The organism is Clostridium hominis (assembly GCF_014287825.1).
Classification (GTDB): domain Bacteria; phylum Bacillota; class Clostridia; order Clostridiales; family Clostridiaceae; genus Clostridium; species Clostridium hominis.
Genome location: NZ_JACOOO010000047.1, coordinates 113,933 through 171,603, shown reverse-complemented (window position 1 = coordinate 171,603; position 57,671 = coordinate 113,933). Strand labels below are relative to the sequence as shown.

General features: G+C 28.7%; 55 protein-coding genes, 3 tRNA genes and 2 other annotated features (2 of these 60 running past the window's edge). Of the genes, 14 read left to right on the top strand and 44 right to left on the bottom strand.

Annotated elements, in window-relative coordinates; all coding sequences use genetic code 11:
• The 10 genes from H8S20_RS19525 to H8S20_RS19480 form a co-directional block, all read right to left on the bottom strand.
• Positions 1–352: the 5' portion of a C-GCAxxG-C-C family (seleno)protein gene (locus tag H8S20_RS19525; protein ID WP_186861128.1), read on the bottom strand. 74 nt of this gene lie to the left of the window's left edge; 352 of the gene's 426 nt are visible here — the first part of the coding sequence; its start codon is at positions 350–352; its stop codon lies off the left edge, out of view.
• A 168-nt stretch (positions 353–520) separates the two neighbouring features.
• Positions 521–1,369 carry a 3-hydroxybutyryl-CoA dehydrogenase gene (locus H8S20_RS19520; protein WP_032117147.1) on the bottom strand — a complete coding sequence of 283 codons (849 nt, stop codon included), beginning with the start codon at positions 1,367–1,369 and terminating at the stop codon, positions 521–523.
• 30 nt (positions 1,370–1,399) lie between these two features.
• Entirely contained in the window at positions 1,400–2,431 is a 1,032-nt protein-coding gene (locus H8S20_RS19515; RefSeq protein WP_186861147.1) for an electron transfer flavoprotein subunit alpha/FixB family protein, read from the bottom strand.
• Positions 2,432–2,450: 19 nt separating this feature from the next.
• A complete protein-coding gene (locus H8S20_RS19510; protein WP_186861127.1) occupies positions 2,451–3,230 on the bottom strand; it encodes an electron transfer flavoprotein subunit beta/FixA family protein in 780 nt (259 codons plus the stop codon).
• Between the two features lie 13 nt (positions 3,231–3,243).
• Positions 3,244–4,383 (bottom strand): acyl-CoA dehydrogenase, encoded by a 1,140-nt coding sequence (locus H8S20_RS19505; protein WP_186861126.1) that lies wholly within the window; start codon positions 4,381–4,383, stop codon positions 3,244–3,246.
• A gap of 35 nt (positions 4,384–4,418) precedes the next feature.
• A complete protein-coding gene (locus tag H8S20_RS19500) occupies positions 4,419–5,213 on the bottom strand; it encodes a short-chain-enoyl-CoA hydratase (protein WP_186861146.1) in 795 nt (264 codons plus the stop codon).
• Positions 5,214–5,566: 353 nt separating this feature from the next.
• On the bottom strand, positions 5,567–6,226 hold the full coding sequence (locus tag H8S20_RS19495; RefSeq protein WP_186861125.1) for a redox-sensing transcriptional repressor Rex: 660 nt from the start codon (positions 6,224–6,226) through the stop codon (positions 5,567–5,569).
• A 184-nt stretch (positions 6,227–6,410) separates the two neighbouring features.
• On the bottom strand, positions 6,411–6,977 hold the full coding sequence (locus tag H8S20_RS19490; protein WP_186861124.1) for a manganese efflux pump MntP: 567 nt from the start codon (positions 6,975–6,977) through the stop codon (positions 6,411–6,413).
• Positions 6,978–7,285: 308 nt separating this feature from the next.
• A complete protein-coding gene (locus tag H8S20_RS19485; RefSeq protein WP_186861123.1) occupies positions 7,286–9,772 on the bottom strand; it encodes a heavy metal translocating P-type ATPase in 2,487 nt (828 codons plus the stop codon).
• A 15-nt stretch (positions 9,773–9,787) separates the two neighbouring features.
• Positions 9,788–10,144, bottom strand: a complete 357-nt coding sequence (locus H8S20_RS19480) for an ArsR/SmtB family transcription factor (protein ID WP_032117137.1) — start codon at positions 10,142–10,144, stop codon at positions 9,788–9,790.
• 241 nt (positions 10,145–10,385) lie between these two features.
• On the opposite strand from H8S20_RS19480, the gene H8S20_RS19475 reads away from it, so the two are divergent.
• Genes H8S20_RS19475 through manZ form a run of 4 tightly spaced genes read left to right on the top strand, consistent with a single transcriptional unit; the run spans position 10,386 to position 12,961 of the window.
• Positions 10,386–10,811 (top strand): PTS sugar transporter subunit IIA, encoded by a 426-nt coding sequence (locus tag H8S20_RS19475; protein WP_186861122.1) that lies wholly within the window; start codon positions 10,386–10,388, stop codon positions 10,809–10,811.
• The gene (locus tag H8S20_RS19470) at positions 10,808–11,293 is read left to right on the top strand and encodes a mannose/fructose/sorbose PTS transporter subunit IIB (RefSeq protein ID WP_186861121.1); all 486 of its coding nucleotides are present in this window, start codon (positions 10,808–10,810) and stop codon (positions 11,291–11,293) included. The genes H8S20_RS19475 and H8S20_RS19470 overlap by 4 nt, the downstream gene beginning before the upstream one ends.
• 41 nt (positions 11,294–11,334) lie before the next feature.
• Positions 11,335–12,123 (top strand): PTS mannose/fructose/sorbose transporter subunit IIC, encoded by a 789-nt coding sequence (locus H8S20_RS19465; protein WP_032117134.1) that lies wholly within the window; start codon positions 11,335–11,337, stop codon positions 12,121–12,123.
• Positions 12,124–12,139: 16 nt separating this feature from the next.
• Positions 12,140–12,961, top strand: coding sequence for a PTS mannose transporter subunit IID (gene manZ, locus H8S20_RS19460; protein WP_032117133.1), 822 nt, complete (start codon positions 12,140–12,142; stop codon positions 12,959–12,961).
• Positions 12,962–13,107: 146 nt separating this feature from the next.
• Here the strand turns inward: manZ and lnt are convergent, their stop codons facing one another.
• Positions 13,108–14,670, bottom strand: a complete 1,563-nt coding sequence (gene lnt, locus H8S20_RS19455; protein ID WP_186861120.1) for an apolipoprotein N-acyltransferase — start codon at positions 14,668–14,670, stop codon at positions 13,108–13,110.
• A gap of 275 nt (positions 14,671–14,945) precedes the next feature.
• The gene (locus H8S20_RS19450) at positions 14,946–17,612 is read right to left on the bottom strand and encodes a cation-translocating P-type ATPase (RefSeq protein ID WP_186861119.1); all 2,667 of its coding nucleotides are present in this window, start codon (positions 17,610–17,612) and stop codon (positions 14,946–14,948) included.
• A 497-nt stretch (positions 17,613–18,109) separates the two neighbouring features.
• On the opposite strand from H8S20_RS19450, the gene H8S20_RS19445 reads away from it, so the two are divergent.
• A complete protein-coding gene (locus tag H8S20_RS19445; protein ID WP_032117130.1) occupies positions 18,110–18,412 on the top strand; it encodes a hypothetical protein in 303 nt (100 codons plus the stop codon).
• A gap of 79 nt (positions 18,413–18,491) precedes the next feature.
• Here the strand turns inward: H8S20_RS19445 and H8S20_RS19440 are convergent, their stop codons facing one another.
• Positions 18,492–19,673, bottom strand: coding sequence for a chloride channel protein (locus H8S20_RS19440; RefSeq protein WP_243177782.1), 1,182 nt, complete (start codon positions 19,671–19,673; stop codon positions 18,492–18,494).
• Positions 19,674–19,838: 165 nt separating this feature from the next.
• On the opposite strand from H8S20_RS19440, the gene H8S20_RS19435 reads away from it, so the two are divergent.
• Both H8S20_RS19435 and H8S20_RS19430 read left to right on the top strand, forming a co-directional pair.
• The gene (locus H8S20_RS19435) at positions 19,839–20,276 is read left to right on the top strand and encodes a globin domain-containing protein (protein ID WP_186861118.1); all 438 of its coding nucleotides are present in this window, start codon (positions 19,839–19,841) and stop codon (positions 20,274–20,276) included.
• 260 nt (positions 20,277–20,536) lie between these two features.
• The gene (locus H8S20_RS19430; protein WP_032117128.1) at positions 20,537–21,604 is read left to right on the top strand and encodes a mannose-1-phosphate guanylyltransferase; all 1,068 of its coding nucleotides are present in this window, start codon (positions 20,537–20,539) and stop codon (positions 21,602–21,604) included.
• Between the two features lie 58 nt (positions 21,605–21,662).
• Here H8S20_RS19430 and H8S20_RS19425 read toward each other — a convergent pair whose 3' ends face one another.
• From H8S20_RS19425 to H8S20_RS19405, 5 genes are all read right to left on the bottom strand, one after another.
• Entirely contained in the window at positions 21,663–23,039 is a 1,377-nt protein-coding gene (locus H8S20_RS19425) for an aldehyde dehydrogenase (protein ID WP_032117127.1), read from the bottom strand.
• Positions 23,040–23,065: 26 nt separating this feature from the next.
• Positions 23,066–23,794 carry a DUF3298 and DUF4163 domain-containing protein gene (locus tag H8S20_RS19420; RefSeq protein WP_032117126.1) on the bottom strand — a complete coding sequence of 243 codons (729 nt, stop codon included), beginning with the start codon at positions 23,792–23,794 and terminating at the stop codon, positions 23,066–23,068.
• Positions 23,795–24,136: 342 nt separating this feature from the next.
• Positions 24,137–24,916 carry a 23S rRNA pseudouridine(2604) synthase RluF gene (gene rluF / locus H8S20_RS19415; protein ID WP_032117125.1) on the bottom strand — a complete coding sequence of 260 codons (780 nt, stop codon included), beginning with the start codon at positions 24,914–24,916 and terminating at the stop codon, positions 24,137–24,139.
• Between the two features lie 14 nt (positions 24,917–24,930).
• Positions 24,931–25,926, bottom strand: a complete 996-nt coding sequence (locus H8S20_RS19410; protein ID WP_032117124.1) for an anti-sigma factor domain-containing protein — start codon at positions 25,924–25,926, stop codon at positions 24,931–24,933.
• Positions 25,927–25,935: 9 nt separating this feature from the next.
• Positions 25,936–26,589 carry a class D sortase gene (locus H8S20_RS19405; RefSeq protein WP_243177780.1) on the bottom strand — a complete coding sequence of 218 codons (654 nt, stop codon included), beginning with the start codon at positions 26,587–26,589 and terminating at the stop codon, positions 25,936–25,938.
• 339 nt (positions 26,590–26,928) lie between these two features.
• Here H8S20_RS19405 and ispF point away from each other — a divergent pair, with 339 nt between their 5' ends.
• Complete coding sequence (gene ispF, locus H8S20_RS19400) at positions 26,929–27,426, top strand: 2-C-methyl-D-erythritol 2,4-cyclodiphosphate synthase (protein WP_186861117.1); 498 nt, start codon at positions 26,929–26,931, stop codon at positions 27,424–27,426.
• A gap of 91 nt (positions 27,427–27,517) precedes the next feature.
• Complete coding sequence (locus H8S20_RS19395; protein WP_186861116.1) at positions 27,518–27,874, top strand: four helix bundle protein; 357 nt, start codon at positions 27,518–27,520, stop codon at positions 27,872–27,874.
• Positions 27,875–27,958: 84 nt separating this feature from the next.
• On the opposite strand, the gene H8S20_RS19390 is transcribed toward H8S20_RS19395, so the two are convergent.
• The 3 genes from H8S20_RS19390 to H8S20_RS19380 form a co-directional block, all read right to left on the bottom strand.
• Entirely contained in the window at positions 27,959–29,242 is a 1,284-nt protein-coding gene (locus H8S20_RS19390) for a Na+/H+ antiporter NhaC family protein (RefSeq protein WP_186861115.1), read from the bottom strand.
• Between the two features lie 422 nt (positions 29,243–29,664).
• A tRNA-Lys gene (locus H8S20_RS19385) sits at positions 29,665–29,740 on the bottom strand.
• A gap of 41 nt (positions 29,741–29,781) precedes the next feature.
• Positions 29,782–29,855, bottom strand: a tRNA-Gly gene (locus H8S20_RS19380).
• Positions 29,856–30,151: 296 nt separating this feature from the next.
• Between H8S20_RS19380 and H8S20_RS19375 the strand changes: the two genes are divergently transcribed.
• The 3 genes from H8S20_RS19375 to H8S20_RS19365 all read left to right on the top strand — a co-directional run bounded on the left by H8S20_RS19375 (position 30,152) and on the right by H8S20_RS19365 (position 31,870).
• Positions 30,152–30,553 carry an HNH endonuclease gene (locus H8S20_RS19375; protein ID WP_032117119.1) on the top strand — a complete coding sequence of 134 codons (402 nt, stop codon included), beginning with the start codon at positions 30,152–30,154 and terminating at the stop codon, positions 30,551–30,553.
• A gap of 155 nt (positions 30,554–30,708) precedes the next feature.
• Positions 30,709–31,308 carry a chromate transporter gene (locus H8S20_RS19370; RefSeq protein ID WP_032117118.1) on the top strand — a complete coding sequence of 200 codons (600 nt, stop codon included), beginning with the start codon at positions 30,709–30,711 and terminating at the stop codon, positions 31,306–31,308.
• A gap of 1 nt (position 31,309) precedes the next feature.
• Complete coding sequence (locus tag H8S20_RS19365; RefSeq protein WP_186861114.1) at positions 31,310–31,870, top strand: chromate transporter; 561 nt, start codon at positions 31,310–31,312, stop codon at positions 31,868–31,870.
• Here H8S20_RS19365 and H8S20_RS19360 read toward each other — a convergent pair.
• The 3 genes from H8S20_RS19360 to H8S20_RS19350 form a co-directional block, all read right to left on the bottom strand.
• Positions 31,867–32,751, bottom strand: a complete 885-nt coding sequence (locus tag H8S20_RS19360; protein ID WP_186861113.1) for a LysR family transcriptional regulator — start codon at positions 32,749–32,751, stop codon at positions 31,867–31,869. The two genes, H8S20_RS19365 and H8S20_RS19360, sit on opposite strands and share 4 nt — an antisense overlap.
• A 111-nt stretch (positions 32,752–32,862) precedes the next feature.
• Positions 32,863–33,345, bottom strand: a complete 483-nt coding sequence (locus tag H8S20_RS19355; protein ID WP_186861112.1) for a hypothetical protein — start codon at positions 33,343–33,345, stop codon at positions 32,863–32,865.
• A gap of 200 nt (positions 33,346–33,545) precedes the next feature.
• Positions 33,546–33,629 (bottom strand) — tRNA-Leu (locus H8S20_RS19350).
• 220 nt (positions 33,630–33,849) lie between these two features.
• Positions 33,850–34,061 (top strand) — a binding site (T-box leader).
• Between the two features lie 142 nt (positions 34,062–34,203).
• On the opposite strand from H8S20_RS19350, the gene thrS reads away from it, so the two are divergent.
• A complete protein-coding gene (gene thrS / locus H8S20_RS19345) occupies positions 34,204–36,135 on the top strand; it encodes a threonine--tRNA ligase (RefSeq protein ID WP_186861111.1) in 1,932 nt (643 codons plus the stop codon).
• Between the two features lie 72 nt (positions 36,136–36,207).
• Here thrS and H8S20_RS19340 read toward each other — a convergent pair whose 3' ends face one another.
• The 6 genes from H8S20_RS19340 to H8S20_RS19315 all read right to left on the bottom strand — a co-directional run bounded on the left by H8S20_RS19340 (position 36,208) and on the right by H8S20_RS19315 (position 41,528).
• The gene (locus tag H8S20_RS19340) at positions 36,208–37,242 is read right to left on the bottom strand and encodes a tetratricopeptide repeat protein (RefSeq protein ID WP_186861110.1); all 1,035 of its coding nucleotides are present in this window, start codon (positions 37,240–37,242) and stop codon (positions 36,208–36,210) included.
• Positions 37,243–37,304: 62 nt separating this feature from the next.
• Positions 37,305–38,753 (bottom strand): sensor histidine kinase, encoded by a 1,449-nt coding sequence (locus H8S20_RS19335; protein WP_186861109.1) that lies wholly within the window; start codon positions 38,751–38,753, stop codon positions 37,305–37,307.
• Entirely contained in the window at positions 38,737–39,441 is a 705-nt protein-coding gene (locus H8S20_RS19330) for a response regulator transcription factor (RefSeq protein ID WP_186861108.1), read from the bottom strand. The genes H8S20_RS19335 and H8S20_RS19330 overlap by 17 nt, the downstream gene beginning before the upstream one ends.
• Positions 39,442–39,566: 125 nt before the next feature.
• A complete protein-coding gene (locus H8S20_RS19325) occupies positions 39,567–40,130 on the bottom strand; it encodes a 5-formyltetrahydrofolate cyclo-ligase (RefSeq protein WP_186861107.1) in 564 nt (187 codons plus the stop codon).
• Positions 40,111–40,965 (bottom strand): CPBP family intramembrane glutamic endopeptidase, encoded by an 855-nt coding sequence (locus H8S20_RS19320; RefSeq protein ID WP_186861106.1) that lies wholly within the window; start codon positions 40,963–40,965, stop codon positions 40,111–40,113. The genes H8S20_RS19325 and H8S20_RS19320 overlap by 20 nt, the downstream gene beginning before the upstream one ends.
• A gap of 248 nt (positions 40,966–41,213) precedes the next feature.
• Entirely contained in the window at positions 41,214–41,528 is a 315-nt protein-coding gene (locus H8S20_RS19315; protein WP_186861105.1) for a DUF1540 domain-containing protein, read from the bottom strand.
• Positions 41,529–41,806: 278 nt separating this feature from the next.
• Here H8S20_RS19315 and H8S20_RS19310 point away from each other — a divergent pair, with 278 nt between their 5' ends.
• A complete protein-coding gene (locus H8S20_RS19310) occupies positions 41,807–43,465 on the top strand; it encodes a glutamine--tRNA ligase/YqeY domain fusion protein (RefSeq protein ID WP_186861104.1) in 1,659 nt (552 codons plus the stop codon).
• Positions 43,466–43,655: 190 nt separating this feature from the next.
• On the opposite strand, the gene H8S20_RS19305 is transcribed toward H8S20_RS19310, so the two are convergent.
• The 14 genes from H8S20_RS19305 to H8S20_RS19240 form a co-directional block, all read right to left on the bottom strand.
• Entirely contained in the window at positions 43,656–43,793 is a 138-nt protein-coding gene (locus tag H8S20_RS19305; protein WP_096902870.1) for a hypothetical protein, read from the bottom strand.
• Positions 43,794–43,914: 121 nt separating this feature from the next.
• Positions 43,915–44,118, bottom strand: coding sequence for a hypothetical protein (locus H8S20_RS19300; protein WP_032117109.1), 204 nt, complete (start codon positions 44,116–44,118; stop codon positions 43,915–43,917).
• 250 nt (positions 44,119–44,368) lie between these two features.
• Entirely contained in the window at positions 44,369–46,030 is a 1,662-nt protein-coding gene (gltX, locus tag H8S20_RS19295; RefSeq protein WP_186861103.1) for a glutamate--tRNA ligase, read from the bottom strand.
• A gap of 70 nt (positions 46,031–46,100) precedes the next feature.
• Positions 46,101–46,274 (bottom strand) — a binding site (T-box leader).
• 166 nt (positions 46,275–46,440) lie between these two features.
• Positions 46,441–46,860, bottom strand: coding sequence for an FMN-binding protein (locus H8S20_RS19290; RefSeq protein WP_186861102.1), 420 nt, complete (start codon positions 46,858–46,860; stop codon positions 46,441–46,443).
• 152 nt (positions 46,861–47,012) lie between these two features.
• Positions 47,013–47,429, bottom strand: coding sequence for an FMN-binding protein (locus tag H8S20_RS19285; protein ID WP_032117107.1), 417 nt, complete (start codon positions 47,427–47,429; stop codon positions 47,013–47,015).
• Between the two features lie 156 nt (positions 47,430–47,585).
• The gene (locus H8S20_RS19280; protein ID WP_032117106.1) at positions 47,586–48,008 is read right to left on the bottom strand and encodes an FMN-binding protein; all 423 of its coding nucleotides are present in this window, start codon (positions 48,006–48,008) and stop codon (positions 47,586–47,588) included.
• Positions 48,009–48,339: 331 nt separating this feature from the next.
• A complete protein-coding gene (gene glmM, locus H8S20_RS19275) occupies positions 48,340–49,683 on the bottom strand; it encodes a phosphoglucosamine mutase (protein WP_186861101.1) in 1,344 nt (447 codons plus the stop codon).
• A 196-nt stretch (positions 49,684–49,879) separates the two neighbouring features.
• Positions 49,880–50,707 (bottom strand): AIM24 family protein, encoded by an 828-nt coding sequence (locus H8S20_RS19270; RefSeq protein ID WP_042281122.1) that lies wholly within the window; start codon positions 50,705–50,707, stop codon positions 49,880–49,882.
• A 75-nt stretch (positions 50,708–50,782) separates the two neighbouring features.
• The gene (locus H8S20_RS19265; RefSeq protein ID WP_186861100.1) at positions 50,783–52,321 is read right to left on the bottom strand and encodes a lipopolysaccharide biosynthesis protein; all 1,539 of its coding nucleotides are present in this window, start codon (positions 52,319–52,321) and stop codon (positions 50,783–50,785) included.
• A gap of 15 nt (positions 52,322–52,336) precedes the next feature.
• Positions 52,337–54,412: an ATP-grasp fold amidoligase family protein gene (locus tag H8S20_RS19260; protein ID WP_186861099.1), complete on the bottom strand. Its 2,076-nt coding sequence runs from the start codon at positions 54,410–54,412 to the stop codon at positions 52,337–52,339.
• Between the two features lie 12 nt (positions 54,413–54,424).
• Entirely contained in the window at positions 54,425–55,477 is a 1,053-nt protein-coding gene (locus tag H8S20_RS19255) for a glycosyltransferase family 4 protein (protein ID WP_186861098.1), read from the bottom strand.
• A 13-nt stretch (positions 55,478–55,490) separates the two neighbouring features.
• Positions 55,491–56,546 (bottom strand): glycosyltransferase, encoded by a 1,056-nt coding sequence (locus H8S20_RS19250; protein ID WP_186861097.1) that lies wholly within the window; start codon positions 56,544–56,546, stop codon positions 55,491–55,493.
• Positions 56,547–56,557: 11 nt separating this feature from the next.
• Positions 56,558–57,535: an SDR family oxidoreductase gene (locus H8S20_RS19245; RefSeq protein WP_186861096.1), complete on the bottom strand. Its 978-nt coding sequence runs from the start codon at positions 57,533–57,535 to the stop codon at positions 56,558–56,560.
• A 29-nt stretch (positions 57,536–57,564) separates the two neighbouring features.
• On the bottom strand, positions 57,565–57,671 hold the end of the coding sequence (locus tag H8S20_RS19240) for a glycosyltransferase family 4 protein (RefSeq protein WP_186861095.1). The gene runs 1,033 nt beyond the window's last position; 107 of the gene's 1,140 nt are visible here — the last part of the coding sequence; the start codon falls outside the window, past its right edge — the gene reads right to left on this strand; it ends in the stop codon at positions 57,565–57,567.

The following is a 57,671-nucleotide window of genomic DNA, read 5'->3' as shown; positions in this document are numbered from 1 at the left end:
TAATTGTACATCTTGGAGCTTCCTGCTCATAATATTTCTCTTTTAAAGGAATACACTCCAAAGTTCCCATTCTCCTATTGTATTCATTTATAAATCTTGATGTCATCTCTTTAACTTGTGGGCTTTTATGTCCTCTTTCCGTAGTGAACATTAATCCGATTACTGCCGCACCACCTGTTATAGCTCCACAAACACTTCCTACGGCCATTCCTCCACCAAAAGAAGCCATTGTCATTAAAGTTTGTTTAGAAATATTTAAATCATACTCATCATTTGCTGCTACAAGCATGCATTCTGCACAGTTTAAATCATATTCTTTATCATAATATTTCATAACTAAATCTACTAACATTTTTCATCCTCCATTACTAATAATCCATTTTTATATTAGCATTCTCACTTAAAATACTAAACACGCTTCCTTTATTATTCCGAAACTATTTTACCACTAAAAAAGGATATAGAAGTACTTTTATTTAAAAAATACTCCTATATCCTAATTGTAATTTAACGCTAGGTATTACTTACTATAATCGTAGAATCCTTTTCCTGTCTTTCTTCCTAACCATCCAGCTCTAACATATTTTCTTAATACGCTACTAGCTCTATATTTAGTATCTCCTGTCTCATTATATAAAACATCCATAATAGCTAAACAAACATCCAACCCTACTAAATCACCTAAAGCTAAAGGTCCCATAGGATGATTTGCACCATATTTCATAGCTGTATCTATGTCTTCTACAGATGCAATTCCTTCTTGAAGTATAAATGAAGCTTCATTTATCATAGGAATAAGTATTCTGTTAACTACAAATCCTGGAGCTTCCTTTACTTCTACTGGCTCTTTTCCTATTGCTAAAGATGCTTCTTTTACTGCATCAAATGTTTCTTGAGATGTAGCCATTCCTCTTATAATTTCAACTAACTTCATTACTGGAGCTGGGTTAAAGAAATGCATACCTATAACTTTATCTGGTCTTGATGTAGCTGAAGCTACTTCTGTTATAGATAAGGAAGAAGTATTTGAAGCTAGTATAGCTTCTGGTTTACATATCTTATCTAATTCTGCGAATATTTCTTTTTTAATTTTCATATTTTCAATAGCTGCTTCCACAACTAAATCACAATCAGCAGCTAAATTCATATCAGTAGTTCCAGAAATTCTTAAAAGTATTTCTTCCTTAACTTCTTCAGTCATTTTGCCTTTAGCTACTTGCTTAGATAACCCCTTATTAATTCCAGCAATTCCTCTTTCAACAAATTCATCTTTTATATCTCTAACTATAACTTCATATCCCTTTTGAGCAAAAGCCTGAACTATTCCAGCACCCATAGTTCCTGCACCTAAAACAAAAATCTTTTTCATAACCAATACCCCTCTCATTCTTCAAATTAACTATACTAACTCTACTGCTATTTCTGAGTCTTTAGATTCCATTGATTTTAATTCGCTTATCATTTCTGGTATTACTTTATTTAAGTCTCCGACTATTGCATAGTCTGCAACCTTCATTATTGGAGCTGCTTCATCTTTATTTATAGCAATAATCATATCTGATTCTTGCATACCAGCAACGTGTTGAATAGCCCCTGAAATACCGCAAGCTATATATATGCTTGGTCTTACAGTTTTACCAGTTTGACCAACTTGATAATCTCTTTCTATCCATCCCTTATCTACAGCTCCTCTTGATCCTCCTACTACTCCACCAAAAGCATGTGCTAATTCTTGAAGCAATGAGAAGTTTTCTTTTGAGCCTACTCCTCTACCACCTGATACTATTACTTTAGCTTCACTTATATCTACAACTTCTTTATTAGCTTTTACTATTTCTAAAATTGTAGTTCTTATATCTGAAGTTTCTAGTTTAACTTCTACATTTTCCACTGTAAAATCATAGTTCTTTTCAGTTAATCTAGAAAATACTCCTGGTCTTACTGTAGCCATTTGCGGTCTGTGGTCAGGACAAGCTATTGTAGCCATTATATTTCCACCAAAAGCAGGTCTTGTTGCTAATAATGCTCCATTTTCAACTTCAACAGCTAAAGATGTACAATCTGCAGTTAACCCAGTTCTTAATCTTGCAGCAACTCTTGGCCCTAAATCTCTTCCTATAAATGTTGCTCCTATAAAGAATATTCCTGGTTTTTTATCATTAACTAAGTCACAAAGAACCTTTGTATATCCATCAGTAGTATAATTTTCTAACTCAGTATGATCAGCTACCAATACTTCATCAGCACCATACTCTCCTAATCTATTAGCCAAATGTCCAATATTATTTCCTAATAATACAGCTGTTAACTTAACTCCCAATTCGTTAGCTAATCTCCTACTTTCACCTAATATCTCTAAAGATACTTTTTGTAATTCACCATGTCTTTGCTCAGCGAATACCCAAACTCCTTGATAATCTGCTATATTCATCATAAATCCCTCCATTCTCTTAGATGTAATGTTTCTCTTTTAATTTACTTAAAACATATGATACTGCTTCTGGTACTGAATCTTTAACTATTTCTCCTTCACCCTTTGCTTCCTTAGTCATTGACTTCTTAACCTTTGTAGGTGATCCATTCAATCCTATTTCATTAGCTTCTACATCTAAGTCATCTGATGTCATTACCCTTACTTCTTTATTTGCTGTATCAAATATCAATCTAGCATTCATGTATCTTGGATGATTTAACTCTTCAATAGCTGTTAGAAGACATGGTGTTTGAACTTTTATTAATTCATATCCATCTTCTAAAGCTCTATTTACTATTAAGTCATTTCCATCAAACTCAACGTCTTGTACATAAGTTACTTGAGGAATTTCTAAATGCTCTGCTATTTCTGGACCAACTTGAGCTGTATCTCCATCGATAGCTTGTCTTCCCCCAAATATTATGTCATAGTCTAAAGTTTTAATAGCTGCTGCCAAAGTCTTAGATGTTGCAAGTGTATCTGCTCCACCAAAAGCTCTATCTGTTAAAAGTATTGCTTCATCAGCACCCATGCATAATGCTTCTCTTAAAGCTTCCTTAGCTTGTGGAGGTCCCATACTTATTACTGTAATATGAGCGCCATTTTTTTCTTTTATTTGTAATGCAGCTTCTAAAGCATGCTTATCCTCTGGATTTATTATTGAAGGTACACCTTCTCTTATTAAAGTTCCCTTAACTGGATCTATTTTTACTACTGTTGTATCTGGTACTTGTTTTAAACAAACTACTATATTCATATAAAATACCTCCCTATCTTAATGCTGCGCCTGAAATAACCATCTTTTGAACTTCTGAAGTTCCTTCATAAATCTCAGTTATTTTAGCATCTCTCATCATTCTTTCTACTGGATAATCCTTAGTGTATCCATATCCACCGTGGATTTGTATAGCCTTAGTTGTTACTTCCATAGCAACTTCAGCAGCAAACAACTTAGCTCTTGCAGCTTCTACTGAGTAAGGTAATTTATTTTGTTTAAGCCATGCAGCTTTATATACAAGATGTCTTGCAGCTTCAATCTTAGTGTCCATTTCTGCAATCATCCATTGTAATCCTTGGAATGCTCCTAAATTTCTACCAAATTGTTTTCTTTCTTTCATGTATTTAATAGCTTCTTCATAAGCTCCTTCAGCTATTCCTAAAGCTTGTGCTGCTATACCTATTCTTCCTCCGTCAAGAGTTTTCATAGCCATACCGAAGCCTTTTCCTTCTTTACCAATTAAATTTTCTTTTGGAACTATACAGTTTTCAAATATAAGCTCAGTAGTTGAAGAGCCTCTTATTCCTAGCTTGTCTTCTACTTTTCCAATAGAGAATCCTGGGAAGTCTTTTTCAACTATAAATGCTGATATTCCTCTAGTTCCTTGTTTTTTATCTGTCATTGCAAAAATCACGAATGTATCTGCAACTCCACCATTAGTTATAAATATCTTTGAACCATTTAAAACATAATGATCTCCATCTAATACTGCCACTGTTTGTTGTCCCGCAGCATCTGTTCCAGCACCTGGTTCAGTTAAACCAAAAGCTCCTATTTTTTCACCTTTAGCAAGTGGAGCTAAGTATTTTTGTTTTTGTTCCTCTGTCCCAAAATCATTTATAGCTCCAGCACCTAATGAAGTATGTGCAGAAACAATAACTCCAGTCGTAGCACAAACCTTAGATAATTCTTCTACTGTTAAGATGTAAGATAATACATCTCCACCAGCTCCACCATATTTCTTATCAAATGGAATCCCCATCATTCCAAGCTCTCCCATTTTCTTAACATTTTCCATTGGGAACCTTTCAGTTTCATCAACTTCAGCTGCTATAGGCTTTACTTCATTTAAAGCAAAACTTTTAACCATTTGCTTTATTAATCGTTGTTCCGTAGTTAATCCAAATTCCATATTTGTTACCTCCTGATTCTTATACCTATTTTTAATTATCTATTTTGGAAGTTCTTAGATCTTTTTTCTAAAAACGCTGTCATACCTTCTAATTGATCTTCTGAATCAAAACATTTACCAAAATCTTCAGCTTCAACCTTAATAGCTAAATCCATATCTACTTGGGTTCCTCTGTTTATTGCATCCTTACATAACTTAACTGCTATTGGTGCGTTTGCAATTATTGAACTTGCCATTTTCTTAGCTTCATCCATTAAACTTTCTACAGGTACCACTTTATTAACTAATCCAATTCTTAAAGCTTCTTCAGCATTTACCATTGCGCAAGTATATATAAGCTCCTTAGCTTTTCCTGCTCCTACTAATCTCGGAAGTCTTTGAGTTCCTCCAAATCCTGGTGTTATCCCAAGGCCAGCTTCTGGTTGTGCAAATCTAGCTTTTTCTGATGCTATTCTTATATCGCAAGCCATAGCAAGTTCACAACCTCCCCCTAGGGCAAATCCAGGTATAGCTGCAATTACAGGCTTCTCTAAGGTCTCTAATCTTCTAAATACTTTATTACCAAGTAATCCAAACTCTTCAGCTTCTGTTGAATTTAAATCTTTCATTTCTGCAATATCAGCTCCAGCCACAAAAGCCTTTTGCCCAGCTCCTGTTACTATTACGCAATAGATCTCACTATTATTTTCAATACTATCTATTACTATGTCTAACTCTCTCAAAGTGTCTGAATTTAGGGCATTTAAAGCTTTAGGTCTATTAATAATAATAGTTGCTAAATTACCTTCAGTTTCTAAAATGACATTTTTTAATTCTACATCAACTTGCATTCTCAACATTCCTCTCTTTTATACAAAATTCATCATCAAAAAAAGCATAAGACAATTTTATTGTTAATTTTCTAACAATAATGATTAAAAAAATATACTTTTTTGTCGTCTTTAGTATAGTAGTTGGAATAATTTAACTTCTGTGATTATTATATTACTTTAAAAAGAGTTTTTCAATAACTTTTTACTTTTTTGTTAAAATTTAACATAACTTTTGGATATAATATTTTTTATATAATAAATTAATGTTATAAACAAAAAAATATACTTTCAATGTGGCATTAATTTATTACCATATTGAAAGTATATATGTATATCTAGTAGTTACATCCAAGATAGACTTTTCCTAAAGACTATTCACCTTGCTCTTCTTCTAGATGTGATTCTGCTTCACTATGCATTAAATATATTAAAGTTAATAAACTTTCAGATAGATGTACATTTTCTACTATTACATCACTTGGCACTTTTAAGTCTACAGGAGCAAAGTTCCATATTCCCTTTATTCCACATTTAACTAAAATATCACATACCTTTTGAGCATTTATTCTTGGTACACAGATAATTCCTACATCTGTTGGATTTTCTTCTGCATATCTTTCTAATTCATCAATATCTTTTATTTCGATATCTCTAATTTTCATCCCTAGTAATTTTGGATTAGCATCAAAAATTGCATTAATATTTAATCCAGCTTTAGAGAATCTATAGTTGGCAATTGCCTGACCTATATTACCAGCCCCAACTATCAAGGCTTTGTACTCTGTATCTAGTCCCAATATTAATCCTATTTGGTTATAAAGATCTTTTACATTGTACCCATAACCTTGTTGCCCGAAATCTCCAAAGTTATTTAAATCTTGTCTTATTTGTGAAGCTGTAAAACCTATTTTTTCTCCAAGTTCTTTTGAAGAAATTCTATCTACATCATTTGCCATTAACTCTTGTAGATATCTATGGTATTTAGGCAATCTTTTAATTACAGCCATAGAAACATGTTTTTTTCTTTCCATAATCTAAATTCTCCTTAAAGTATCTTATATTTAATTAAGTCCACTTTCTCTACTTTTATACATTGATAATATAATAACATACTTTTTATATGTATTCTATATCTCTCAATAAATATAGATGACTTATTTTTGTAAATATTTTTTCTAAATTGTATATCAAACAAGTAATAGTGTATATTATTTTTTAAAATATTCCAAGGTGTTCTAGCAAAATTTTTAATCCTATTAAGATTAATATAACTCCACCTATTATTTCAGCCTTCCCAGAGAATAAGTCTCCAAATATCTTTCCTATTATAACACCTATAGCAGAAGTTACAAGTGTTATTATCCCTATAATCAATACAGCACTTATGATATTTACATTTAAGAATGCAAAACTAACTCCAACAGCTAAAGCATCTATACTTGTAGCAATCGCTAATATAAACATTCTTTTCATTCCTGTATCTACTTCATCATCGCTATCTTCATCAGGGTGAATAGCTTCATGAATCATTTTTCCACCAATTATAGCTAACAGTATGAATGCTATCCAGTGATCAAACTTTTCAATATAACTACTAAATCCATTTCCTAATATCCATCCAATTAGAGGCATAACTCCTTGTGCTATCCCAAAGAACAATCCAGCTTTTAATGCTATTTTCCACTTATCTCTTACTGGAATCTTTAACCCTAGTGCTACAGAAACTGCAAAAGCGTCCATAGCTAATCCTACTGCTAAAAAAATTAAACTTAATAAATCCATAATCTCCTCCACACTTTAAATTTATATATAAAATATTTAATTACTTTATTACCTCTATAGCATTTTTCATTCAAATTTTTATTTATTTTAGTAAATAATATCATTTTATTTTTCCTAAAAAAATAGAGACTTATGTATAACGTAGCAGATCCGTTATACATAAGTCTCACAATTTAAAGCAAAGCCAGATGTGTTAACATCAATATGTTGACTTTGCTACAAGATGCGGTGATCTTGCATGCTACTCCCTTATGCCTAAATATTCTCGACTTTTAAATTATAATTAAAGTAAAATTCTTTGTCAACTTTTATCTAAGACATCTAATAGAGTTAATTACTGCTAATATTGTAACTCCTACATCAGCAAATACTGCTTCCCACATAGTTCCTAAACCAAAAGCTACTAAAATCATAACTAGAGTTTTTATTGCTAGTGCAAAAATTATATTTTGCAAAAGAATTTTATTTGTTTTTCTTGCTGTTTTTATTGCATCAACTATAGACTTAGGATCATCCTTCATTAATACAACATCTGCAGCTTCTATAGCCGCATCAGATCCAATTCCACCCATTGCTATTCCTATATCAGCTCTAGCAAGCACTGGAGCATCATTTATTCCATCACCAACGAAAACAAGCTTACCTTTTGAAGATTTACTATTCATTAGCTTTTCAACCTTCTCTACTTTATCAGCTGGTAATAATTCAGAATAAACTTGATCTAATCCTATTATCTTTCCAACCTTATCAGCTACAACTCTGTTATCACCTGTAAGCATTACAGTATTTTTTATACCAATATTCTTTAAAGTTTCTATTGCTTCCTTAGATGTTTCTTTTATTTCATCTGATATAACTATATTTCCTTTATATTGTCCATCAATAGCAATATGAACTATTGTACCTATAGTATCTACATCATTAAACTTTATATTAAATTTATTCATTAATTTATAGTTGCCTAAAAGAACTTCTTTTCCTTCAATATTAACTCTTATTCCATGACCTGAAACTTCTTCATAATTGCTTAGTATTTCTTTATTTATTTCTTTTCCGTATGCATTTACTATTGATAATGCTATAGGGTGATTAGAATTACTCTCACCGTATGCAGCTAATTTTAGTAATTCATCCTTATCAATATTATTAGTATTTATTTCTGTTACCTTAAATACACCTTTAGTTAAAGTACCAGTTTTATCAAAAACTACTGTTTCAACATCTTTTAATGCTTCAAGATAATTTCCACCTTTAACTAGTACACCTTTTTTAGATGCACCACCTATTCCTGCAAATATGCCAAGTGGAACTGATACTACTAATGCACATGGACATGATACTACTAATAAAGATAATGCTCTATATATCCATATAGAAAATGTTTGATCCTTCATAACTAATGGTGGAACTATTGCAACCAATAAAGCTATTAAACAAACTACAGGTGTATAAATCTTAGAAAACTTTGTTATAAATTTTTCTGCTGAAGCTTTTTTATTTGAAGCATTTTCAACAAGTTCTAAAATTCTTGCAACAGTTGACTCTCCATACTCTCTTGTAACCCTTACTTTTAACACTCCAGTATTATTTATAGCACCAGCCAATATTTCTGTATCAACAGTTATTTCTCTAGGTACTGATTCTCCTGTTAATGCAGATGTATCTATAAAACTTGTTCCATCAATAACTATTCCATCTAAAGGAACTCTTTCACCTGGTTTTATTATTATTATCTCATCAATTTCTACATCTTCTGGCGCTATTCTTAACTCATTTCCATTTTCAAATATAGTTGCATAATCAGCTCTTATATTCATTAAAGAAGATATAGATTTTCTTGATCTTTCAACTGCATACTTTTGGAATGCTTCTCCTATTTCAAAGAATAGCATAACTGCCACAGCTTCTGGATATTCACCTATAGCAAAAGCTCCTAAAGTAGCTATAGCCATTAAGAAGTTTTCATCAAAAACTTCACCTCTTAATATATTCTTTGCTGCTGTTATAAGCACATTCTTACCTATAAGTAAATAGGTAGCTACAAAAATTATAAATGCTACTAATGGATAACCTTCTAACATAACAGCTATAATAAAACCTATCATTCCTATAAATAGAGCTATATTTTCTTTTATATATGAAACAATAGTTTTCTTTTCATCCTCAACTATTAATTCATCTGTACTATTTTTATCATTTAAAATAGTTCTATTTTTCTTACTTCTTTTAACTTCCTTTTTCAATTCAACTTCAACGTCTGGTTCTAAGGACTTTACTATTTTACTAATCTCTTTAAACACTTCATCTATTTCATTACCTTGATTTAGCTCTACTATTAAAGTCGTAGTTGCAAAATTTATAGTAGCATTTTTTATACTATCAAGTTTTCTAATCTTATTCTCAATTTTATTTGCACAATTAGCACAAGTTAATCCTTTTAATAGTATCTTGCTACTATTATTTATTATTTCAGTATTTACATAATTATTATCATTTATAATACAAGCACCATCTTCACATTTACTTATTGTTTTAGTTGGACGCTTTAAACTACCTTTTATTTCTTCAACACTTACACCTTTTTCAATGGATTTTACTATATCTTTTATTTCCTCTATTAAATCTTCTTTTTTATATCCTTCTAAAACTTCAATTGTTAAAGTACTAGTAGCAAAGTTCACAAAGGCTTCTTTTACACCTTTTATATTGTTAACTTTGCCTTCTATCTTGTTAGCACAATTTGCACAACTTAACCCTTTTAATAACAGCTTAATTTTTTTAATCCCTTCATCCATTTAAATTCCCCTCCTTTATTCTGATATATGTCTAAATCCTTCATCAAAAATATGCTTAATATGCTCATCATCAAGTGAGTAATAAACAACTTTACCTTCTCTTCTGAATTTAACTATTCTTGCAGATTTTAACCCTCTTAATTGATGTGAAATAGCTGACTGACTTATATTTAAAAGTGCTGATAAATCACATACACACATTTCAGCTTCAAATAGTGCACAAAGTATTCTTATTCTCGTTGTATCTCCAAATACCTTAAAAAACTCCGCTAGCTCATAAAGCATCTCTTCTTGTGGTAATTTCTCTCTTACTTCTTCTACTACATTCTTGTGTATTACATTACATAAACAGCTTTCATTTTTTTCTTCCATCTTAACCCCCCATTCATATGAATGATTGTTCATATGTTCATATTTATATATTATGCTTATCCTAGCATTTTTGTCAACATTATTTCTATGTTAAAATTTCAAAATATGAAAATATTTATTCTATTCACAATTTATTAACATATAGATATAAAGTAAATATTTTAGTGAATATAAGCTGAACCCTTTGATCCTTATTATTATTCTTTACTATTTTTAATTTAAAAATTAAGGAGATGATTTGATGATATCACTTATAATTGGAACACATGGTAGCTTTTCTAAAGAACTTATCAATTCAGCTGAACTTATTTATGGCAAGTTAGAAAATGTTAACTACATAACCTTTCTTCCTGGAGAAGGACAAAATGATTTGATTAATAAATATAAGGATATAGTAAATAAACTTGATCAAGATCCTAAAATTCTTTTCTTAGTTGACTTGTTTGGTGGAAGTCCATTCAATGCCGCTAGTATATTAGTCTTTGATAACGTTAACATGGATGTGGTTACAGGTGTTAATCTTCCTATGTTGTTAGAGGTCTACTCTAATTTAGAAAATTCTACATTAAATGAATTAGTGGAAATAGCTATAAATTCAGCTCAAAAAAGTGTTTGCTCATTAAAAAAATCTATAGAACTAAATAAAGGAGATGACGATTTGTTATGAAAATTGGATTAGCTAGAATTGATGACAGATTAATTCATGGTCAAGTTGTAACAGTATGGACAAAAGAATGTAAATGCCAAAGGATTATTGTTTGTAACGATGAGGTTGCTAACGATAATCTTAGAAAAACTTTATTAACTCAAGTTGCTCCCCCTGGAGTAAAATCTCACGTTGTAAGTATAGATAAGGCTGTAAGAGTTTATAACAATCCTACTTATGCAAATGATACGGTTTTATTCTTATTTACTAATCCTACTGATGTAGTAAGACTTGTAGATGCTGGAGTAACTATTAAGTCTGTTAACATTGGTGGTATGTGCTTTAAAGAAGGCAAAAAGCAATTAACTACCGCTGTATCTGTAAACGAAGAAGATGTTAAAGCTTTCAGATATCTTGATAGTAAAGGTATAGAGTTAGAAATAAGAAAGGTTGCATCTGATTCTAAAACTAACATTATACCTCTGATAAATAAAATTTTTTAATTAGTCTATAAATTTTTTTATATAAAAGGGAGGTCTACTCTATGTCAACTATTCAAATTATTCTTATCTTTTTAGTTGCATGTATATCTGGTATGGGTAGTGTTCTTGATGAATTTCAAACTCATAGACCACTTATAGCATGTACGCTTATCGGACTTATATTAGGTGATCTTACAACAGGTATCATAATTGGTGGTACTCTAGAAATGATGGCACTTGGATGGATGAATATCGGTGCTGCAATGGCTCCTGATGCTGCTTTAGCATCAATCATATCTACTATTATAGTTATAGCTGGAAAACAAGAAATGGGAGCTGGTATTGCTTTAGCAGTTCCGCTAGCTGCTGCCGGTCAAGTTTTAACTATATTCGCTAGAACTATAACTGTTTTCTTCCAACATCAAGCTGATAAATATGCTGAAAAAGGTGATTTAAATGGAATTGACATGTGTCATCTATTAGCATTAGTTATCCAAGCTCTACGTGTATCTATTCCTTCATTAATAGTTGCTATATTCATAGGAACTGAAGCTGTTCAAAACATGCTTAATGCTATCCCTCAATGGTTAAGTGGCGGCCTTGGAGTTGCTGGTGGATTTATAGTTGTTGTCGGATATGCAATGGTTATAAATATGATGGAGGCAAAATACTTAATGCCTTTCCTATTCTTAGGATTCGTAGTTGCTGCATTTACTGACTTTAATCTTATAGCTCTTGGTGTTTTAGGAACAGTAGCTGCAATAGTTTATATTCAATTAAATCCTAAATATAACGAATCTAAAACTGTTACAATAGTAGCAAATAACGATAATGATGATTTATTAGACTAAGAAAGGAGTGTAAGTAATGAGTGAAATAAAATTAACAAAACAAGATCGTATTCATGTATTTCTTCGTTCCAATCTTCATCAAGGTTCTTGGAACTTTGAAAGAATGCAAGCTTTAGGATATTGCTATGCTATGATACCTGCAATAAAAAGATTATATCAAGGCGAAGATAGAAAGAAGGCCTTAAAAAGACATCTAGAGTTCTTTAATACTCAGCCATTTGTAACTGCTCCTATACTAGGCGTTAATCTTGCTATGGAAGAACAAAAAGCAAATGGTGCTGATATAGATGATGGTTCAATTAATGGTTTAAAGGTTGGTTTAATGGGACCTTTAGCAGGTGTTGGTGATCCAATATTCTGGGGTACTTTAAGACCAGTAACTGCTGCATTAGGAGCTTCTTTAGCACTTACCGGTAGCTTACTTGGACCTCTTCTTTTCTTCCTTCTATTCAATGTAGTTCGCCTTGGATTTAGATGGATAGGTATCGAATATGGTTATACTAAAGGTACTGATATAATCAAAGACATGGGTGGAAATAAGCTTCAAAAATTAACAGAAGGAGCTTCAATTCTTGGTTTATTCGTAATCGGAGCTTTAATTTGTAAGTGGACAACTGTTAATATTCCATTTGTATTAGCAGAATATACTGCTCAAGATGGTACAAACGTAGTTACTACAATTCAAAGTGTACTTGATAGCTTACTTCCAGGTTTAATTCCTTTATTGATGACTTTTGGTTGTATGAAACTTCTTAAGAAAAAAGTTAATCCTTTATGGATAATCTTCGGATTATTTGGAATTGGAATTATAGGATATGTATTAGGTATATTAGCTTAATAAAAAAGTACAAAGCACTTTTAATGAAAAATTATAAGTTTATAATTCTAAATTAATGTGGAAACTGCTAAGGCAGTTTCTTTTTTTAACATTACTATAAATGAATTTCTCTCTTTAATTTATAATTTATACTTTATAATTTTCCATTATATAAATTTTTTTATTAAGAATACACATACTATAAATAAAATAATTATGTAAATTATATATTCACCTATCATTGTATATAATGTGTTATGATTTATAATATCTACAGATGAATTTATATATCCTTGCTTTAAAGTACTTAACCTTTCTACTACTCTTCCCTTATTATCTATAAAACAAGAAATTCCCGTATTAGCGGCTCTTACAACATATCTATTATTTTCAATAGCCCTTAGAACCGCATTATTATTATGTTCATAAACCGCTTTAGAATCTTTAAACCAAGAGTCATTACTTGCTATAAATATTACTTCAGCCCCATCTTTTACACTTTCTATTACTAATTGAGGAAATACCGATTCATAGCATACTAAGCACCCTATTTTAGAGTTGTTGTCATCAATAATTACTGATTTCTCTCCTGCTTTAAGATCTCCATCTACTAGGTTTAATTCTTTAATTATGGGAATCTTTTCTAATAGGAATTCTTCAAAAGGTAATGCTTCACCAAATGGTACTAGATGCCTCTTAAAATAAATATCTTCAATCTTCCCAGAACTATCTATAGCCACTATAGAATTATACTTATAACAATCATTTTTATAGTCAGTATAAAAGGTACCAGTCATAAATGTAATATTCAGACTTTTAGCTAATTCCTTATATTCTTCTAATATCCAGCTATCATTTGAAATATCTACAGGTATAGCAGTCTCTGGCCATAATACTACTTCAGTTTTCTTGCCATATTTATTGCTATTTTCAACTGCCTCTATAGTTAATTTTTTATAAATATTAAAATTTTTTAATGTGTCTCCATTTTGCCATTTCTCGGTGGTATTAATATTTCCTTGTACTACAGTTACATTTACCTTTTCCCCATAGTTCTCTTCATTTAAGCTGAAGTATCCATAAGATATATTAATAACAAAAATTAGTATAGCTATAAAAATTGACTTCATAGCTATAACTTTACTTTTCTTATAATTAATAATTCCTTCTAAAATCATCCCATTAAAAACTATTATTATAATGCTAATAAAGCTACTTCCAAATAAAGATACACTTTGAATTACAGGTAAGTAATCTACCTGAGATATAGCAAGCTTCCCCCATGGAAATCCTAACAACCCTTGTTCTTGTATATATTCAATTACAAACCACAAACTTGCTATAGTAAAAATATTTAATAAATTACTTTTTACTTTTAGATATTTAAAAATTCCAAGCACAATACCTATTACTAAACCTTCTAATAAACTAATTAATATCCACCCACAAAAAAGTATTAACATGCTTTTCGCTTTTCCCAAATCAAGCCACTCAAAAGGATATAAATTGAATATCCAATGTAATATTACTAAATAGTAAGTAGTTCCAAAAATAGTTCCTATCTTAAATATTTTTATAAAAGTATTTTCTTGTCTAATTAATATATAAAGCAAAGGAATAAAACTTATCCACATAAGTACTCCTAAGTTATCAACAGTAAATGCTATTCCACTTACAATAGCTGATAAAACTATTAATAATATTTCACTTTTATATAAATATGTTTTCATTCTAATATCCCCTAATAGATTTAATATTTTTAAGTATTAACATAAAACTTTTTATTAAACCATCAGTATCAGTTAATATTTAATAATAAAAAAGGCTGTGCCTAAGCACTAGCCTCCTTATAAAAATATCTGATAACAGGTTAAATATTTGTTGCATAGCCCAAATCTTTGGCTCTCTTTCGTGCTGTTATCTGACTTATATTTGAGAATTCTCTATACTATAGTTTATTACCATATATCAAAAAAGTTTACAATTTATTTTGATATATTTATAATTATGCTATATTTTCTAGTTTTTCTTCTTTTTCTATTATAGTAACATTTTCTTTTCTATCAGCAATGTTTTCCTTAACAACCTTAACTGTTTGTATTATTATAGTTGGTATTACTGCTAGTAAATATATTAATCCATATTGATTTAAGCTTAAACTTTCAACTTGGAATAAGTTTTGTAAAAATGGTACAAATAAAACTGAATTTAATAATATTAATCCAATTCCAAAAGCTCCCCAAGCATATCTATTACCAAATACTCCTAATCTAAATATTGAATTTTTACCTCTACAGTTAAATCCATGGAATAATCTAGCTAAACAAAGTGTTGCAAATGCCATAGTTGAAGCTGTTAATGGAGTTGTCCCTTTAGCTCCTCCCATATAAAATGCTACTAAAGTAACTACTCCTATTAGTAATCCTTCCAGTCCAACACCTAATAAGAAGTCTTTAGTTAATATTGATTCACTTCTTCCTCTTGGTTTTTCATTTAATAATCCCTTATTAGCCTTTTCCATACCTATAGCTATAGCTGGAAGACTATCAGTTAAAAGATTCATAAATAGTAAGTGTACTGGTGCAAATATCATTGGTAAAGCCATTATTGAAGAATATAAAACAGCAATTATACCTGCAGTGTTACCTGATAATAAGAACTTAATTGAGTTCTTGATATTATTATATACATTTCTACCATTAGCAACAGACTTAACTATTGTTGCAAAGTTATCATCTGTTAATATCATAGATGCTGCGTCCTTTGAAACTTCTGTTCCTGTAATACCCATTGCTATACCAATATCAGCTTGCTTTAATGCTGGAGCATCATTAACACCATCACCAGTCATAGCAACTATTTCACCTTTTTCTTGCCATGCTTTTACTATTCTAATCTTATGCTCTGGTGAAACTCTAGCATAAACTGAGATATGCTCAATATTATTTTTCAATTCTTCATCATTCATTTTATCTATTTCTAGACCTTCTATAGCCCTATCGCCATCTCTTAAAATACCAATTTCCTTTGCAATAGCTGATGCTGTAATTTTATGGTCTCCAGTAATCATTATAGGTTTAATACCTGCTCTTATACAATCAGCAACAGCTTGTTTACTTTCTTCTCTTGGAGGATCTATCATTGAAATTAATCCTATGAAAGTAAAGTTATTTTCATCATTTAAAGTTAAATCTCTAACTTCTGATAACTCTTTATATCCAAAAGCTAAAACTCTTAATCCATTTTCAGATAGTTCTTTATTAGTTATTATTATATTTTGCTTATCTTCATAACTAATTTCCTTAATACCTTCAGAAGTCATAATATACTTAACTCTATCAAGCATTACATCTAATGCACCTTTGGTGAACATTATATTCTTGTTATCTATATTATGAAGAGTACTCATAAGTTTTCTATCTGAATCAAATGGAATTTCTGCTAATCTAGAAATATCTCCACGTAATCTTAACTCATCAATTGAAAGCTTATGCCCTAAGTTAACTAAAGCAACTTCTGTAGGATCTCCAATTTCTTTTCCATCTTGTGATGTAGAATCATTACAAAGTATAGAATTCTTTAATAAGTACGCTTGTACATTATCATCTAAACTTAAACTTTCACCATCTATAAGTTTTCCGTCAACATATACTTTTTTAACAGTCATTTTATTTTGAGTTAATGTACCAGTCTTATCAGAACAAATTATAGACACTGATCCTAACCCTTCTACAGCTTTTAACTTCTTAATAATAGCATTTTCCTTAGCCATCTTTTGAGTGCCTAAAGCAAGAACTATAGTTACTATTGAGCTTAAAGCTTCTGGGATAGCTGCAACTGCAAGGGCAACTGCAAACATTAACGAATCAAGTACATCCATTTTTCTATATAATGATAATCCAAATACAACAACACAAATAGCCAATATTATAAACGCTAATTTTTTACTAAAATCATCTAAACTAACTTGTAGTGGAGTCTTCTTTTCTTGAGTTTCTTCCATAAGAGTAGCTATCTTACCAATCTCAGTTTTCATACCTGTTGAAGTAACTAATACTAATGCTCTACCGTATGTAACTAGAGATCCTGAGAATACCATATTTTTTTGATCACCTAAGGCAACTTCTTCTTTATCTATCATTTCGGTTGTCTTATCCACACTTAAAGATTCTCCAGTTAATGAGCTTTCATTTACCTGAAGTGAATAATTCTCAATAATTCTTCCATCTGCAGCTACTAAGTCTCCAGCTTCTAATATTAAAATATCTCCAGGTACTACATTTTTAGAATCTATCTCTATTTTTGCTCCATCTCTTATAACCTTAGCTGAAGGAGATGATAAAGCTTTAAGAGAATCTAAAGATTGCTCTGCCTTAAAATGTTGCACAGTTCCAAGTATTGCATTTAGAATAATAACTGCAAATATTACTAATGTACTTTCTACATTATGACTCATCATTGATATTATTCCTGCAATGATTAATATAAATACTAATAAATCCTTAAACTGACTTAAAAACACTTGGATAACTGTTTGTTTCTTCTTTTCATTAAGTGCATTCAATCCATGTTTAGTTAAGCTTTCCGTCACTTGCTGTGATGTTAAACCATCTTTTGTAACATTAAAATCTTTTAATGAATCTTCTACGTTAGTATTAAAATAACTTTTCATAATTTTTCCCCCTTATCAAATTTACAATAATATGAGTCAATATAAAAAGAGACTCTTAATATAGTTCTCATTAAAATAACTTAAATGTTATCTTTATAAGAATTATATTAAAAGTCTCGTAACCCGGTAGGCACATAACACCAGACTTAAAAGTCGCGATTGTTGATGTTATATTTTAAACTACTCCCCTTTAATCAATATTAACTTTATATAGTATTATATACCACTTATTTTAAAATGTCAATTATTTATAATTCATTTTACAATTATTTAACAAATTAAAAAAAATAACTGATTTATTAAAATATATACCCTTAACTGTATTTTTATGGTATAATAATGGTATAAACCTACCAGGCAAAAATAGGTTTGAAAACGAAGGTAATCTGCTAATACCTTCGTTTTTACTTTAATTTTTTATTATTGTAAACGTTTTAAAGGAATTTTTTTATTCTTGCCGAATATTTATATTATAAAAGTATTTAGCGAGGTGACTTATGAACCATATATTTTATATTAGTAATGATTGTATAGAAGTATTCCTGTCTGATACTTCTTCTACTGAAGATGATGAATTATTAGCTAAAGCATTAAATTTTATGAGAAACTCTGGTTTAACAGTTACTTTAAAAGGATTCGATAAATATAATCGAGCTATAGTAGATATTGATGGCGTAATACATACTGTAGCTAAAAATGGGACCTTAGGTCTAAGCCAAAGATTTATTACAGCAAAACATCAAGTATCAATCGTAGAAAACTCTAAAAGATATAATAATATAGCTAAATTATTAGCATAGTGTATTTAATTTAAACAACCTCTAAAAATATAAATTTCATAGTTTATATTTTTAGAGGTTGTTAATTTTTTTATATTTTTTACTCTACCCAAAGTTGTGATGAATATATCCCCCCCTTTCCAGAAATAATCACACTTATTATACAAACACTCATAGCAAATACTATATTTACAGATCCAAACAATTCAAGATACATAATAAAACATGCTATTGGAGCATTGGTTGCTCCAGCGAATACCCCAACTAACCCTAATGCTGCCGCTACCGATCTTGGAACTCCAAATATATTGGATAAAGTAGACCCTAATGTTGCTCCAATTACAAATAGTGGCGTTACTTCTCCACCTTGATATCCTGCACCCAAGCAAAGTGTTGTTAAAACTAGCTTAATCAAAAAAGCAAAATTAGGCACTTCTTTAATAAATGCATCTGTTAATAATCCTAGACTCAAATTATTATACATTCTATTACCTATAATAAGTGTTGCAATCATCATTAAACTTCCACCTACAAATATTTTCAAATAATTATTACTTATATATTTACCTAATACATATTTGAAAAGCTTAGTCATATCTATAAATAATTTACTAGCTAAACCAAAGCAAATAGCTAAGGCTATTATTCTTAATATATTAGTAAACATAAATGGTTCTACTGGTGGAATATTAAAATGTGTATGCTTTACTCCTAAAAACCTGACAACTCTATCCCCTACTATAGCTGCAGTTATTGCAGGTAACATTGAATCGTAACTTAAACTTCCAATATATGATACTTCTAATGCAAATACTGTTCCTGTAAGAGGTGTTCCAAAGACAGATGAAAATCCCGCTGCAACTCCACTAATTAACAAAATCTTTTTATCTTGATTTTTATTTATCATCTTACATAAATAATTACCTATTGTTCCTCCAATTTGCACCCCAGTTCCTTCTCTCCCTACAGACCCACCAAATAAATGAGTTAATACTGTACCTACAAATACTAATGGGGCCATAATAAACTTAATTTCTTCTGTGCTACCGTTTATATTTTCAATTATTATATTATTCCCTTTACTAGAGTTTCCTCCAAACTTCTTATAAAGAAATGTCATTAATACTCCTGAAATAGGTAACATCCATATAAGATTATAATAATTCAAATTTAAATATATAGCTTTTTCTAGTAATATTAAAAAAACGCCTATAGAAATCCCTGATAATAATCCAATTATAACTGCAATAAATGTAAGCTTTAAAATTTTTATAGATTTCATCTTTGTCACTCCATACATTCATTAATGATATTAAGTTTCCCATAATTTCAAAATAATATTTTAAAACTAAATGTATATTATACTTGCACATTTAATTTCAAAGTGTTATATTATATTCATAGATAATGATTATTAAATAATATAGATTCAAAAGGAGTTTTAATTATGTTAGATAAAAAAACAATAGATATAATAAAAAGTACAGTCCCAGCTTTAAAGGCACATGGATTAGAGATTACGAAAACTTTCTACAAAACAATGTTTGAAAGAAACCCTGAAGTTGCCCCACTATTTAATATGGATAGGCAAAAATCTGGAGAACAACCTAAAGCTTTAGCAATGTCAATACTAGCTTCTGCTCAAAATATAGACAACCTATCAGCTATAATGCCTGTAGTTGAAAAAATAGCTATAAGACATTGTGATTCAGGAGTAAAACCTGAACATTATCCAATAGTTGGAGAAAATTTATTACTTGCTATTAAAGAAGTTTTAGGAGATGCTGCTACAGATGAAATTATAGATGCTTGGGGCAAAACTTACGAAGTACTTGCTCAAGTGTTTATCGATGTTGAAGCTAAAATATATGCTTCAAGGGTTTAAAATATTCAAATAATACATTAACTAACGATATATCAGATAATATTGTAAAAAGTACACCTACATATATAACTAGGTTTAAGACATTACAAAAAAACTTAAAATAATATATAAATACAAAAGATAGTAGTTAAAAAGCAATATATTTTAACTACTATTTCTCATTTATTACATTTATACTAATTAAATATCTGTTTTTACATTTCACAAATATTATTTCCCTCTCATATAATACACTATAGCATTACTTGGAGTTGAATCATTTGATATACGCACTAGTTCTAGCAGGGGGAAAAGGTACTAGGTTATATCCCTTATCAAGGACTAACCAACCAAAACAATTCTTAAAACTAATTAATGGTAAAAGCTTTTTAGTAAACACTGTAGATAGAATTACTCCTCTTATTAATAAGGAGAATATTTACGTTGTTACTAATCAAGATTATGTAGATAAAATTAAGGAAGAGCTAAGCGATATAAATCCTGATAATATATTTACAGAACCTCAAAACAAGGAAACCGCAACTTGCATAGGTTTATCTGCAGTCAAGCTTTTAAAAAAGGATAAAGATGCCATAATGGTCGTCTTACCTTCAGATCACCATGTAGAAGGTAAGAAAGAATATTTAGATGTATTATCAGAAGCTATTGATATAGCTAATAAACGTCGAGGTATTGTAACTGTTGGCATTAATCCAACTAGACCTGAAACAGGGTATGGTTATATTGAAATGGGAGAAAGAATTGTATCTTCTGAGGCAGCTTACAAAATTGCTCGATTTACTGAAAAACCCAATATAGAGGTTGCTAAGGATTTTCTACTAAAAGGCACTTATCTATGGAACTCTGGTATGTTTATCTTTAGAGCAGATGTTATTCTGCGTGAAATAGAAAAATATCTTCCAAAGATGTATAAATCACTTATGGAGATTTATCAAAACATCGGTGAAGAATTTGAAGAGCAAGTAGTTAGGGAACAATACAATCTTATAGATGGAATATCTATTGACTTTGGCGTAATGCAACGTACTCGAAAGGCATATGTAATCAAAGGTAACTTTGCTTGGGATGATATTGGTAGTTTTACTGCACTTAGTCGCTTTTTAAGTCAGTCTAGCAGTAACAATATCAGTAAGAATGTATATGTTCAAGATTGTGAAAACTGTTCAATCTTTGGAGATAAAAATTTAATAATAGGTTTTGGCGTTAAGGATTTAGTAGTTGTAGATGCCGGTGATGTTATCCTTGTTATGGATAAGAATAAAGACCAGGAAATTAAACATCTATTAAATGACCTTAATACTAGCGAGCAATTTGATGATTTTGTATAAAATCATTGCTGTAAAGAGGCTACCATATTGGTGGCCTCTTTACAGTTATTTGAATAGTTTATTTCATTACTTTTCTTAATAGCTTTATCCTATCATTATAAGGTGCAAATCTTATCTTAAATTCTATAAATGTTCCTCTTTTCATTACTGACTTAGTATGAGTAAATGTATTGAAACTATCTTTCCCGTGATATTTTCCTAAACCACTTGGTCCAACTCCGCCAAAAGGAAGATTTCCATTAGCCACATGTATTATAGTATCATTTATAGTTACTCCACCAGCACTAGTTCTTTCTATAACATATTCTATTTTTTTGTTACTCTCAGAAAAATAATATAAAGCTAGCGGTTTTTCTCTCTTGTTAATAATACTAATTATTTCATTTAGGTCATTAAATTCTATTACTGGAAGTATTGGCCCAAAAATTTCATCAGTCATAACTAATGACTCTAATTTTACATTAGTTAAAATGGTTGGCTCCATATATAATGTTTCTTTATCAATTTCTCCTCCAAAATATATTTCTCCATCCTTTAAATAATTAGAAAATCTATCTAAAGATATAGTGTTTACTATCCTAGGGTAATCTGGACTTTTCTTTATATTTTCTCCAAATTGATTTTTAATTTCTTTAACTAAAGCCTTTAAAAATTTATCTTTTATATTTTTGTGTATAAACAAATAGTCAGGAGCAACACAAGTTTGACCTGCATTTAAAAATTTTCCCCAAACTATCCTCTTTGCAGCTAAATTAATATCAGCATCACTATCTACTATACAAGGACTTTTTCCTCCGAGTTCTAAAGTTACAGGAGTAAGGTTTTTCGCTGCCTTTTCCATAACTATTTTCCCAACTCTTACACTACCAGTGAAGAATATATAATCAAAGGGTAAATCCAAAAGATAAGATACTACTTCTTTTCCTCCTAAAGGATCTACAACTCTTATATAACCCTTATCAAAATTATTATTTATAATCTTTTCTAATAACTTAGCTGTATTTATAGTATTCTCTGAAGGCTTTATTATTGCTGTATTTCCTGCTGATATAGCCCCAATCAGCGGTGCAAGAACTAACTGGAATGGGTAATTAAATGGACCAATTATTAAAGTAACTCCATAAGGTTCTTTATACACATAACTTTTAGATGGATAATGAACAATAGGAGAACTCCTTTTTTCTCTTTTCGCCCACTTTCTAATATTCTTTATATGTAAATTAATCTCATCGTATATTATACCAACCTCTGTTGCGTAAGCCTCAAAATTTGATTTTCCTAAATCCTTCTTTAAAGCTTGTAATATTTCCTCTTCATTTTTTTGTATAATTTTTTTCAACTTTTTTAATTCATTAATTCTAAAATCAATGTTTTTACTTTTTCCTAATTCAAAAAACTTTTTCTGTTCACTAAATATTAATTCTATCTCCTTCATATCTACCTCTCTAAATATATCCTTAATTAAATTTTATCATATTTAAAATTTCCTTCAAATATATTTATAGGCATACGAAATTCTGGCATTCCAGCTACATATGGTGCTATCTCATATTGTCCATAGTAGATAACTAGGTTTCCATCTTCTATATAAAATTTTGTCTTTTCATCTATTCCATTAAATCCTTCCTTTCCTGAAAAATACATGTCCGGATTTTTATTTATTTCACTTCTAATACTAGAATCAATTATATTTTTGTAATTATATTCTTCTTTAAAAAGATCTTTTAACGTTAATATTTCTCCTGTTAATTCATCAATATTATATGATTTTCTAGTTGTTGCCCCATGAGCTCCTCCTGTATATTGATAATAATCAATATACAAACTTACAATCTTTTGCAAACTAGTTATTTTATATTTAGACATAAGCTGATATGGGTTTAATGGAGGTGTTCCATTCTTAAAATACTCATCAGAAATATATTTAACATCATTTATCCACTCTTCTGTCCAATTTACAATTAAATTATTTATTTTATTTTCTTTATCTTCATTCGCCAATCCTTTTATCTGTGGAATAATTACATCGATTTGCAAATAATCATTTTTACTCTTATATATTTTATCCACAACATTAACTTGTGGAAAAATATTACTACTTCCCCTAGTTATCAACATACTTTGTGGATAAGATTGAAAAATTGTTGATAACATCACTATTACTAAAATCGCCTGTTTTAGCCATTTCATCGATATCTCTCCTCACTTTTCGACATATTACTTTCTTTTGTTAATATTATCTACATATTTGTTTATAATTATTAACATCACTATCAACAAATTTATAACAACTTATCCACAGCCACCTGTGGAAAGTGTGTGTAACTCCTTTATTTGTAAAAAATAATTTTAGATTAAATTTTCCCAAATATTTTTTTATTATACACATTAATTAATTCGTTATATAATCCACCAAAAAACATCATCTATCTCTTCATACTAGATATTGAATTACGTTTTTACCTTTAATTTTGGCAAAAAAAGAAACTGCATAGGCAGTTTCAAATAATTTTAATAATAATTCTCTTTTATTTACTCAACATCTTTAGTTTTTATAGATGTTGATATTAATTCATTAAGATCTTTTAGCTCTTTTTCAGTTAAATCCCGCCATTGGCCAACCTTTAAATTATCTAAATTAACATTCATAATTCTTATCCTCTTAAGTTTTGTAACTTCATAGCCTAAAGCTTCACACATTCTTCTAATTTGTCTGTTCAAGCCTTGTGTAAGTATAATTCTAAAAGTATTATTACCTTCTTTTCTTACGTAACATTTTTTCGTTACTTGACCTAATATTCTTATCCCATTACTCATTCTTCTAACAAACTCATCATTTATTGGTTTATTTACAGTTACTATATATTCTTTTTCATGATTATTTCCAGCTCTAAGAATCTTATTAACTATGTCACCATCATTCGTTAAGAATATTAATCCTTGTGAATCTTTATCTAATCTTCCTATAGGAAATATTCTTTTATCATGCTTAACAAAGTCAACTATGTTTCCCTTAACCTTATGTTCAGTTGTACATGTAATACCCACAGGTTTATTCAAAGCTATATAAACTAATTCTTCATCTTTATATATCTTTTTTCCATCAACTCTTACAACTTGACCTTTTGAAACTTTGGTTCCCATAGTAGCTTTTATATTATCTATAGTAACTCTTCCGCTCTCAATTAATTTATCTGCCTCTCTTCTTGAACAATATCCCGATTCACTTATATATTTATTAAGTCTTATATCATCTGGTCTATCATTATGTATAATTATTTTCTTATTAATCCTTTGTGAATTTTGTTTCATATACTTACCTCTTACTAATATAAATTCTGCTCCATTCCAGAATTATTTAATTTAAAATCTATTTGTTCAACATATATGTAATCCTCTGTCTTAGACAATGCACCATATTTTATTGGTTTTCCATTTACAGCTACTATTATACCTGTTTGAGGCATCATGTCGTTCTCATTTGCATACTTAATTATACTATATATTGCATAATCTACTCCCTTATCAATAACATCAATGGTTTCTACCATTTTGTTTCCTCTTTCAGTTCTAGAGTATATATTCTTTATTTTATCAAAAGAATTTACCTCTAATATAATATCTGATGTCGTTCCTACCATTACAGTACTTACTACTTTAGTATATCTAAAAATTGTTATTCCAATAAGAACTATAAAAATAGCAGCTAACATGGATATGTGAAATTTATAATCACTCAATAATTTCTTCGGAGTTGCTGTAACCTCTTCACCTATAGATGTTATATCATTTGTCTTAACCTTTATTAAGTCGCCCATAGATGTCATTATCATAACATTCTTTTTTCTGCAGCTTATAACAATACCCTTCACATCATTATTATCTTTTAAAATACTTAATGCATTTACATCTATATCTCTTTCTTCATCTTCTATGACTCTTAAATAGTCTTGTATATGCTTATATTTAGGATCTGATAATATAACAACATACGTTATTATATTATCTCTCCATTCCTCTAAATATCTTCTAGTCTTGCCAAATTCCTTCGCTACTACACTCATAGGAATACTTTTTTTACTTTTAAATTTATCTAATATCTCTACATCTTGAACTATAAAAAAAGCTATGTTTAATAGTTCATTTTTTATAGAATAAGGTACTTCTCTTAATGCTAAATCTTTTAGTACTACTCTATAATTAATAAGTTCTTTTTTTAATACTAAAATTTGTTCTTTTCTTTCTTCAATTATTTCATCACTTATTACTATAAGCGGTGCCATAGATGAAAACCTATATACTGTTCTTTCGTCCTTACCCATTTTTATCCCCTAACTACTTAAGCTTTCTTCTGAAATTAGCTTTCCCTTTACTATAACTCTTTGCTTTGCCCCTACTGTACATGTTACTAATGTCATAGTTGCTTCTTTTGTATTATCTAAGACCTGAACATCCTCAGGTTCTACAATAAAATTATCCTCTACCACATAAGTATATTTTTTATCCTGAGTTTTAACTATTACCTCATCTCCGGCCTTAACTTTATATAAATTAATAAAAGCATCTGTATAATCAGAAACTCTATGTCCTGCTACTGCAAAATTCCCTTTCTCTCCTGGAGCAGCAGAATCAGTAAAATGTCCTAAAAAGTATTTAAGAACATCATCTGATATACCTTCAACTAATGCTTGAGATAATTTTATGCTTGGTATCTCTATTATAGCTATAGGTGTATATCCATTAATTTCATCTAGATTTACTGTCTCTTTATTTCCAGTTGAAGTACCTTCACTTATACCACTTTCAAACATTTCAATAATAGCTTTTTGTTTTCCAATAGTTTCTACTTTTTTATACACTACTGTTGCAATTATAGTTATCCCTACAACTATAAGTAGTAATCCAATAATCCTTCTAAACTTGTCCACTTCTCCACCACCCATAATTAAATTATTAAATAAGTTCATATTTTCTTTTTTATACATATATTATAGCATAAAGTATTTTAAATATATTATTTGAAATCAATAATATTCAAGATCGGGTGGTTTAACATGCATCGTCAAAAAAATACTGTTGTCTATGTAGACTTCCTATTTACACGAAAAAAAATAAAATCAAAATTTATGATTTTATTATACTCATTTTATACAAAAATAAGAAAATCTTTTCTTAAATCTTCTCTAAAAAAACTCTACAAAAAATCAACTATATCAACTAAAGAACAAAGCTCTAATTATTAAAATCTATCCTTCTATTTAAAATTGAAATTTTCTATTGTATTTGTGGTAAAATATATTTATATTTTTATCGAGGTGATTTTAATGAGAATAGGAATGGGATATGATGTTCATAAATTAGTAGCAGATAGAGACTTAATATTAGGCGGAGTAAAAATTCCCTATGAGTTAGGTTTATTAGGACACTCTGATGCTGATGTTTTATTGCATGCAATAATGGATTCATTACTTGGAGCTTCTGCTCTTGGAGATATAGGAAAGCACTTTCCGGATACAGATCCAAAATATAAAGGTATTTCTAGTATACACTTACTAAAAGAAGTTGGTAAACTTTTAAAGGATAATGGTTTTGAGATAAATAATATAGATTCAACTATAATTGCTCAAAGACCAAAGATGGCTCCTCATATTCAAGATATGAGAAAAAATATAGCTGATGCATTAAATATCAATATAAATCAAATAAATGTTAAAGCTACAACAGAAGAAGGCCTTGGCTTCACTGGTGAAGGAAAAGGAATTTCATCGCAAAGCATCTGCCTAATCAGTGACAAGTTTCAAGTGACAAATGACAAATTATAATATGTTCCCTATAAAATAATTTAATATTATTGATTAAATCTCTTAGAATTTGTTAATAGTTTTAATATATAACTATTCTAAGGGGTTTATAATGACTAATAGCATAATAAGTACAAAATCTTTTAATTTTGCTATAGATATAATTAACTTATATAAATATCTATACTCAAACAAAGAGTATGTTCTTTCTAAACAAATTTTAAAATCTGGAACTAGTATCGGTGCTAACGTTAAAGAAGCTTTACGTGGTCAATCCAAAAGAGATTTTTTATCTAAAATGTATATATCACTTAAAGAAACCGATGAAACTGAATACTGGCTACTATTATTAATTGAATGTAATTATATAGATAAAGATTACGGGGACATACTTCTAATTAAATGTAGAGAAATTTCTAAAATATTAAATTCAATTGTTAAAACAACAAAACAAAACCTAGCAAATTAGAAACTAAATTATAAGAGCAAGTTGATTTAATAAGTCAACTTGCTCTTATAATTTATTTAACTATTTGCTTGTCACTTGTCACTTTTAATTTGTCACTTTTCTATAGTGCCAGAATATTGCTATAATCGCACAAACTCCCATTAAATATGGATAAAATAAATATTTCATAATTGCAAATGGTGATATAGCCGCCAGTCCTGCTGCTGAAATTAATTGTGCTCCATAAGGAATTATTCCTTGAAATACACAAGAGAACATGTCCATTATACCAGCTACTCTTTTTGGCTCAAGACCAACCTCATCTGATATATTTTTTGCTATAGGTCCGACTGTAACTATAGCTATTGTATTATTAGCAGTACAAATATCAACAAGACTTACTAATGTTGCTATTCCTAATTCAGCATTTCTCTTATTTTTGAATCCTCTTAATCCCTTACTTAATATATAATCTATTCCACCATTATGTTTTATTAATGATATTGTCCCTGATATTAACAGTGATATTATTATAAGTTCCCCCATCCCCATAACTCCTGTTGCTATAGATTGAGATAATGCCATTATATCAAAGCTTCCAAAATATATACCTATACAACCTGCTATTATAATTCCACCTAAAAGAACTAGTATAACATTTAATCCTAATAAAGATGAAACAATTACAGCTATATAAGGTAATATTTTAATTAAACTAAATTCTAAGGATTCCACTTGTGTTACTCCAGCATTTCTTGTTAAAAATGCTAATAATAGAGCTGTAATTATTGCAGCTGGTAAAACTATTTTAAAGTTCATCTTAAACTTATCCTTCATTTCACATCCTTGTGTTCTAGTTGCAGCTATAGTTGTATCTGAAATAATCGAAAGGTTATCCCCAAACATAGCCCCACTTACTACTGCTCCTACTGCTAAAGCGACTAACACCCCTGTTTTATCTGCTATTCCAACTGCTATTGGAACTAAGGCAACTATCGTCCCCATCGATGTACCTACAGATAACGCTATAAAACATGATATTATAAATAATCCAGCTATTAAAAGATTGCTTGGTAATATTGATAATCCTAAATTAACTGTTGAATCAACAGCTCCCATATCTTTTGCAACTTGAGCAAACGCTCCTGCTAAAACAAATATTAATATCATTAATATTACGTTACTATCACCGGCCCCTTTACAAAAGATTTCTATTTTATCCGATAATGATTCTTTTCTATTCATAAGTATTGCTGTAAATGCTGCCACTGAAAATGGTATTATTACTGATACTGCATACATATCTCCAGCCATTGCTGACAAACCTACATAAACTATTAAAAAAACTAGTAATGGTAATAAGGCACTTAAACTTCCCTTTTTCTGCATCGTGTTTCCTCTCTCCTTTTTACTTATCTAAGAAATAAAAAAACTTCAGTAATAAATACTGAAGCTCTGCATTCTTAATATTTATACTTCTTATCTATCAGGATTTAGCACCACACTTTTTAGTTAAGAGTTAATAGTTAACAGATAAGAATTGTTTTAAAACTTATTCTTAACTTTTAACTTAACACTAACTAAACTAATTAAAAGACATACTATGTAAACTTAATACTAACTATTAACTATACACTGTTAACTATTAACTAGTCGTAGGTTGCCGGGCTTCATAGGGCCAGTCCCTCCACCGCTCTTGATAAGGTATTCTCTTTTTATATAACTATACTAACAAATTTAAACAAGCACTGTCAATAACTTTGTTTTCTAGTCATAATAAAAAAGATGGAATATAATCCATCTTTTTTATTTGGTGCGCCATCACGGGTTCGAACCGGGGACACCCTGATTAAGAGTCAGGTGCTCTACCAACTGAGCTAATAGCGCATATTTAATACTAACTTTATACTATAATTATAGTATTTTAATGGAGCGGGTAGTGGGAATCGAACCCACCTTTCCAGCTTGGAAGGCTGGAGTATTACCGATATACGATACCCGCATAAGTCTCTTTTCATATTAAATTTTATCACCTGAATTTTTAAATGTCAATAATTACTATACTATTTTTTTAATAAATACTTACTACTCCACTTATGTAATATTCATTCCGAATCTATCACATTATAATCTCCAAATTAATATAATATATTATAGAAGGTTAATTTATCTTAATTAATATAATAAAATTTCATTAATATATTATTTTCTAAATTAATATATTATACTATAGTAACATTTGAAACAAATTAATATTGATAATATAATATATATATTAAATTAAAAGGGGGCAAAGGTTTGTACAAATGTGAAGTTTGTGGTGAAAGAGCAGATATTCATCATATAGTATTTAGAAGTCAAGGTGGTTTTGATATTGAAATAAACTATAAATATTTGTGTCCAAACCATCATCGTGGCAATGACGGGCCTCACCATAACCGTTTCGTTGATCTAAAGTATAAACTTGAGTTACAAGAGAAATTATATTATTGCCTTTCAAAAGATTATTATTGGCCAAAAGAACTAACCGAAATACTTGGAATCCATAATGGTTCACTAAAAAGGTTATTAAAAGACTTAAAAATTCACAAAGAAGGATATAGCAAAAATGATATAATATTTAAACTAATGGGAAGCGTTGTATACTCTTCAGAGATGATAGATGAACTTGCATTAGATTTATTAATAAATGAAATATAGGAACTGCATTATTAGCAGTTTCTTTTTTTATACTTATATATAGGCAAATACCTATATTAATTATAAAATATACGTATTTTACTAATATATATTTTCTCTTTATACTATTAGAGGGCTTTGTTAAAAGTATCAATTACAAGAAGGAGAATGTATTAATGGAAAATTTAAGAAATAAAAGAAATTGGAAAGTACTTTGGCAACTATTTAAATCAACATTTGTTCTTAGTGCCTTTACCTTTGGTGGAGGATTCGTTATCGTATCTCTTATGAAGAAAAAATTTGTCGAAGAACTAGGATGGTTAGACGAAAGTGAAATGCTAGACATAACAGCTATAGCACAATCTTCCCCAGGTCCTATTCCAATAAATGCATCCGTTATCTTAGGATATAGAATGCAAGGGATTTTGGGCTCAATTGTTGCTGTTGTAGGAACTTCTATTCCTCCTATCGCTATTATATCTGTTATCTCTTCATTTTATGTTAAATTTAGAGAAAGTCAAATTATCGGAACTGCATTAATGGTAATGAGAGCTGGTGTTGCTGCTGTAATATGTGACGTTGTTATAAACCTAGCTACAAATGTTATTAAAACAGGACAAGTTTTATATATTGCTCTAATGATAATTGCATTCATTATGACTTATGTATTAGGTATAAGTGCAATAACAGTAATTTTACTTTGTATTCTTGTAGGTATTGTAAATCTTATATTAGATATTAAAAATTCAAAGAAACAAGCAAACATGGAGGTATAATATGATAGGACTATTATTTTTAAGCTTTATTCAAGTAGGATTATTCAGTGTCGGTGGTGGATATGCTGCTATACCTCTAATTCAAAATCAAATAGTAAATGTTCATGGATTAATGACTCTTCAAGAGTTTGCTGATTTAATTACTATTGCTGAGATGACACCAGGACCTATCTCTATTAACTCTGCAACATTTGTTGGAACTAGGTTAGCTGGTTTACCTGGTGCACTTATTTGTACTTTAGGATGTATTATTCCTTCATTTATTATTTGTCTTATATTAGCTCATTACTATTATAAGTATCGTAACTTTGGAGGAGTTCAAACTATTCTTGCTAGTCTTCGTCCTGCAGTAGTTGCTCTTATAAGTTCAGCTGGACTATCAATCTTAACTCTTGCTATTTTTCAAGCTGAAAAGCAAGATATAGTATTATCAAATTTTAGACCTATAGAGTTTTTATTATTTGCGCTCGGTCTTTTCGCCATTAGAAAATTTAAAGTTAATCCAATACTAGTTATTTTCGGTTCAGGATTAATAGGAACGATAGCTTATATGGCATTTTAAAATTCTTTTTTTAGGCATTTTATACACTCAATTATTTTTTTCAAATGCTCTGATATAAACTTATCTTTATGGTACACCACACATATTTCTCTTAAAATATCTATATTTCTTATTGGAATTATATGTAGTGTACCATTTTTAAGTTCATTTTCTATTATTAAAGTAGATAATATTCCTAAACCTTGCCCTCCAATAACAGCATTCTTTATAGCTTCTGTATTATTACTATTCCATTTTTCATTTACAGATATATTATTTTCTTCTAATATTGAGTCAAAGCTTTCTCTAGCTCCGCTCCCCTTTTCTCTAAAAATCATATCCTGTCCTGTAAGTTCCTCTATATTTATTTCATCTTTATAATAAAAATTATGATTTCTACCTGCTACTAATACCAATCTATCATTATATATAGGAATTTTAACTAAGTCCTTATCATCAACTTTACCTTCAACTATTCCTATATCTAAATCACTATGTAATAACATATTTTCAATAATATTGGTATTATTTACAACTATCTTAGTTGATATATCTTTATTTTCTTCTTCAAACTTATTTATAATTTCATTTAACATACAAGTTCCTACAGTAACAGTTGCTCCAATATGTAAACAAATATTTTCTCCTGAATTTTTCAGAGCTGATTCCATTTCATTAAAAGATCCCACAATGTGTCTAGCATATCTTAATAGCAATTTCCCACTGTCTGTTATATAAAGCTTTTTTGAAAGCCTTTCAAATAATTTAACCCCATAATAATCTTCTATCTCTTTTATTGCCTGACTTACTGATGGTTGTGATATAAAAAGTTTTTCTGCAGCTTCACTCATTTTTCCACAATCAGCCACAGTTATAAAAATTTTTAAATGTCTTATATTCATATACCATACCTTCTCTCTTTATATGAATTGATTATACTACAAAAACAAAAAATAATAGCACTATTTATTTAGATATAAAATCTATTTAAATAATGCTACACTGACATTTTTTTATAATCCACACCCTAAAGCTATTAATATTTCATTAAAAAGCTTATCTTTATCTACAGAGTTTAAGTCATTAACTACTCTAATTGATCCTGATAATTTAAAATCAATTATAATACCATAGGTTATATCATTATCAAGACTAGCTTTAAGAGTAAATACTCCATTTTCATAATCCATACATTTCATATCTCCATTATTAGGATCTATAATCATAACTTCACTATCACTGTTTATTCCATTTAAATTTATAATAAATTCATCTTGCTGTTCTGCAATAGTTACAAAACTTTTTAAGTAAGTTCCGTCATATTCTTTATTTATCACATTTTTATCAGTCATCTCAAAAGAATACCCTGATACTATTTCTTCGTGCTTGTTGTTATCGTCTATTTTTTTATCTTTATTAATATTAATAATCAATCCTCCAAATACTCCTATAATAAATACTAAAAATATATAAATTATCATCTTTTGTTTATTCAATAAATCTACCACCTTACTATACATTAATGAAAATAAATCATTTAATGATTCACTCATATTTGTCTTTATTCTAGCAACTTAAAAACTTTTTAACAATTAGGTACTTTTTTGTAATCACCTAAAAAATTAATAATAAAAAGCATACTATTAACGATACTTTAATAATAAAAAAATCCTCGAAATAAATTCGAGGATTTTTATGGTGCAGATGAAGGGAGTCGAACCCCCACGCCAAGGGCGCTAGATCCTAAGTCTAGTGCGTCTGCCAATTTCGCCACATCTGCTTACTATATTATCTATTATACTCTCAATTTAAGGTTTTACAATACTTTAACTAATTAATTTTATATTTTTTCCAAAATTATTCTAATTTAATTTTTCAAACAAACCTCACCTCTAATAAAAGGTATATTTTTAATGCAACTACCTATTAACCATTAAAATTTTCCTTTCCTCTAAATGTTGACATAAATCACATAGATAATTATAATTATTCTTAAATATACTAAAGCGTTGAAGAGACGAGTAAACTACAATTTCATTTACAGAGAGAAAATACATTAGCTGTAAGTATTTTTATTTGAAACTAGTTGAAGACCAGCTCTGAGTGACTCTAATCAAGTCCGTATTCATCACGTTACGATGTTTATTAAGAGGCCTAGTTTAGGCAATTAAGGGTGGAACCGCGGGAAGAATTATATGCTCTCGTCCCTTTTCTATACTATTTTTTTGTATAAGAAAAGTGACGTTGAGCTTTTTTTATACAATAAATCAGCTTTTATATTATTATATTAAACATTCTAAAAACTATTTTGGGCAAAAAATTAAAATTTAAGGAAACGAAAGGAGATTTTAAATATGATAAAAGTTACTTTAAAAGACGGATCTATTAAAGAAGTTGAAAATGGATCATCAGTTTTAGACGTTGCTAAATCTATAAGTGAAGGGTTAGCTAGAAATTCTCAATGTGGTATTGTTAATGGAAAGGTTGTTGATTTAAGAACACCATTAAATGAAGATTGCGAATTAGCTATATGTACTTTTGATTCTCAAGAAGGAAAGGATGCTGTAAGACATAGTATTTCACACGTGCTAGCTGCAGCTGTTAAAAGATTATTCCCTGAAGCTAAGATTGCCATAGGCCCTTCAATAGCTAATGGTTTCTACTATGACTTTGATGTAGAAAAAGCTTTTACTGCTGAAGACTTAGTAAAAATCGAAGCTGAAATGAAAAAAATAATAAAGGAAAACCCTCAAATTGAAAGATTTGAACTTCCTAGAAATGAAGCTTTAGAGCTTATGAAAGATGAGCCTTATAAAGTTGAATTAATAAATGAACTTCCAGAAGATGAAGTTATTTCATTCTACAAGATGGGTGATTTCACTGACCTTTGTGCTGGTCCTCATGTAATGTCATTAAAGAACATTAAAGCTATCAAGCTTATAAGAAGTGCTGGCGCTTACTGGAAAGGTGACGAAAAGAACAAGATGCTTTCTAGAATATATGGTACTGCATTCTTAAAGAACGCAGATTTAGAGGCTCATTTAGCAGCTTTAGAGGAAGCTAAAAAAAGAGATCATAACAAATTAGGTAGAGAACTTGGAATCTTTACTACTGACGAAAAAGTAGGTCAAGGGCTTCCACTATTCATGCCTAAAGGAGCTAAACTATTCCAAACTCTTCAAAGATGGATTGAAGATGAAGAAGAAAAAAGAGGCTATGTTTTAACTAAAACTCCTTTTATGTCTAAGAATGACTTATTTGTTGCTTCTGGACATTGGAGCCACTATAAAGATGGTATGTTTGTATTAGGTGATGAAGAAAAAGATGCAGAAGTTATGGCTTTAAGACCTATGACTTGCCCATTCCAATTTACTGTTTATAATGCTGAACAACACAGTTATAGAGATCTTCCAATAAGATATGCAGAAACTTCTACTCTATTCAGAAAAGAAGCTTCTGGGGAAATGCACGGTCTTACTAGAGTTAGACAATTTACACTTTCAGAAGGACATATAATCTGTACTCCAGAACAAATCGAATCTGAATTCAAAGAAGTTATTGATTTAATAAACTATGTTATGGATACTTTAGGAATATCAGAAGATATATCTTACAGATTCTCTAAATGGGATCCAACAAATACTGAAAAATATATAAACAATCCAGAAGCTTGGGAAGCTACTCAAAACCAAATGAGAACTATATTAGATCATTTAAATATAGATTATGTTGAAGCTGAAGGCGAAGCTGCATTCTATGGACCAAAACTTGATATTCAATCTAAGAACGTTCATGGAAAAGAAGATACTATAATTACAGTTCAAATTGACTTTGCTTTAGGTGAAAGACTTGGTATGAGCTATATCGATAAAGATGGTGAAAAGAAAATACCATTTGTTATCCATAGATCTTCTATTGGATGTTATGAAAGAACTATAGCTACTTTAATAGAAAAATATGCAGGTGCTTTCCCAACATGGATGGCTCCAGTTCAAGCTAAAGTTTTACCTCTTTCAGATAAGTATGCTGATTATGCTGATAGCGTAGTTAGAACTTTAAAAAACAATGGTGTTAGAGTTGAAGTTGACCATAGAACTGAAAAAATTGGTTATAAGATTAGAGAAGCTAGACTTGAAAGAGTTCCTTACATCCTAGTTGTTGGTGAAAAAGAAGCTGCAAACAATGAAGTTTCAGTAAGAAGTAGAAAAAATGATGATGAAGGTGCTATTGCTTTAGATTCATTTGTTGAAAGAATAAAATCTGAAATAGCTAATAAAGAAAGATAAAATTTAATTATCTAAAAATCAAGAAGAGTAGGTAAATTTGTGTAAATCACAAATCTATCTACTCTCTTTTTGCTAATATAAAGTTATATCTGACCTTATCCAAGAATCCTCATATTTTATAAAGTTATATTCTTGAGTTACTGTCCACTCATCTGAAATTACTTTAGTATAAACTGCTTTAAATGTAGTTTCTGTTTGTTCTACGTGTAAATCGTCATCAAGTATAGAAATGCCAATTCCACCTTGTCCATATACTATATAAAAAACACCATCTTTTTCTAAAGTATAATTATCTAAAAAATAGTAAATTGCATCATCTAAATAATAATCATATAAAGCATTAAAAACTTCTTCTCTAGATTTATATATATTAGATATCGCTAAACTCCTTCCATCTTCAATAATCATTGTAGTACTATCAAAATTTGCACAATCTATTATATCAGTTAATGCATTTTTAGCTTGTAATGTAATTTTTCTAACCTCCAGCTCTGTAAGTGGACTATATACAACTTCCACCTTCAACTTAAAACTTCTGCCATACTGTTCATTTACGCCTTCATATTTAAAAGTTCCTTTGCTACTTGTATCTACTTGTTGATTATTCCAATGAATCGGAACATTAATGTCTTCCCCTCTTACATTTATAACCCCTTCTGTTGGAATAATACACTCTTCACCTTGTTTCACAATATAATCATATTCAACTACTTCAAAATTACTTTTTATATCCTCTGCTATTTGTTGCATGCCTTCTACATCAACCTTATTATCAATAGCTACTTTTATTATTTCATATGCATCATCAAACCTATTTTTCTTAATATATTCATCTTTAATTTCTAAATATAATTCTTTATTTCCTTTATCCATTAATATAACTTTATCATATAAATTTTTTGCTTCTTGAAAGTTATCTTCCTCTAAATACTTTTGCGCTTTATATTTTAACGTTTCAATCTCTTTTTCTTCTACCTTTATATCCTCTCTAATATCATTTGAAATAACAATTTCTTTTTCTTTAGAATCACAACCTGATAATACAGGTATTAACAATAAACTTATTAAAAATACTGATAAATACCTTGTAGCACTACTTTTAAGCATATTAATATATCTCCTTAACTTTTTATTATACTTATATTGTATTCCTCAATATTTTCTATTTTTTATACTATTGTTTCCAAATTATTTCCAAAACAAGGAATTTTTATATTAACGATAATTTCTTCCCCATTAGATATAGTAATTTCTCCATTATGATCTTTAATAATTTCACTACATAGATATAATCCCAATCCTCTACTTTCATCATATTTATATATATTATCTTTTACAAATGGATCAAATATTGAATTATATATATTGTCAGGAATTTTTTCACCATAATTTATAATATCTATACAATAATATCTTTCCTCAACTTTAGTATTGATATAAATAATATTAGAACTACTTGAGTACTTTATTGCATTATCTGCTATATTAATGAATAACTCTCTTATTTTATTAATTCTTCCATATATCTTACCTGGCGTTATATTTCTATTTATTTTAATACCGTATTTACTAGCCTTTATTTGCATGTCATCACATATTTGATTAATTACCTCATCTAAAGCTATCTCTATTTTATTCTCATCAACAGTTGATATTCCTTTAGATATTTTAATTAAATCTAAAACTAATAAATTAAGCCTCTCACTCTCTTCATATATTCTTTCTATTGATTTCTTCTTAAACTCTTCATCGTTAACAATATTATCCTTTATTATTTCTGCATATCCCATTATTGCTGTTAATGGAGTTTTTATTTCATGGGTAACATTATCAAAGAATTGCTTTCTACTTTTTTCTAAAGTTTCAACCTTTTCTTTTTCATTTTTAATAGTATCGATTTGAATTTGTATCTTGTTGTTCATATTATTAAATTCTTTTGATACTATCGACATCTCATCATTTCCACTATAAGAAATAACTGTATTGTAATTTCCTTTCCCAACTTCCTTTATTCCATTTATCAATAAACTTATTGGATAAGTAACCTTACTTGCTACTAAATAAGATAAGGTTAATATAAACAAAAACACTATTATTACAATTAGACCTATAAAAGTTATAGTATTACTATATTGCTTATATATATCATCAAATGATTTCTCTAAATGTAAAACACCTAAGCTTTCTTTATTTATAAAAATTAAATATGTTATAAATCCTTTCAATCCATTGTCTGTATATTTTAAATTAACTACCACCTCACCATCTACTGCTCTTAAATATAAACTCTCTATATTATCCACTTGATTTTCTATATTACTTACATAAACCTCTCCGTTTACCCCTATAATTTCAATATTGCTTTCATAATTTAATAATATATAGTTACTTAAGTATTCTGATTCTTGTAACAATAATTTTTTTTTATCTATTTCAGTATCTATAGTTAATCTATATTTTATAGACTCTCTAGTGCTTTTCATAATTTCTTCTAAAGAGTTCATAATATTACTCTCCATATCCCTTTTTAAAATACTCGCTATAGATAAATTCATAACTATTCCTAAAACAATAAGTATTGATAAAATTCCTACAGTTATCTTATACTTTATTTTCATTATATAACCTCATAACATAGCCAAATCCAAATACGGTTTCTATTATTGATTTATACTTTGTATCATCTAATTTACTTCTAATTCTTCTTACATGAATATCTATAGTTCTTAAATCCCCATCATATGTACATTCCCACACATTATCTAATAATTCCTCTCTTGAAAATACCCTATCTCTATTTTGAGATAAAAATTCTAACAATTGATATTCTTTTGGCTTTAATATAATTTCTTTATCATCCTTCATAACAACTCTACTATCATAATTAATTTTAATATGAGGAGTTAAACTTATAAATTTCATTTTAGCTCCTTCGGTATATTTTGCTACTCTTCTTAATGCTATTTTAACTCTAGTTAATACTTCTTTTATATGAAAAGGCTTAGTTATATAATCATCTGCACCAAGTTCCAATCCTAGGACTTTATCAAATACATCATTTCTTGCCGTTAATATTATTATAGGTATTCCATAAGTATTATTAATAAATTTACACAAATCAAACCCACTTTCGTCTGGCAAATTTATATCTAATAATGTTAAGTTAGGTAAAAATGTATTCAATAATTCTCTTGCTTCTCTCCCCTTAAAAGCGGACCTTACTATATATCCCTCCACCTTCAAAGAGTTAACTAGTATATCATTTATACTTTTATCATCCTCAATTACCAACACTTTACTTTCCAATACTTTTCCCCTTTTCTAATTTCTAACATACTAATAAATTATAATTGTACTTTTGGTTTTTTATGCAAAAAAGCTATTTCTTAATATCTATAAAGATATCAAAAAATAGCTAATGTTTATTATAATCATATAGTTATTAATTGTTTATTTGTAATAATATAATCTACTCTTATGTCATGATCTTCATATTCAATATTATCTAGTACTTGAAATCCATATGCTAACGCTACCTTATTTATTCTGCATTCTAAAACAGATAAATATTTATCATAATATCCTCCACCATAACCTATTCTATTTCCTACCTTATCAAAAGCTATTCCTGGAAGGACTATTAAATCAAAATCTGAGTCAATATAATTTTTATCCACAATATTGGGTTCTAATATACCATACTTATTAACATATAATTCATTTAAACTGTGAATTCTTATTGCTTTCATAGTTTTGTCTTCTATATTAATTTTAGGTACATAAATTGCCTTATCATTCTTTAATGAATAATCTATTATTTCTTTTGTATCTACTTCATCTTTACAGCTTACATAAATAAATATACTTTGGGCATCTTTATAAATCTTGCTATTAACTAATAAATCAAATATTGATTTATCCCATACTCCTCTTTCTTCGTCCTTTATATTTCGCCTTAATTTTAACACACTTTTTCTAATAATCTTCTTGTCCATTACTTATTCCTTTACTATAACTAATAACTTTAAATGATTTAATAAAAATAAGTATTCCTATTATAGGCACTATAATAAATAAAATTGCTGTCCATAGTTTTGACTCTGGATATACTACAAAATTCACTAAGAAATTATTAATAAAATGCATAGCCATACAAAGATAAATTGACCTTGTATAATAATAAGCTAGTCCAATTATTACACCTAAGAAAAATGCATTTACTCCTTGTGGTAAATTCATATGTGCTATACCAAATATAAGAGCTGAATATATTATCGCCTTTTTATAATTATATTTTTTTAATAGCCCATTTAATAATACACCCCTATATAAAATCTCCTCAAAAATAGGTGCAATAATACAGGTAGAAATAAATATAAAAATATAGGATGTATTTAAAAGGTATTCTTCTAAATATTCATATAATCCATCATTTAATGTAGGCATTGAATATAGAAAAATATCAAACACTCCATAAGTTATAAATATATACCCAATCATCAATCCTATACCAGCTAAATACTTTTTCTTAGATATTTCTTCTCTATACAGTATTTCTCCGTTAGTTTTAAAGCTTTTATTAATCACCACTATAACAATTAATATAACTCCATACTGATAGATAAAGTCGGTTATTGAGTTTAATATATTCTCACTCCAACTATTTACAAAAATTATATCTCTATAAAAATTTATAAATAAACTTATTGGAGTATATACAAAGCTATATGTTATATCAAAAAGAAATGATAATAATAAAGCTTTCCAAAAAGTAATAGGTTTAATCTCTAAACTTCCATTATTTAAGTTTTTAACATAATTTAATTTCATCATACACCCTTTAAAATTGTTATTATTATACAATTAATTATACACTTCTTCTAGTAGCTCCGCCAGGATAAATATTCATTTAGGGTGAAGAGAAATATTCACTTTGTAAAGAGAAATATACCTTCAGATAGATAAAAATGCTTTTTTCAAAAGCATCCATTTATCTTTGTGAAAGCAAATATTTCCTTGTGATATAGTCACGCATTTCTCTTGCCCATAGTAATATTTCTCATTTGATGGAGTCAAATTTAAAGTTTTGGTACAAAACTATTACATTCTGTTTCTCTTGTTGCGCAGGCATTCATACCTGCTATATGTATTGTTTCTGCAGCACACATACGATTTTCATTATAAGTACAGTTTTCAGCCTCACATTGAATAGATAAACTTGATTTTGGATTTTCAAAATTACTTGTAAAAGTTCCTTGTTTTTCTTCAAAACTATCACAACAAGTTGCTGAAGATGATACAGCTTCAGCACCTCCCACTGTTATTCCTTCTTTACAACAGCATTGTGAATTATTATGTATACAATTTTCTACACTACAAGTTAAATTAGTCATATTATTCCTCCTAAAATGCAAACAAGTCTTATATATATTTTAAGAAATAATGTTTGTTTTATTCACATATATAAATTAATTGTCAAATTTATTGTATTTATATAAGTTTTTATATAAGGTTACTTTCTTTTTTCCTTATATTAGATTAAAATTATTATTAATAGTAAATATATAAACTATAGTTTATCCATTGAAATTTAAATGACTCATAATTTATTTTCATAATATTTATTTAATTTCAAAACAAACTAAAATACGATAATAGGAGAGGTAATACTATGTCAAATGAAATTAATTCTTCTAATTTTATAAGAAATATAATTGTAGAAGACCTAGATAGCGGAAAGCATAAGGAAATAATAACTCGTTTTCCACCTGAACCTAATGGTTATCTTCATATAGGTCATGCTAAATCTATACTTTTAAATTTTGGATTAGCTGAAGAGTTTAAGGGTAAAACTCACTTAAGATTTGATGATACTAATCCAGTTAAAGAAGATACTGAATATGTTGAATCAATAAAAGAAGATGTTAAATGGCTTGGCGGAAACTGGGATGCTCTTTACTTTGCTTCGGATTACTTTGAAGAAATGTATAATAGAGCTGTTTTATTAATAAAAAAAGGATTAGCTTATGTTTGTGACTTAACACCTGATGAAGCTAAAGAATATAGAGGCACTTTAACTGAACCTGGTAAAGAGAGTCCTTATAGAAGTAGATCTATTGAAGAAAACCTTGATTTATTTGAAAGAATGAGAAAAGGTGAATTCAAAGATGGAGAGAAAGTTTTAAGAGCTAAAATAGATATGTCATCTCCTAATATGAATATGAGAGATCCAATAATTTATAGAATAGCTCATGCAACTCATCACAACACAGGCGATAAATGGTGTATATACCCAATGTATGACTTCGCTCATCCATTAGAAGATGCTATTGAATCTGTAACTCACTCTATTTGTACTTTAGAATTTGAAGATCACAGACCACTTTATGATTGGGTTGTTAAAGAATGTGAAATGGAAGCTACTCCACGACAAATCGAATTTGCTAGATTAAACATGACTAATACTGTTATGAGCAAGAGAAAGCTTAAACAATTAGTTGATGAAGGTGTTGTTGATGGATGGGATGACCCAAGAATGCCTACTATATCTGGTCTTAGAAGAAGAGGATGCACACCAGAAGCATTAAGAAACTTCTGCTCTGCTATAGGTGTAGCAAAAGCTAATTCAATAGTTGATTCTCAAATGCTAGATTATTTTATAAGAGAAGATTTACAAATGAAGGCTCCTCTAGCTATGGCTGTTTTAAGACCTTTAAAACTAGTTATAACAAATTATCCTGAAAATCAAACAGAAATGTTAGAAATAGAAAATAACGCTAAGGACGAATCTTTTGGTAAAAGATTAGTTCCATTCTCTAGAGAATTATATATCGAAAGAGAAGACTTTATGGAAGAACCAGTTAAGAAGTACTTTAGACTATTCCCAGGTAACGAAGTTAGATTAAAAGGTGCTTACTTTGTAAAATGTACAGATATAATTAAAGATGAAAACGGAGAAGTTATTGAAGTTCATTGTACTTATGATCCAGAAACTAAGAGTGGTTCAGGGTTTACAGGAAGAAAAGTTAAAGCTACTATTCACTGGGTTGATGCTAAAACTGCAAAGCCAGCTGAGTTTAGATTATATGAACCATTAATATTAGATGATCAAGAAGAAAATGAAGGTAAGCACTTCTTAGAACAAATAAACCCTAACTCAATGGAAATATTACAAGGTTTTATAGAACCAGTTGCTATAGAGAATGCTTCTGCATTAGATAAATTCCAAATGGTTAGAAACGGCTTCTTTACAGTTGATTCTAAATATACTGCTCCTGAAAAGTTAGTATTTAATAGAATTGTACCTTTAAAATCATCATTTAAATTATAAAAAAGAAGTGGCCAATGGCCACCTCTTTTTTGTTTGAATATAAATTTGAAAATTATTTTGAAATTTATTAATTTCTCAAAGATCCATTTTTATATTCATTTCCGTTGATTACCTCATTGTAATAAGGTGAAATGATTGAAATTAGTAGAAGTAAAGTATCGGGTTTGTACCTACTTCTGAGTCGCCAAATTTATTGTGTAGATGTCCATTTAATATCTGTAGCAGTTTTATCATCTTTATGGTTGCTACACCTTTGACAACTATTTAAACTTGATGTAGGTTTTGATGCCCATGCGTTATTTGTAGCTGTTTTACAATAATTATGCATTAGAAATCTCCTCCTTCATTAAGTTACAATAATAGTATGTCCCTTAAACTCGCCTTAATACATAGAACTTATTTCTAAGTTTATATATTAATGCTTAATTAGACAGTTATTTTTCATTTAATTAACACCATTGATTATTTGTGGCTGTCTTCTCTTGTTTTTTGTTGCATTTACAATTATCATAAACGCTTGATTTTACGCTAGCTGGTGATGCCCATTGATTATTAACAGCGGATTTCTCAGCTTCATAACATCCACAAGTACAATTTGAAGTACTATCATGCTTATCTTCATTATGACATTTACAATTTGAATGTTTGCTCATATAAATCTCCTCCTAAAGATATATTTAGCCCTGATACAGCTAAGTCTAATACTTAGTTCTACCACCGCTACAATAATAGTTTGTACATTATAATCTCTGTGATACCTTGTATTAATTGTTGAAAATAGCATTGTAATGATTTTATCCAATAATATTTAAATTATAATATTTAAATCCAATCTAATTTTATTATTATAAAAAATAAAAACTCCCTAATAAATAGAGAGTTTTTATATGAATATTTAACAACTTATAGACTTAAAAATCTTTCAAATCTTTCTCTTACTTTTTCTTCACCCATAATTTGCATTATAGTATAAAGATCTGGAGTATTAGTTCTGTGTGATAATGCACTTCTTACTGCACCAGCTACATCAGAAATCATTCCTTTGAAGGCATCTGGATTAGCCTTAAATTCTTTTCTATTTGCACAATATCCAAGTTCCGTACCTATTGCTTTTAGTTCTTCGAACCAAGTTTCTTGACTTCCGATATTAAAAGTAAATCTCTTTGCATATTCTTCTATTACAGCCTTAGCATTTTCTAAAGATAAAGTCTTTGGAAGCTCAACTTGTTCTGCTGTTTCATTATAGAATAATTCATCAAAGAAGTAGAATATTTTATCTTTAACTTCATCCCACTTAGCGAAATCTTTTCTTGGCTTTGGCCCTTCTTTATCTATATTAAATACTTCTTTAGCCATAGTTTCATTTGAAGTAATTAATTCAAACATTTCATTGTCAAATTCTTTAGCCCATGTTGTATATTGGTCATATACTTCGTTTGCAGGCATTCTAGCAATAACATCTTTAGATACATCATTTAGCTTAACTAAATCAAATAATGCCCCGCTCTTACTCATTTTTTCTAGTTGTACATTAAATTCATGATAATCAGCTGTTGGATTTTCTGCTCTCCATTCTTCATATGTTGAGTTTACTATATTTAATAAGTATTCAATAACACATACTGTTGGATATCCAACTTCCTTATAGTAAGAAACTGCAGCTTCTGCATCCTTTCTCTTAGAAAGCTTTCTCTTTGATCCGCCTTCTTGCTTCATTATTGTTGGAATATGTGCGTATTGTGGTCTTTCGAATCCTAAAACATCAAATAATTGAACATGTATTGGAAGTGATGATAACCACTCTTCTCCTCTAATAACATGAGTTGTTCTCATTAGATAATCATCTATTGCATGAGCAAAGTGATATGTTGGAAGTCCATCACCTTTAATTATAACAACGTCTTGATTGTTTTCCGGGAAAGATATATCACCTTTAATTAAATCATGGAACTCAACTCTATTTTCTATGTTTCCTGGTGATTTTAATCTTAAAATATAACTTTCTCCATTGTTTATTCTTTCTATAGCTTCTTCTTCAGTTATATTTCTGAATTTAGCATATTCTCCATAATACCCTGGAGTTATCTTATTTGCTACTTGTCTTTCTCTTAATTCAGCCAATTCTTCTGGAGTACAGAAACAAGGATAAACTAATCCTTTTAATAATAAATCCTTTGCAAATGTTTTGTATATATCTGCTCTTTCACTTTGTCTATATGGACCATACTCACCTTTTGAAGTGTTTTGTCCAGTCATTCCTTCACTAAAGTCCATCCCAAAGTTGTGCATTGTTGCAATAGTATCTTCTATAGCTCCTTCAACTTCTCTTTTTTGGTCTGTATCTTCTATTCTTAAGAAAAATACTCCTTCAGTTTGACTTGCTAATCTTTCGTTTATTAAAGCTGCAAATACTCCCCCAATATGTTGGAAACCTGTTGGAGATGGTGCGTATCTACATACTACAGCACCTTCCTTTAAATTTCTTTTAGGGTATTTTTCAAGATAATATTGTGTTGTTTTATCAACATTAGGGAATATTAATTCTGCTAATTTTTCAAATGCCATTTTGCTCTCCTCTTTCTCCAATTAAAATTTAATAATAAAAAAATAAAAAAGTCCTTCGTCCTAGAAAAATTCTTAGGACGAAAGACATATCTTCCGCGTTACCACCTAAATTGGTTAAATATTAACCCACTTAATTAAAATATAGCTCCAAAGCTTCCTTCAGTAATATTAAATACTAGTTCTCACCATACCTAGCTCTCTTTAATTTAATGAAATACTTACTCTTCTTTTTCATCACTTAATATTTAATTTTTATATTACTATTGTCTACATATAACAGATTAATTATACAATTACGCTTTTTTCTTGTAAAGCAAAAAACAATTTTAAGTTTAAAATTATATAATTATTTAATCATTTTTATAGTAAAAAAGTACTATCCAAGTTTGAATAGTACTTTATAATAATTATTATTTAGCTTGATCTAGAGCATCTTGAACAGCATCTAAGTAACCATTAACTTTAATTGTAACTCCTGATATTGCATCTGGTTTACCTTCATCATCGCAAGTTATTTTATCTAAACTAAACTCATCTTTAACAATAGTTTCTTCTAATAAATCAACTTGCTCATGCCACTTCTTTCCTGGTTCATTCTTCATATCATATGCGCCTGACTTAGAAGCTTCTGATTTCATTGATCCATCTTCTTGTTCAGTATCAATATCAACTGAAACTGGCTTACCTTCTTCAAATTTGACTGTAGCTATAGTTGTTCCACCAAACTCATCTTTAACTTTTCCAACTTTCTCTCCTGTAAATCCTTTAGATCCACATCCTGTTAATGCCATAGCAACTAATAACCCAACTGCAATTACTCTTTTCTTCATAATTACCTCTCCCTTAAATTTACTTTTATTCAAATAAATTACTCTATATTAACCATAATTATACAATACATTCTTCGTATAGTAAAGTTAATTTATTCTCAAAGTAAAAAGGTATTATTCATTTCTGAATAATACCTTTTTCATATTAGTTACTATTTAGCTTGTTCTAAAGCATTTTGAACTGCATCTACGAATTCTTGAACTGAAATTGTAACTCCTGATACTGCATCAGTTTTTCCATCAGTTACATTTAATTTGCTTAAATCAAATTCATTAGAAACGATAGCTTCTTCTAATAAATTAATTTGTTCGTGCCATTTCTTTCCTGGAGCATTGTTCATATCGTAAGTTCCTGCTTCAGAAGCTTCTGCTTTACTTGAACCATTATCTTCTACATTATCAAGCTCAACTGAAACTGGCTTACCTTCTTCAAATTTAACTGTAGCTTTAGTTGTTCCACCAAATCCACCTGGAACTTCTCCTACTTTTTCTCCTGTAAATGCTTTTGACCCACATCCAGTTAATGCCATAGCTGCTAATAATACAACTGCAATTACTTTCTTTTTCATAAGTATTATCCCCCTAAAATATATAATTTCCTACATTTTTTTGTTTTTTTCGACATGATAAATTATACATTTTAGCGTTTATCTTGTAAAGTAAATTTATTTTAAACAAAAAGGTACCATTCATTTTTGAATGATACCTACTTATTATATCAATTATTATTTAGCTTGTTTTAATGCATCCTCAACTGCGTCTAAGTAACCTTTAACTTTTATTGTAACTCCTGATACTGCATCAGTGTTTCCTTCATCGTTAGTTAAAGTTACTTTGCTTAGATCGAAATCATTAGCAACGATAAACTCTTCTAATAAATCAGCTTGTTCATGCCATTTCTTTCCTGGTTCATTTTTCATGTCGTAAGCACCTGATTTAGAAGCTTCTGATTTCATTGATCCATCAGCTTGTTTAACATCAATATCAACTGATTTAGCCTTACCATCTTCAAATTGAACTGTAGCCATAGTTGTATTTCCCTTAGAATCTTCGACTTTTCCTACTTTTTCCCCTGTAAATCCTTTAGATCCACAACCTGTTAATGCCATAGCTGCTAATAATGTAACTGCGATTACTTTCTTTTTCATAAATATTATCCCCCTAAAAATAATTTTATTAATCGTTATCATGATAAGATTGTACAACAAATTTGTTATTTTTTCAACATAATTGTTAAAATTAACACAATTTTATCTACTTATCAATTATCGTTTATTTTTTTACCACTTTATTATTTGTATAACTATCTTTTTATCATTTTATCATTTCTCTTTAAATTTCACCCAATTCTTTTTTACTAAATTAAAAAATCTTATTCGCTAGTCTTATGTTTTTTCTATACTTCTAATGTTATTTATAAAATTGATTTAACTATAATTTACTTAAAAAATAAAAAGACCACTTTTGTGGTCTTTAATTTTATATTTTGCTTAGCATTAAGTTAGCAAGATCATGAGCCATTTTATCGATTTCTTCTTGATTTTCACCTTCAAGCATAACTCTTATTAGAGGCTCAGTTCCTGATGGTCTTATTAATACCCTACCTTTTCCATTAAGTTTAGCTTCCATTTCTTTAATAGAGTTTATTATTTCTTCATCTTCTAAATAAATATTCTTCTTATCGTTAGTAACTCTAGCATTTACTAATACTTGTGGAAGTTCTTTCATTATTCCAGCTAATTCACTTAAAGTTTTTCCAGTTTGCTTTTTAATAGATGCAACTTGAAGAGCTGTTAATAAACCATCTCCAGTTGTATTATGTTCTAAAAATATTATATGTCCTGATTGTTCTCCACCTAAAACATATCCATGCTTAAGCATTTCTTCTAATACGTATCTATCTCCAACCTTAGTCTTAATAGTTTTGATATTTTCTTCTTTACAAGCTATATCTAACCCTAAGTTACTCATTACAGTTACTACTAAAGTATCATCTTTTAACTTACCTTGATCCTTTAAGTGCTTAGCACATAAAGTCAAGACATAATCTCCGTGAATTAATTTTCCTTTTTCATCAACAGCCATACATCTATCTGCATCCCCGTCAAAAGCAAATCCTAAATCACAATTTTTTCTTACAACATAATCCATTAACTCTTCTGGATGAGTTGATCCACAGGCATCATTTATATTTTCTCCATCCGGATTGTCGTTAATTACTCTAACTACGGCTCCTAGCTCTCTGAATGCCTTAACTGCTGCTTCATAAGCTGCCCCGTTAGCACAGTCAAGTCCAACTCTTATTCCTTTTAAATCTCCTGAAATAGTTGACTTAACAAAATCTATATATTCATCTAAAGCTCTTGGCTCAGTACTACATCTACCTATAGCTCCTCCTATTGGTGATGGAACTTCTGCGAAATTGCTTTCTATAACTCTTTGTATTTCATCTTCTATACTATCATCTAATTTATATCCTCTGTTATCAAAGAACTTTATTCCATTATCTTGAACTGGATTATGAGATGCTGATATCATAACTCCTGCATCAGCGTTATACTTTCTTGTTAAATAAGCTACTGCTGGTGTTGGCACTACTCCTAATAATACAGCTTCAGCTCCTACTGAAAGTATTCCTGCAACTAAAGCAGCCTCTAACATATCACCAGATATTCTTGTATCTTTTGCTACAAGTATCTTTGGTTTATGTGTACCTTCTGTTAAAACATAAGCTCCTGCTCTTCCTAAACTATAAGCTATATCTGCAGTTAATTCAGTGTTTGCTACACCTCTTACTCCATCAGTTCCAAACATTCTACTCATTTAAATTACCTCACTTATTTTATTGTATATACTTGAATGAACTAGTAAAACCCCACTATAGTATACATCTTATTCCTTTAATTTACAACTTCATTATACAAACCTCTATTTATATTATATCCATAACTTAAGATGTAACCCTAAGCCTTAATTTTCTAATTTACGCCTTAAAATATAATAAGTGACAGTCTTTATTTTATTCTTCCTCCTCATAAGCATCATCTTCTTCAACATAATAACAATCATCTTCTATAGTAACAGATTCATTATAGATTTTTTTTGTAGGAACTATCCATACCTCACCTATTCCACTATAAACATTTACCTTATCATCATTATCAATAGCATCTCTAATTATAGTGTTCCCTGAATTTTCTACTGATAGTTTTATATTACCTGTTCTTAATATTACTAAATCATCCTTTACTATTAATCTATCTTTATAAAGCTTACAGCGTAATATCTCACTTTCATGTATTGGAATCTTTAATAATACTATTCCACTACCCTTTAGCTTCAGTTGTATTTCCTCATTATTTATTATCTGGGAAGTTTTTTTAATGAGCTTATATATCTCTATCTCCTCTTCACAGGCATAAAATACACTATCATCTACTATTATTTCATCATCTTCTAGCTCTATAAGAGTAAAATATTCTATACTTGATTCTAAAAACAATTCTCCTTTACCTTGGATAATAGGTTTAATCATAGATTCATCTATTTTTTTATTTTTAAATATCATTTGCGAAAATTTAGTTTTATTTTCTATATTACTTTTTATAGAAACATTCCCCTTCATAAAGCTTAAAGCCCCTGACTGAATTTTTACTGAACTATTATCTAATATTATTTTTACCTGCTTTAAAGTTATCCCACAATCTTGCAGTCTATTTATATTTATAGTATTTTCTACAGAGCTTATCCCACTTAAATTTTCATACTCAAGAATTTGAAAAGTTGAATCATTAATCATTTCTGAAATCATAGCTAATTTATTATTAACCTTAACCGTTGTTTTCATGACCTCACCCCTTGTCCAAATTATTGACAATTATACTAATTTTAATACCTAATATATTTACTTCCAAATACAATATTAATTACTTATATTATTTATAATTTTGTACTTTCTCCATATCACCTTTAATAGCTGAATATAATATTTAAACTCCTCTAATTTAATATATCTACATAAAAATATTACGTTAGGCACAATTACACAAACAACAACCTTATATAAAAACTTGATATAACTATTACTATTTATATTAATAGAACATATAAAATAAGTTATTATTGCTGTTACTAACGTTGTCATAAAGTAAGAGAAATATCTAATATAATATTCTTTCAACGGCCTTTTAAATATATGCTTATAACATAAATATGGAACAGTAATAAATTGGACTGATATAGCTGTTATAGTAGTTCCTAATAATACTCCTATAATTCCTATCTTATTAACTAATATAATTGAAGTAATTATATTTATTGCTGCTTCAATTAAACATACATACCTATCATTAAAGAATAAACCTGCCGTTGTCCTTGGTATATTAATTGACATTCTCATAGATAATATATAAAAATTGATAACCATAACTATTACTATTTTCACATCAAATGTATATTCATTTCCTATCCATAACGTTATAAATGGGTTAATCAAACAAAAAAGTGTAATAGCACTTACTCCGCCTATCCAAAAATTTAAAAACATTATTTTATTGTATATATCAAACTTTTTATCATGACTTTCTTTTGCTATAAGATTACCGTAGCTAGCAGATATATTATTTATTATTTGTTTTATAACACCATTTATAGATTCAATTATTAATGTATAGTTTGAAAATATCCCAACTGTTGATATACTGATAAATTTTGAAATTATTAAATTGTCTGTAGAAAAAATGAAATATCCACCTATTTTATGTAAAAATAGAGCTTTAATATTTTTGCTTAATTCCTTTTTTTCTTCTAAGGAAAACTCTGTCCTAGTAACGTAACTTATATATGAATATCTATTTTCAACAATCTTAATAATAAATATATCTTCTAAAATATGGACTAATATTCTCATCAATAGATATAAAACATAATTTTTAGTTAAAATCAAAATTACTATTGCTAATATATTAGAAGCTAATTGTTGTACAAAATTAACTAACTTTAATATATATATCTTTTGATCTGCTTCCAATATAGTTCTTTTATATCCTAAAAAGTATGATATTATTGTATCTATTAAAAACAATAAAAATATAAGTACAATGTTTTTATCATACATTCCATTAATAAATAAATTCAAAAAAGGAATAAGTGCAATCCCTATTCCTAAAACTACAGTGCCTATTTTATAATATATCTTTTTATAAACTCCCATTATAGTAGCAACTTTACTTTTATCGCCTAAAGCTAATGGTTTATATAAAGTATAAGTAATAGCACTACCTACCCCTAACTCTGCAAGATTTAACATAGATATAATATTAGTAAAAAGCCCGTTAATCCCTAAATATTCAGTACCAAGTAACCTTACGAAATATGTCCTTGAAATAAAATTTAATATCATAATAGATATATGTACTACTAATCCAACCGAAGAGTTTCTTATTGAATTCACTATCCTCATATTAATTTACCTCTTTTAAAATCTACTTAAATTTATCCAGTTGCCCATTTCAAAAGCCATTTCTTGTGGTTCAATATTATTAACTCCTCCACCATGATAAAATGTAATTTCTCCAAAATATATCTTTCCATTTACATTGTATAAATCAACCCTAGCATGTGGAAAAGGCTTGGATAATTTTCTTGCAATTTTTATCATCCTTTCAAAATTAATTGGCTTATCTATTAATTCATAATTATAGCTTTCTCTAGTTTCTTTCATATTAACTGGTTCGAAATTCATATCATAAATATTTCTATAATAATTTCTTGAATGAGATCCATCATTCTTAGCTACACCTATATCAATAAATAACAACTTTGGTTGTCCATTAAAACACATAAATTTGTAATCTAGTAAAGGTAAATCATCATTATTATTTAAAACCTCTTCTATTATCAAACAAGGCTTTATATTTTTATAATTCCACTCTCTTGACCTTAGATAGTAATTTCTTTTAAGTAATTTTTTATACTTTCTTGAAAGTTTTTTCTTATCTAATTTACTTTTATCTCTACAAATATAGTTTCCTCCTGAAACATGATTTGCTTTAATTATGAATTCACTTGGTAAGCTTTTAAAATTAATATCTTCAAAGCTATCATATTTCCCGTATAGCTTTACTAATATATCTTCAAATCCACATTCAGTTATATACTCTCTTACCTTATATTTATCTGTACATAAGGTTAACAAGTCATCTCTATAATTTAATTTTAGCCACCATAATTTTTCATCAAAAGTTTTAGGACTTTTTATATTGTAATTTTCTTTATTTCTTATACTTAAATAGTCAATTGCATATTTATAATCATCTTTAGACGTAAAATATCTTAAGCGTAGCCACTCTATGTCATCCATCTTTTCATATACATACTCCAATAAATTAAGCCTAATAAGAATATTTTTTAATACATTCTTGCCTACACTTATAATCTCCTCTGTAATAATGCTACACTTTTTCTTTTCTATTACTCGCTGAAAATATGTATAATACTCCATAGATATTTTCTTTAGAGAATTTGTTTCTCTAATCTTTAATGCATTTTTAGATAATATCTTTGCAAATCCCCTATCATTAATAAGCTTTAATATAGATTTGGACATCTCTTCAACATCATCTACTTCGACTAATAATCCATTAATATTATTCTCTATCAATTCTTCAGGACCTAATTCACACTTAGTAGATATACATGGAAGTCCTATTGCCATAGCTTCCATTAATGAGTTTGGCATTCCTTCATTTCTAGATGAAAGTATAAACATCTTAGAGTTTTTTATTTCATTTAATACATCAGTAGATTTTCCGTATAAAGTCACCCTATTATCAAGCTTTAACTTTTCAATTAAATTAGTTAAATTTTTTCTTTCAGGACCTTCCCCGTAAATAATCAAATTTATATCTTGAATTTTATCAGCTATACGGCTAAAGGATTTTATTAATGAATCAAATCCTTTAACCTTATTTAACCTACCAACAGCTACTATCTGTTTTTTATCTCCCATATATCTATCTTTATATAATTCACATTGACTACTTATAGGATTTTGTATAATAACACTTTTACTTTGAGTTTTTAGAGGAAAATATTTTTTAGCTCTTTCAGTTTGAAATATATATCCATCGCATACAATTGATAAAATTCTTCTTAAATATCTCCACGTTAAACCACTTGGATAAATATATGGGTTAGATCTTTCGCTACAAACTATTGGAATATTAATAAATATATTTGCCATTATTATAATAGGAAGTAATTTGTAATTCATACTTAGTACTATATCCGGTCTTTCTTCTTTAAGTAGCTTTCTTATCTTATTAATTATTTTCTTATATCTTAATATCTTGTTAATTACTTTTTTATTATCCCTATATAAATCTAGCCTTCTATAATCTATTTTTACATCTAAGTTATAAAAACTTTCATTATTATCTAATACCATTATTATTACTTCATTATTTTGACTCGCGAAATAATTAGCTAGATTTGCTACTGTTCTTTCCGCTCCACCATCTTGCATTGTGCTTATAGCAAATAATATCTTCATATTAATCCCCGCTTAATTAAATTGCTTTATATATTTGCCTATTATATTTTCTATATAATGATTTTTAATATATTCTAATGAATTACTTTTCATATCTAATATTCTTTTCTCATTAAAATATATTTCACATATAGTATTAATAACATCATTAGGATCTCTCTCAAATAATATTCCATTTTTATAATTAGAAATTAAATCTTTATTTCCACCAACATTTGATGCTATTACAGGTATTCCATAACTTTGAGCCTCTAATATTGTATTGGATATACCTTCATATTCTGATGTATTAATTAATAATCTAGCATTTTTATAATACTTAGAGGTATTCTTATCTTCGCCAATCCATTTAACGCTCCTTAGATCACTATATTCATCTTCTAACTCTTTTTTTAAACTTCCATCTCCAACTATTACTAAAGGAATATCAACTCCAGCCTTTTGCATCTGTCTCCATGATTCTAAAAGCAAATCTAATCCCTTTACTTTTTCTATTCTTCCACAAAACAATACGTATCTTCCTATATTAGAGTCTATGTTAACTTGCTTTACCACAGCATTAGTTATCTTCTCAACTCTTTTTTCATTCAAATTTTCCATAGTCTTTTTCATATCTTCACTTAGAACTATAAACTTATCTACATTCTTAAATTTCCTTGAAAATTTACTTTTATTACTTTCAAACTTCTTCAGCTCTCCACCAGCAATTCTAACTAATACCTTGCAATTAAATATTCCCTTTATAAATATAGCAACTCTAGCTGCTATCCCTGTTTGAGATGCAATTATTATATCTGGTTTACTTTTAAAGTTTATAAGATAATATAAAATAGAATTAATGCAAAACGATATCTTTTCAGCACCTTTATTGAATTTCATTATTCCTATTCTTCTTACCTTTATATTACCTACATATTCAGCTTTCTCTAATCCTGTATACTTCCTAGTTACTACCTCAACTTCATATCCCTTTTCTATTAACTTTTCAGAGATTAATTGTAATTGTTTTTCCGAACCTCCAATCTTAGGATAAAAACTAGACATTATAATACTTATTCTTTTCATTTTTACTCCTCTATTACTTTTTAATTATATATTCATAAAACTTTTTTATATTTTTACAATAAATCTCTATATTATAGTTATTTTTATACGTTTTATAGGCATATTCCCCTAGCCTAATACTCATATCTCCGTTTTTTAATAAACATTTTATAGCCCTACTCAATTCACCCTTTTTATTTATGTCTACTAAAACTCCATTTTTATTACTTCTTATTATCTTAGGTATATCTGAAACATTAGAAGCTATAATAGGAATTTTAGCACTCATAGCTTCTAAGAGTGCTAATGGAAATCCTTCATTTCTTGATGACATAACAAATATTTTAGATTTAGATAACATACTTCCTATGTCATCTCTTATCCCTAAAAAACTAACCTTATTATCTAAACCTAAAGCATCTCTTAATATCAATAAATTATCTTTCTCTACTCCATCTCCAATTATAATGGCATTATTAAAATCATCTTTTATATAACTTAATTCCTTAAGTAGTATATCTACACCTTTAACATTGCTTCTTAATGAGGCAATTGTAATTAAATCATATTCTTTATTTGTATCTATTTTTTTTATTTCCTTAACACCATTATTTATTGTATAAACATTTATATTTTCTTCTAGCCATCTTAACAAGCTACTCTTTACCTCTTCAGAGCAAGCTATTATTCCATCAAACTGTCTATATATAATTCTTTCAATAAACTTAAATATCTTATATTTTCTTCGTCTATTTGTAACACTATGCTCTGTAAATATAAATTTACTTTTCTTACAGAATAAACTTGCTATAGCAGCATAATAATTTGATGGAAATAAGTGAGCATGTACTACATCATATTTCTCATTCCTAATATCTTTAACCAATCTAATAAATTTTGATATTGGATTTTTATCACACATATATATGAACCTTATTTCTCTTTTAGTTAACTCCTTATATAAAAACGAATTAGAACTTTTAAATATAGCAATAGAATTACATTTACTATTAGCTTCAAGTATATAGTTATAAAGTAGCTTCTCAGCTCCACCAATATCAAAACTATTAATAATATGTAATACTTTCATATATTGTCTCCTTAAGTTAAATTATGTTTATACCAATTAACTGCTAATTTTAATCCATCTTCAAAGCTATACTCTGGTTCATATCCTATTAATTTCTTAGCCTTTTCAATCGATGCATTTGAATGTTTTATATCACCTATTCGTTCTTTTCCAAATTTAGGCTTAATATCTTTTTCTAATAATTTAGATATTTTATAATAAATATCTATTAAATATTCTCGTCCTCCAAAAGCAATATTTAAAACTTCACCAGCAACATCACTAGGTGCTGTGCAAGCTTTTAAATTTGCCTCAATTACGTTTTCTATATATGTAAAGTCTCTACTCTGTTTACCATCACCATTAATTGTACATATTTCATCATTTAGAAGACTTTTAATAAACTTAGGAATCACAGCCGCATAATAACTTTCAGCATCCTGCCTTCTTCCAAACACATTAAAATATCTCATCCCTACAGTTTCTAATCCGTAAAGCTTATAATATAGTCTTCCATATTCTTCACAAACCTTCTTAGTTAACGCATAAGGTGAAAGTACATTTCCTTCTTCACCCTCTATCTTTGGAAGAGCAGTACTATCTCCGTATACTGACGAAGACGATGCATAAACAAATCTTTTAACATTATTATCTCTACAAGCATTCATCATATTTAATGTACCTTTAATATTTATTTCTTCATAAATTAAAGGCATTTCTATACTCCTTGGAACTGATCCCCAAGAAGCTTGATGTAATACATAATCTATATTTTTGCAAGCCTTATTACATATATCTATATTTCTTATGTCACCTTTTATTAGATCAAATTTTTCATTATTAATAAATTCCTTAATATTTTCTTCTTTACCAGTAGAAAAATTATCTAATATTCTTACACTATATCCCATGTTCAATATAGCTTCACATAAATTAGAACCAATAAATCCTGCTCCACCGGTTATTAAAAATTTACTATCCTTTGGAAACTTAAGATGTTTGTATCCCACTATAGTCCCCCCTAAATTATCTGTCTTTTTTAAGTTGCTCTTATTATCTTAAACAGCTTATATTTTTTATTATTTCTTTCAATAGAGTTTATTAAATTCATATATTTATCTACAACTATATCTCTATTAAAACTAT

What these genes read in the sequence shown, in the direction of transcription:
- H8S20_RS19520 (WP_032117147.1), bottom strand. Translation starts at nt 1,369, where the DNA reads ATGAAAAAGATTTTTGTTTTAGGTGCAGGAACTATGGGTGCTGGAATA.
- H8S20_RS19515 (WP_186861147.1), bottom strand. Translation starts at nt 2,431, where the DNA reads ATGAATATAGCAGATTATCAAGGAGTTTGGGTATTCGCTGAGCAAAGA.
- H8S20_RS19510 (WP_186861127.1), bottom strand. Translation starts at nt 3,230, where the DNA reads ATGAATATAGTAGTTTGTTTAAAACAAGTACCAGATACAACAGTAGTA.
- H8S20_RS19505 (WP_186861126.1), bottom strand. Translation starts at nt 4,383, where the DNA reads ATGGAATTTGGATTAACTACGGAACAACGATTAATAAAGCAAATGGTT.
- H8S20_RS19500 (WP_186861146.1), bottom strand. Translation starts at nt 5,213, where the DNA reads ATGCAAGTTGATGTAGAATTAAAAAATGTCATTTTAGAAACTGAAGGT.
- H8S20_RS19495 (WP_186861125.1), bottom strand. Translation starts at nt 6,226, where the DNA reads ATGGAAAGAAAAAAACATGTTTCTATGGCTGTAATTAAAAGATTGCCT.
- H8S20_RS19490 (WP_186861124.1), bottom strand. Translation starts at nt 6,977, where the DNA reads ATGGATTTATTAAGTTTAATTTTTTTAGCAGTAGGATTAGCTATGGAC.
- H8S20_RS19485 (WP_186861123.1), bottom strand. Translation starts at nt 9,772, where the DNA reads ATGGATGAAGGGATTAAAAAAATTAAGCTGTTATTAAAAGGGTTAAGT.
- H8S20_RS19480 (WP_032117137.1), bottom strand. Translation starts at nt 10,144, where the DNA reads ATGGAAGAAAAAAATGAAAGCTGTTTATGTAATGTAATACACAAGAAT.
- H8S20_RS19475 (WP_186861122.1), top strand. Translation starts at nt 10,386, where the DNA reads ATGATATCACTTATAATTGGAACACATGGTAGCTTTTCTAAAGAACTT.
- H8S20_RS19470 (WP_186861121.1), top strand. Translation starts at nt 10,808, where the DNA reads ATGAAAATTGGATTAGCTAGAATTGATGACAGATTAATTCATGGTCAA.
- H8S20_RS19465 (WP_032117134.1), top strand. Translation starts at nt 11,335, where the DNA reads ATGTCAACTATTCAAATTATTCTTATCTTTTTAGTTGCATGTATATCT.
- manZ (WP_032117133.1), top strand. Translation starts at nt 12,140, where the DNA reads ATGAGTGAAATAAAATTAACAAAACAAGATCGTATTCATGTATTTCTT.
- lnt (WP_186861120.1), bottom strand. Translation starts at nt 14,670, where the DNA reads ATGAAAACATATTTATATAAAAGTGAAATATTATTAATAGTTTTATCA.
- H8S20_RS19450 (WP_186861119.1), bottom strand. Translation starts at nt 17,612, where the DNA reads ATGAAAAGTTATTTTAATACTAACGTAGAAGATTCATTAAAAGATTTT.
- H8S20_RS19445 (WP_032117130.1), top strand. Translation starts at nt 18,110, where the DNA reads ATGAACCATATATTTTATATTAGTAATGATTGTATAGAAGTATTCCTG.
- H8S20_RS19440 (WP_243177782.1), bottom strand. Translation starts at nt 19,673, where the DNA reads ATGAAATCTATAAAAATTTTAAAGCTTACATTTATTGCAGTTATAATT.
- H8S20_RS19435 (WP_186861118.1), top strand. Translation starts at nt 19,839, where the DNA reads ATGTTAGATAAAAAAACAATAGATATAATAAAAAGTACAGTCCCAGCT.
- H8S20_RS19425 (WP_032117127.1), bottom strand. Translation starts at nt 23,039, where the DNA reads ATGAAGGAGATAGAATTAATATTTAGTGAACAGAAAAAGTTTTTTGAA.
- H8S20_RS19420 (WP_032117126.1), bottom strand. Translation starts at nt 23,794, where the DNA reads ATGAAATGGCTAAAACAGGCGATTTTAGTAATAGTGATGTTATCAACA.
- rluF (WP_032117125.1), bottom strand. Translation starts at nt 24,916, where the DNA reads ATGAAACAAAATTCACAAAGGATTAATAAGAAAATAATTATACATAAT.
- H8S20_RS19410 (WP_032117124.1), bottom strand. Translation starts at nt 25,926, where the DNA reads ATGGGTAAGGACGAAAGAACAGTATATAGGTTTTCATCTATGGCACCG.
- H8S20_RS19405 (WP_243177780.1), bottom strand. Translation starts at nt 26,589, where the DNA reads ATGTATAAAAAAGAAAATATGAACTTATTTAATAATTTAATTATGGGT.
- ispF (WP_186861117.1), top strand. Translation starts at nt 26,929, where the DNA reads ATGAGAATAGGAATGGGATATGATGTTCATAAATTAGTAGCAGATAGA.
- H8S20_RS19395 (WP_186861116.1), top strand. Translation starts at nt 27,518, where the DNA reads ATGACTAATAGCATAATAAGTACAAAATCTTTTAATTTTGCTATAGAT.
- H8S20_RS19390 (WP_186861115.1), bottom strand. Translation starts at nt 29,242, where the DNA reads ATGCAGAAAAAGGGAAGTTTAAGTGCCTTATTACCATTACTAGTTTTT.
- H8S20_RS19370 (WP_032117118.1), top strand. Translation starts at nt 30,709, where the DNA reads ATGGAAAATTTAAGAAATAAAAGAAATTGGAAAGTACTTTGGCAACTA.
- H8S20_RS19365 (WP_186861114.1), top strand. Translation starts at nt 31,310, where the DNA reads ATGATAGGACTATTATTTTTAAGCTTTATTCAAGTAGGATTATTCAGT.
- H8S20_RS19360 (WP_186861113.1), bottom strand. Translation starts at nt 32,751, where the DNA reads ATGAATATAAGACATTTAAAAATTTTTATAACTGTGGCTGATTGTGGA.
- thrS (WP_186861111.1), top strand. Translation starts at nt 34,204, where the DNA reads ATGATAAAAGTTACTTTAAAAGACGGATCTATTAAAGAAGTTGAAAAT.
- H8S20_RS19340 (WP_186861110.1), bottom strand. Translation starts at nt 37,242, where the DNA reads ATGCTTAAAAGTAGTGCTACAAGGTATTTATCAGTATTTTTAATAAGT.
- H8S20_RS19335 (WP_186861109.1), bottom strand. Translation starts at nt 38,753, where the DNA reads ATGAAAATAAAGTATAAGATAACTGTAGGAATTTTATCAATACTTATT.
- H8S20_RS19325 (WP_186861107.1), bottom strand. Translation starts at nt 40,130, where the DNA reads ATGGACAAGAAGATTATTAGAAAAAGTGTGTTAAAATTAAGGCGAAAT.
- H8S20_RS19320 (WP_186861106.1), bottom strand. Translation starts at nt 40,965, where the DNA reads ATGAAATTAAATTATGTTAAAAACTTAAATAATGGAAGTTTAGAGATT.
- H8S20_RS19315 (WP_186861105.1), bottom strand. Translation starts at nt 41,528, where the DNA reads ATGACTAATTTAACTTGTAGTGTAGAAAATTGTATACATAATAATTCA.
- H8S20_RS19310 (WP_186861104.1), top strand. Translation starts at nt 41,807, where the DNA reads ATGTCAAATGAAATTAATTCTTCTAATTTTATAAGAAATATAATTGTA.
- H8S20_RS19305 (WP_096902870.1), bottom strand. Translation starts at nt 43,793, where the DNA reads ATGCATAATTATTGTAAAACAGCTACAAATAACGCATGGGCATCAAAA.
- H8S20_RS19300 (WP_032117109.1), bottom strand. Translation starts at nt 44,118, where the DNA reads ATGAGCAAACATTCAAATTGTAAATGTCATAATGAAGATAAGCATGAT.
- gltX (WP_186861103.1), bottom strand. Translation starts at nt 46,030, where the DNA reads ATGGCATTTGAAAAATTAGCAGAATTAATATTCCCTAATGTTGATAAA.
- H8S20_RS19290 (WP_186861102.1), bottom strand. Translation starts at nt 46,860, where the DNA reads ATGAAGAAAAGAGTAATTGCAGTTGGGTTATTAGTTGCTATGGCATTA.
- H8S20_RS19285 (WP_032117107.1), bottom strand. Translation starts at nt 47,429, where the DNA reads ATGAAAAAGAAAGTAATTGCAGTTGTATTATTAGCAGCTATGGCATTA.
- H8S20_RS19280 (WP_032117106.1), bottom strand. Translation starts at nt 48,008, where the DNA reads ATGAAAAAGAAAGTAATCGCAGTTACATTATTAGCAGCTATGGCATTA.
- glmM (WP_186861101.1), bottom strand. Translation starts at nt 49,683, where the DNA reads ATGAGTAGAATGTTTGGAACTGATGGAGTAAGAGGTGTAGCAAACACT.
- H8S20_RS19270 (WP_042281122.1), bottom strand. Translation starts at nt 50,707, where the DNA reads ATGAAAACAACGGTTAAGGTTAATAATAAATTAGCTATGATTTCAGAA.
- H8S20_RS19265 (WP_186861100.1), bottom strand. Translation starts at nt 52,321, where the DNA reads ATGAGGATAGTGAATTCAATAAGAAACTCTTCGGTTGGATTAGTAGTA.
- H8S20_RS19260 (WP_186861099.1), bottom strand. Translation starts at nt 54,412, where the DNA reads ATGAAGATATTATTTGCTATAAGCACAATGCAAGATGGTGGAGCGGAA.
- H8S20_RS19255 (WP_186861098.1), bottom strand. Translation starts at nt 55,477, where the DNA reads ATGAAAAGAATAAGTATTATAATGTCTAGTTTTTATCCTAAGATTGGA.
- H8S20_RS19250 (WP_186861097.1), bottom strand. Translation starts at nt 56,546, where the DNA reads ATGAAAGTATTACATATTATTAATAGTTTTGATATTGGTGGAGCTGAG.